This is a genomic window from Exiguobacterium sp. GL_137 (genome assembly GCF_057834585.1).
Genome location: NZ_CM174406.1, coordinates 2,033,787 through 2,091,457, shown reverse-complemented (window position 1 = coordinate 2,091,457; position 57,671 = coordinate 2,033,787). Strand labels below are relative to the sequence as shown.

54 protein-coding genes, 1 other RNA gene, 1 pseudogene and 3 other annotated features (2 of these 59 cut by a window edge) are annotated in these 57,671 nt (G+C 47.2%); of the genes and pseudogenes, 47 read left to right on the top strand and 9 right to left on the bottom strand.

Features of this window, described 5'->3' with window-relative positions; translation table 11 throughout:
* Together obgE and AC3IRK_RS11060 are read left to right on the top strand one after the other, a co-directional pair.
* Positions 1–1,019, top strand: the 3' portion of a protein-coding gene (gene obgE / locus AC3IRK_RS11065; RefSeq protein ID WP_026827820.1) for a GTPase ObgE. Its footprint begins 277 nt before the window's first position; only the last 1,019 of its 1,296 coding nucleotides appear in the window; its start codon lies off the left edge, out of view; its stop codon occupies positions 1,017–1,019.
* 41 nt (positions 1,020–1,060) lie between these two features.
* Positions 1,061–2,344: a hemolysin family protein gene (locus tag AC3IRK_RS11060; protein ID WP_489169964.1), complete on the top strand. Its 1,284-nt coding sequence runs from the start codon at positions 1,061–1,063 to the stop codon at positions 2,342–2,344.
* An 86-nt stretch (positions 2,345–2,430) separates the two neighbouring features.
* On the opposite strand, the gene AC3IRK_RS11055 is transcribed toward AC3IRK_RS11060, so the two are convergent.
* Positions 2,431–2,973, bottom strand: coding sequence for a transcription repressor NadR (locus AC3IRK_RS11055; protein ID WP_489169963.1), 543 nt, complete (start codon positions 2,971–2,973; stop codon positions 2,431–2,433).
* 8 nt (positions 2,974–2,981) lie between these two features.
* Positions 2,982–4,085 (bottom strand): cysteine desulfurase family protein, encoded by a 1,104-nt coding sequence (locus tag AC3IRK_RS11050; RefSeq protein WP_131972433.1) that lies wholly within the window; start codon positions 4,083–4,085, stop codon positions 2,982–2,984.
* A 97-nt stretch (positions 4,086–4,182) separates the two neighbouring features.
* Between AC3IRK_RS11050 and AC3IRK_RS11045 the strand changes: the two genes are divergently transcribed.
* The 16 genes and pseudogenes from AC3IRK_RS11045 (at position 4,183) to AC3IRK_RS10970 (ending at position 23,914) form a co-directional block, all read left to right on the top strand.
* The gene (locus tag AC3IRK_RS11045; protein ID WP_489169962.1) at positions 4,183–5,613 is read left to right on the top strand and encodes an L-aspartate oxidase; all 1,431 of its coding nucleotides are present in this window, start codon (positions 4,183–4,185) and stop codon (positions 5,611–5,613) included.
* A complete protein-coding gene (gene nadC / locus AC3IRK_RS11040) occupies positions 5,582–6,424 on the top strand; it encodes a carboxylating nicotinate-nucleotide diphosphorylase (protein ID WP_489169961.1) in 843 nt (280 codons plus the stop codon). Before AC3IRK_RS11045 ends, nadC begins: the two co-directional genes overlap by 32 nt.
* Entirely contained in the window at positions 6,414–7,511 is a 1,098-nt protein-coding gene (gene nadA / locus AC3IRK_RS11035) for a quinolinate synthase NadA (protein WP_489169960.1), read from the top strand. Before nadC ends, nadA begins: the two co-directional genes overlap by 11 nt.
* Before the next feature lie 216 nt (positions 7,512–7,727).
* Positions 7,728–8,321: a Holliday junction branch migration protein RuvA gene (gene ruvA, locus AC3IRK_RS11030; RefSeq protein WP_012370967.1), complete on the top strand. Its 594-nt coding sequence runs from the start codon at positions 7,728–7,730 to the stop codon at positions 8,319–8,321.
* A 4-nt stretch (positions 8,322–8,325) separates the two neighbouring features.
* Entirely contained in the window at positions 8,326–9,321 is a 996-nt protein-coding gene (gene ruvB / locus AC3IRK_RS11025; RefSeq protein WP_026832440.1) for a Holliday junction branch migration DNA helicase RuvB, read from the top strand.
* A 2-nt stretch (positions 9,322–9,323) separates the two neighbouring features.
* Positions 9,324–10,367 (top strand): tRNA preQ1(34) S-adenosylmethionine ribosyltransferase-isomerase QueA, encoded by a 1,044-nt coding sequence (gene queA / locus AC3IRK_RS11020; protein ID WP_489169959.1) that lies wholly within the window; start codon positions 9,324–9,326, stop codon positions 10,365–10,367.
* Entirely contained in the window at positions 10,364–11,509 is a 1,146-nt protein-coding gene (gene tgt, locus AC3IRK_RS11015) for a tRNA guanosine(34) transglycosylase Tgt (protein WP_114595336.1), read from the top strand. The genes queA and tgt overlap by 4 nt, the downstream gene beginning before the upstream one ends.
* A 71-nt stretch (positions 11,510–11,580) precedes the next feature.
* Entirely contained in the window at positions 11,581–11,871 is a 291-nt protein-coding gene (gene yajC, locus AC3IRK_RS11010) for a preprotein translocase subunit YajC (RefSeq protein WP_012370963.1), read from the top strand.
* Between the two features lie 153 nt (positions 11,872–12,024).
* Positions 12,025–14,236 (top strand): annotated as a pseudogene (gene secD / locus AC3IRK_RS11005) (protein translocase subunit SecD).
* A gap of 69 nt (positions 14,237–14,305) precedes the next feature.
* Positions 14,306–16,615, top strand: coding sequence for a single-stranded-DNA-specific exonuclease RecJ (gene recJ / locus AC3IRK_RS11000; protein ID WP_489169958.1), 2,310 nt, complete (start codon positions 14,306–14,308; stop codon positions 16,613–16,615).
* Positions 16,594–17,112, top strand: coding sequence for an adenine phosphoribosyltransferase (locus AC3IRK_RS10995; protein ID WP_012370959.1), 519 nt, complete (start codon positions 16,594–16,596; stop codon positions 17,110–17,112). Before recJ ends, AC3IRK_RS10995 begins: the two co-directional genes overlap by 22 nt.
* A 138-nt stretch (positions 17,113–17,250) precedes the next feature.
* On the top strand, positions 17,251–19,449 hold the full coding sequence (locus tag AC3IRK_RS10990) for a RelA/SpoT family protein (protein ID WP_114595340.1): 2,199 nt from the start codon (positions 17,251–17,253) through the stop codon (positions 19,447–19,449).
* Between the two features lie 13 nt (positions 19,450–19,462).
* Complete coding sequence (dtd, locus tag AC3IRK_RS10985) at positions 19,463–19,900, top strand: D-aminoacyl-tRNA deacylase (protein ID WP_188004553.1); 438 nt, start codon at positions 19,463–19,465, stop codon at positions 19,898–19,900.
* 56 nt (positions 19,901–19,956) lie between these two features.
* Positions 19,957–20,180, top strand: a binding site (T-box leader).
* Between the two features lie 41 nt (positions 20,181–20,221).
* Positions 20,222–21,499, top strand: coding sequence for a histidine--tRNA ligase (gene hisS, locus AC3IRK_RS10980; RefSeq protein ID WP_114595342.1), 1,278 nt, complete (start codon positions 20,222–20,224; stop codon positions 21,497–21,499).
* Positions 21,499–23,265: an aspartate--tRNA ligase gene (gene aspS / locus AC3IRK_RS10975; RefSeq protein WP_131502713.1), complete on the top strand. Its 1,767-nt coding sequence runs from the start codon at positions 21,499–21,501 to the stop codon at positions 23,263–23,265. The genes hisS and aspS overlap by 1 nt, the downstream gene beginning before the upstream one ends.
* A 61-nt stretch (positions 23,266–23,326) precedes the next feature.
* A complete protein-coding gene (locus AC3IRK_RS10970) occupies positions 23,327–23,914 on the top strand; it encodes a DNA-3-methyladenine glycosylase (protein ID WP_131502712.1) in 588 nt (195 codons plus the stop codon).
* A gap of 91 nt (positions 23,915–24,005) precedes the next feature.
* On the opposite strand, the gene AC3IRK_RS10965 is transcribed toward AC3IRK_RS10970, so the two are convergent.
* Entirely contained in the window at positions 24,006–24,128 is a 123-nt protein-coding gene (locus tag AC3IRK_RS10965; RefSeq protein WP_012370953.1) for a hypothetical protein, read from the bottom strand.
* A 140-nt stretch (positions 24,129–24,268) separates the two neighbouring features.
* On the opposite strand from AC3IRK_RS10965, the gene AC3IRK_RS10960 reads away from it, so the two are divergent.
* The 3 genes from AC3IRK_RS10960 (at position 24,269) to AC3IRK_RS10950 (ending at position 26,591) form a co-directional block, all read left to right on the top strand.
* Positions 24,269–25,471 (top strand): DASH family cryptochrome, encoded by a 1,203-nt coding sequence (locus tag AC3IRK_RS10960; protein ID WP_188004551.1) that lies wholly within the window; start codon positions 24,269–24,271, stop codon positions 25,469–25,471.
* 67 nt (positions 25,472–25,538) lie between these two features.
* Positions 25,539–25,728, top strand: a non-coding RNA gene (gene ssrS / locus AC3IRK_RS10955) — 6S RNA.
* A 98-nt stretch (positions 25,729–25,826) separates the two neighbouring features.
* On the top strand, positions 25,827–26,591 hold the full coding sequence (locus tag AC3IRK_RS10950) for a tRNA threonylcarbamoyladenosine dehydratase (RefSeq protein ID WP_131502710.1): 765 nt from the start codon (positions 25,827–25,829) through the stop codon (positions 26,589–26,591).
* A gap of 35 nt (positions 26,592–26,626) precedes the next feature.
* Here AC3IRK_RS10950 and AC3IRK_RS10945 read toward each other — a convergent pair whose 3' ends face one another.
* A complete protein-coding gene (locus AC3IRK_RS10945) occupies positions 26,627–27,940 on the bottom strand; it encodes a replication-associated recombination protein A (protein ID WP_131502709.1) in 1,314 nt (437 codons plus the stop codon).
* A gap of 63 nt (positions 27,941–28,003) precedes the next feature.
* Here AC3IRK_RS10945 and cymR point away from each other — a divergent pair, with 63 nt between their 5' ends.
* Genes cymR through AC3IRK_RS10925 form a run of 4 tightly spaced genes read left to right on the top strand, consistent with a single transcriptional unit; the run spans position 28,004 to position 31,362 of the window.
* Positions 28,004–28,411 (top strand): cysteine metabolism transcriptional regulator CymR, encoded by a 408-nt coding sequence (gene cymR, locus AC3IRK_RS10940; protein ID WP_026827839.1) that lies wholly within the window; start codon positions 28,004–28,006, stop codon positions 28,409–28,411.
* Positions 28,412–28,424: 13 nt separating this feature from the next.
* On the top strand, positions 28,425–29,555 hold the full coding sequence (locus tag AC3IRK_RS10935; protein ID WP_188004550.1) for a cysteine desulfurase family protein: 1,131 nt from the start codon (positions 28,425–28,427) through the stop codon (positions 29,553–29,555).
* 12 nt (positions 29,556–29,567) lie between these two features.
* Positions 29,568–30,692: a tRNA 2-thiouridine(34) synthase MnmA gene (mnmA, locus tag AC3IRK_RS10930; protein ID WP_131972448.1), complete on the top strand. Its 1,125-nt coding sequence runs from the start codon at positions 29,568–29,570 to the stop codon at positions 30,690–30,692.
* A gap of 13 nt (positions 30,693–30,705) precedes the next feature.
* Positions 30,706–31,362 carry a tetratricopeptide repeat protein gene (locus AC3IRK_RS10925; protein WP_131502706.1) on the top strand — a complete coding sequence of 219 codons (657 nt, stop codon included), beginning with the start codon at positions 30,706–30,708 and terminating at the stop codon, positions 31,360–31,362.
* 49 nt (positions 31,363–31,411) lie between these two features.
* Here the strand turns inward: AC3IRK_RS10925 and AC3IRK_RS10920 are convergent, their stop codons facing one another.
* Positions 31,412–31,960: a VOC family protein gene (locus tag AC3IRK_RS10920; protein WP_131502705.1), complete on the bottom strand. Its 549-nt coding sequence runs from the start codon at positions 31,958–31,960 to the stop codon at positions 31,412–31,414.
* A 117-nt stretch (positions 31,961–32,077) separates the two neighbouring features.
* Between AC3IRK_RS10920 and recD2 the strand changes: the two genes are divergently transcribed.
* The 14 genes from recD2 (at position 32,078) to AC3IRK_RS10850 (ending at position 46,722) form a co-directional block, all read left to right on the top strand.
* On the top strand, positions 32,078–34,303 hold the full coding sequence (gene recD2 / locus AC3IRK_RS10915; RefSeq protein ID WP_131502704.1) for an SF1B family DNA helicase RecD2: 2,226 nt from the start codon (positions 32,078–32,080) through the stop codon (positions 34,301–34,303).
* Positions 34,304–34,345: 42 nt separating this feature from the next.
* Positions 34,346–34,563: a binding site (T-box leader), on the top strand.
* Positions 34,564–34,623: 60 nt separating this feature from the next.
* On the top strand, positions 34,624–37,266 hold the full coding sequence (alaS, locus tag AC3IRK_RS10910; protein WP_131502703.1) for an alanine--tRNA ligase: 2,643 nt from the start codon (positions 34,624–34,626) through the stop codon (positions 37,264–37,266).
* Between the two features lie 34 nt (positions 37,267–37,300).
* On the top strand, positions 37,301–37,570 hold the full coding sequence (locus AC3IRK_RS10905; protein WP_026827846.1) for an IreB family regulatory phosphoprotein: 270 nt from the start codon (positions 37,301–37,303) through the stop codon (positions 37,568–37,570).
* Positions 37,567–37,989, top strand: coding sequence for a Holliday junction resolvase RuvX (ruvX, locus tag AC3IRK_RS10900; protein WP_026827847.1), 423 nt, complete (start codon positions 37,567–37,569; stop codon positions 37,987–37,989). The genes AC3IRK_RS10905 and ruvX overlap by 4 nt, the downstream gene beginning before the upstream one ends.
* A 12-nt stretch (positions 37,990–38,001) precedes the next feature.
* Positions 38,002–38,289, top strand: coding sequence for a DUF1292 domain-containing protein (locus AC3IRK_RS10895; protein ID WP_012370940.1), 288 nt, complete (start codon positions 38,002–38,004; stop codon positions 38,287–38,289).
* A complete protein-coding gene (locus tag AC3IRK_RS10890) occupies positions 38,273–38,569 on the top strand; it encodes a DUF1292 domain-containing protein (RefSeq protein WP_233494510.1) in 297 nt (98 codons plus the stop codon). The genes AC3IRK_RS10895 and AC3IRK_RS10890 overlap by 17 nt, the downstream gene beginning before the upstream one ends.
* 81 nt (positions 38,570–38,650) lie before the next feature.
* Positions 38,651–39,799, top strand: a complete 1,149-nt coding sequence (gene mltG / locus AC3IRK_RS10885; RefSeq protein WP_489169957.1) for an endolytic transglycosylase MltG — start codon at positions 38,651–38,653, stop codon at positions 39,797–39,799.
* A 72-nt stretch (positions 39,800–39,871) separates the two neighbouring features.
* Positions 39,872–40,513, top strand: coding sequence for an O-methyltransferase (locus AC3IRK_RS10880; RefSeq protein WP_012370937.1), 642 nt, complete (start codon positions 39,872–39,874; stop codon positions 40,511–40,513).
* Positions 40,514–40,533: 20 nt separating this feature from the next.
* On the top strand, positions 40,534–41,181 hold the full coding sequence (gene udk / locus AC3IRK_RS10875) for a uridine kinase (protein WP_012370936.1): 648 nt from the start codon (positions 40,534–40,536) through the stop codon (positions 41,179–41,181).
* Positions 41,182–41,237: 56 nt separating this feature from the next.
* On the top strand, positions 41,238–41,711 hold the full coding sequence (gene greA / locus AC3IRK_RS10870; RefSeq protein WP_012370935.1) for a transcription elongation factor GreA: 474 nt from the start codon (positions 41,238–41,240) through the stop codon (positions 41,709–41,711).
* 58 nt (positions 41,712–41,769) lie between these two features.
* Positions 41,770–42,474: a 5'-methylthioadenosine/S-adenosylhomocysteine nucleosidase gene (mtnN, locus tag AC3IRK_RS10865; RefSeq protein WP_131502701.1), complete on the top strand. Its 705-nt coding sequence runs from the start codon at positions 41,770–41,772 to the stop codon at positions 42,472–42,474.
* Between the two features lie 111 nt (positions 42,475–42,585).
* On the top strand, positions 42,586–43,530 hold the full coding sequence (locus AC3IRK_RS10860; protein WP_131502700.1) for a beta-ketoacyl-ACP synthase III: 945 nt from the start codon (positions 42,586–42,588) through the stop codon (positions 43,528–43,530).
* A gap of 1 nt (position 43,531) precedes the next feature.
* On the top strand, positions 43,532–44,770 hold the full coding sequence (gene fabF, locus AC3IRK_RS10855; RefSeq protein ID WP_131972451.1) for a beta-ketoacyl-ACP synthase II: 1,239 nt from the start codon (positions 43,532–43,534) through the stop codon (positions 44,768–44,770).
* Between the two features lie 305 nt (positions 44,771–45,075).
* Complete coding sequence (locus AC3IRK_RS10850) at positions 45,076–46,722, top strand: peptide ABC transporter substrate-binding protein (RefSeq protein ID WP_114595359.1); 1,647 nt, start codon at positions 45,076–45,078, stop codon at positions 46,720–46,722.
* A gap of 111 nt (positions 46,723–46,833) precedes the next feature.
* On the opposite strand, the gene trpS is transcribed toward AC3IRK_RS10850, so the two are convergent.
* Both trpS and AC3IRK_RS10840 read right to left on the bottom strand, forming a co-directional pair.
* Positions 46,834–47,835 carry a tryptophan--tRNA ligase gene (gene trpS, locus AC3IRK_RS10845; protein WP_131972452.1) on the bottom strand — a complete coding sequence of 334 codons (1,002 nt, stop codon included), beginning with the start codon at positions 47,833–47,835 and terminating at the stop codon, positions 46,834–46,836.
* A 52-nt stretch (positions 47,836–47,887) separates the two neighbouring features.
* Positions 47,888–48,092: a binding site (T-box leader), on the bottom strand.
* 56 nt (positions 48,093–48,148) lie between these two features.
* Entirely contained in the window at positions 48,149–48,529 is a 381-nt protein-coding gene (locus tag AC3IRK_RS10840; protein WP_131502697.1) for a DUF3899 domain-containing protein, read from the bottom strand.
* A 270-nt stretch (positions 48,530–48,799) separates the two neighbouring features.
* On the opposite strand from AC3IRK_RS10840, the gene AC3IRK_RS10835 reads away from it, so the two are divergent.
* From AC3IRK_RS10835 to AC3IRK_RS10815, 5 genes are all read left to right on the top strand, one after another.
* Positions 48,800–50,416 (top strand): peptide ABC transporter substrate-binding protein, encoded by a 1,617-nt coding sequence (locus AC3IRK_RS10835; protein ID WP_131502696.1) that lies wholly within the window; start codon positions 48,800–48,802, stop codon positions 50,414–50,416.
* Between the two features lie 338 nt (positions 50,417–50,754).
* Positions 50,755–51,681, top strand: coding sequence for an oligopeptide ABC transporter permease (gene opp3b, locus AC3IRK_RS10830; protein WP_131502695.1), 927 nt, complete (start codon positions 50,755–50,757; stop codon positions 51,679–51,681).
* Complete coding sequence (opp3C, locus tag AC3IRK_RS10825) at positions 51,681–52,712, top strand: oligopeptide ABC transporter permease (RefSeq protein WP_131972453.1); 1,032 nt, start codon at positions 51,681–51,683, stop codon at positions 52,710–52,712. The genes opp3b and opp3C overlap by 1 nt, the downstream gene beginning before the upstream one ends.
* Positions 52,713–52,739: 27 nt before the next feature.
* A complete protein-coding gene (locus AC3IRK_RS10820; protein WP_026827862.1) occupies positions 52,740–53,813 on the top strand; it encodes an ABC transporter ATP-binding protein in 1,074 nt (357 codons plus the stop codon).
* Positions 53,813–54,766 (top strand): ABC transporter ATP-binding protein, encoded by a 954-nt coding sequence (locus tag AC3IRK_RS10815; RefSeq protein ID WP_131502694.1) that lies wholly within the window; start codon positions 53,813–53,815, stop codon positions 54,764–54,766. The genes AC3IRK_RS10820 and AC3IRK_RS10815 overlap by 1 nt, the downstream gene beginning before the upstream one ends.
* Before the next feature lie 49 nt (positions 54,767–54,815).
* Here the strand turns inward: AC3IRK_RS10815 and AC3IRK_RS10810 are convergent, their stop codons facing one another.
* Complete coding sequence (locus tag AC3IRK_RS10810) at positions 54,816–55,349, bottom strand: HD domain-containing protein (protein WP_131972454.1); 534 nt, start codon at positions 55,347–55,349, stop codon at positions 54,816–54,818.
* Positions 55,350–55,571: 222 nt separating this feature from the next.
* Here AC3IRK_RS10810 and AC3IRK_RS10805 point away from each other — a divergent pair, with 222 nt between their 5' ends.
* From AC3IRK_RS10805 to mecA, 3 genes are all read left to right on the top strand, one after another.
* The gene (locus tag AC3IRK_RS10805; RefSeq protein WP_012370921.1) at positions 55,572–55,709 is read left to right on the top strand and encodes a hypothetical protein; all 138 of its coding nucleotides are present in this window, start codon (positions 55,572–55,574) and stop codon (positions 55,707–55,709) included.
* Positions 55,710–55,885: 176 nt separating this feature from the next.
* Entirely contained in the window at positions 55,886–56,284 is a 399-nt protein-coding gene (gene spxA, locus AC3IRK_RS10800) for a transcriptional regulator SpxA (RefSeq protein ID WP_012370920.1), read from the top strand.
* 169 nt (positions 56,285–56,453) lie between these two features.
* Positions 56,454–57,080, top strand: a complete 627-nt coding sequence (gene mecA, locus AC3IRK_RS10795; RefSeq protein WP_131502691.1) for an adaptor protein MecA — start codon at positions 56,454–56,456, stop codon at positions 57,078–57,080.
* 72 nt (positions 57,081–57,152) lie between these two features.
* Here the strand turns inward: mecA and AC3IRK_RS10790 are convergent, their stop codons facing one another.
* Positions 57,153–57,671 carry the 3' portion of an SDR family NAD(P)-dependent oxidoreductase gene (locus tag AC3IRK_RS10790; RefSeq protein ID WP_131972455.1) on the bottom strand. It continues 204 nt past the right edge of the window, so 519 of the gene's 723 nt are visible here — the last part of the coding sequence; its start codon lies beyond the right edge, outside the window; it ends in the stop codon at positions 57,153–57,155.

Genomic DNA, 57,671 nt, shown 5'->3' with positions numbered 1-57,671 from the left:
CTGTCGTCTATGATGATGACACGGATGCAGTCATCGCTGACCTTGTCCATCACGGACAACAGGCAATCGTTGCTAAAGGTGGACGCGGCGGACGCGGGAACTCACGTTTCGCAACACCGGCAAACCCAGCTCCGGAACACGCGGAGAATGGTGAACCGGGTGAAGAGAAGTACTTGAAACTCGAACTGAAAATGCTCGCAGATGTCGGACTCGTCGGCTTCCCGAGTGTCGGGAAATCAACGATGCTGTCAATCGTCTCAGCAGCGCGTCCGAAAATTGGGGCGTATCACTTCACGACGATTACACCGAACATCGGTGTCGTCGAAACGGAAGACAGCCGCAGCTTCGTCATGGCCGATTTACCGGGTCTGATTGAAGGCGCAAGCGAAGGTGTGGGTCTTGGTCACCAGTTCCTCCGTCACGTCGAGCGGACAAAAGTCATTGTTCATGTCATCGATATGAGTGGTATGGAAGGACGCGATCCGATTGAAGATTACAATATCATCAATAAAGAGCTTGCGGACTACAACCTTCGTCTGACAGAACGACCACAAGTCGTTGTCGCAAACAAAATGGATATGCCGGATGCGGAAGCGAATCTCGAAGCGTTCAAAGAAGCGTTCCCGGGTCTTGAAGTGTTTGCCATCTCGGCAGCAACACGTCAAGGATTACGTGACCTCTTATTCCGTATTGCTGATCTTGTTGACGCGACGCCTGAATTCGGTCTCGAAGAACTGGAAGAAAAAACAGCGACACCACGTGTCGTTTACGGATATGAAGCACCGGAAGCCGGATTTACGGTTTCGAAAGATGAAGATGATTGCTTCGTCATCAAAGGGCCACGGATCGAGAAGCTGTTCACGATGACAAACTTCATGCGTGAAGAGTCAATCAAACGCTTTGCCCGGACGTTGCGTCAAATGGGTGTCGACGAAGAACTTCGTAAGATGGGTGCGATTGACGGCGACGTCGTTCGAATCCGCGACTTCGAATTCGAATTCATCGAGTCTTCGTTCTAAGAAAAAACAAGTTCATTTGAGAAATGGAGTGTGAGAGCATCGTGGACCCACTTCCCGCGGTTCAGATCATCTGGTTTTTCGTCTTGCTTGTCGTCTCGGCATTTTTCTCATCGTCCGAAACCGCGTTGTCGAGCGCGAATCGGTTACGGATTTTGCATCAGTCGGAAGAAGGAAGCCGCCGTGCGACCCAGGCACTCCGTCTGTTGCAACGGTATGAGGAAACGCTGACAGCCATCTTAATCGGGAACACCCTGTCCAATTTGGGTGTAGCGATGATTGGTGGATGGTTGACGATGACGGTATCAACGGATCTATTGGTTCGAATCAGTATTGTCTTCCTGACGTTTCTGCTCATTTTGTTATTTGGGGAGCTTATTCCTAAATCCTATGCGCGGGAACATGCGGAAACCTATGTGTTTTGGATTAGTGGTCCGCTGCATGTCTGTCTACTTCTGTTTAAGCCGGCCATCTTCTTGTTTCTGAAATTGCGACAGGTTGCGTTACTGCTGATCGGGGCTGATCCGAAAGGACCGCTCGTCACCGAACAGGAATTACGGGCTCTGGTCGATATCAGTGAAGAAGAGGGTGTCATGGACGAAGCAGGGGCGGAAATCGTGCACCGGGCGGTTGACTTCAAGAATGTCACGGTCGAAGAGGCACTGACACCGCGAACGAATATTCAAGCGATTGACATTGATGCCGGTTTTGATGAAATTTTACGTGAAGTGCAAAAAGGCGGATTCTCGCGATTGCCGGTCTATAAAGATTCGATTGATCATATCATCGGCGTTTTATCAGAACGTGACTTTTTACGGGAATTCGTCAAGCACGGACGTGTCGAGATTCGTGAATTGATTCGTCCGGTCTCATTTGTTGTTCCGCAAACCCATATCATCGATCTGTTGCCGGAACTAAAAGTCAAACAGTCACATATGGCTGTTGTACTGGATGAGTTTGGCGGTACAGCCGGTTTGATTACACTCGAGGACATTCTCGAGGAACTGGTCGGAGAGATTTGGGATGAACATGATGAGTCACTCGAATATACGAAACAAGTCAGTCCTAACCGCTATGAATGTCTGGCGGAGTACGACATTGAAGATTTCTGTCATCAATTTGACTTGGCGATGCCGGAAACGGAAGCCCAGTCACTTGGAGGATGGATCATGGAAGATGTCGGTCATATTCCGGAAGTGGGGACTCAGATGGTGTATGGACCGGTGACCTTAACCGTCCTGCATGTCGAAAACCGGCGTGTTCAAACCGTCTCAGCTGTTTTCTCGCAAAATGAATCATCAGAAGGGACGGATGATCCAACCGTCTGATCCCAATCACAAAAAAGGTCCATTCCGTTTAACGGGATGGACCTTTTTTGTGATGACAAGATCTACAGATCAAGAAGTATACAAAATTAGACATTGAGCTCTGAAACAAGAATCCCTAACCGGTCAAGGGCGTCGATTGCGGCTTGTAAAGCTTCTTCGTTATCGGCTTCGAGCGTATGAATATGAACGCCGTCCGTCAAAGTAGATAAAGGCGTTGCCTGCGTTTCTTCAAGTTGTTCAATCAATGCTCGGACATCCCGGCGGCTTTTCAGCATCAATTCCCCGGTCAAAAATCCATAGACGGGATGCTCAACGATGACATCGCGGATGATGACACCTTCGTCAACGACGGCATCACACTCCGCCTTCAATTGATCACGACCATGCCGACAGACGACTTTTTTGATATGGCGGGATCCGTCAAGCTCGGGGTGATTTAATAAATATCCCCGGGCCGTCGCGACGACAGGATGTCCCTTTGCTTTTAGTAATGATAAGTCCTGTACGATGACTTGGCGGCTGACACCTGCCTGTTTCGCTAACTTCGTACCTGTAACGGGCCGATCGCTTTGCTGAATCATCTCTAGTAACTCTTGCCGGCGTTCTTCTCCGGACTGTCTTCTTCCCATGACCATTCCTACCTTTCTAGTTCATCTGATTCCTCCAAAGAACAAAGGACATCGATACATCGCTCTACTTCCTCGGCTGTCGTCATCCGACCGAAACTGAGTCGAATCAATCCGTGAGCCGCTGCTTCATCAAAACCAATCGCACGTAAAGTCGAGTTGGGTCCATTCTCACCTGCACGACAAGCACTTCCCGCCGAGACGGCAATTCCGGCACGATTTAGGGCGAGGAGGACGAATTGACCATCCCGTTGTTTCGTATGAATGGCACAAATCGAATTGAGTTGCTGAGGTGATTCAATGATTTGGTAATAAGCAGCTGGAAGTCTTTTTTTTAGCATACCACGAAATCTTTTGCTCGATGCCTGGATCTGCTGATTTTCCTCAAGATAACGATGACACGCCATCAGGAAAGCAGCGATGCCCGGGACGTCGACAGTTCCGGGACGAATTCCGAACTCATGGTGCGCCTCATAATAGGGGCTGAACAGGGGACGTCGCAAATAGACGGCTCCGAGTCCTTTCGGTCCATAGACCTTGTGGCTGCTGATGGTATAGGCCTCGACGTCCGTTAAATCAACCGGATCTTTCAAAAAACCTTGAATCCCGTCGCAGTGAAACAAAATGCCTTTTTTTCGGCAAAAGGCAGCGATGTCAGAAACCGGAAAGATAAAACCTGTTTCTGAATTGACGTGTTGGATTGAAACGACGCCGATTTCTTCCGTACACGCTTTTTCGAACAACGCCCAATCGAATTCGCCAGTCGTTTGTAAGTCGATTGCCTGCCAGTCATGCTGCCACCGTTTCAAGGGTAACAAGACAGAATCGTGTTCCGATTTAAGTGTCAAGACAGTTGTCTTATTGGTTTGACGGAGGAGATGACTTAAAGCGATGTAGTTGGCTTCAGATCCGCTCCCCGTAAAGACAATTGTTCCTTCGGTCACACCAAGCCATTCCATTAATTTATTCCGTGCCTGCTCTAACAATCGGAGGGCGGTATCTCCCGTGTCATGAAGCGACGAACTGTTGCCATATGCATGTTCTGCCGTGTATCGATACTGTTCAAGGGCGTCCGGGTGCATGGGGGTCGTTGCCGCGTGATCTAAATAAATCATTCATTATCGTATCCTTTCGTCTTGTCACTCAGCTAAAAATATGCCAAAATTATTGTCAAGTCAATAGTAAATATTTAAGTATAGAGGTGTTTATCATATGTCTTTACATAATGTAGAGGAAGTTGATGTCTTAATCATCGGCACAGGATTAGCAGCCGTTTCAGCTGCCCTGCATCTCCCGTCTCACTTGAAGGTCATCCTTGTCTCAAAAGGGACGAAGACGGAAACGAATTCGATGCGGGCACAAGGCGGGATTGCGTCGGCATATCTGGAGGAGAACCATTTCAGTCATCAAGTTGACACGGAGCAGGCCGCGAAGGGACGGACAGATGAAACGATGATTTCATTTATCACCGCGACCGGCAGGCAGGTCATTCAAGAACTTGAAACATTTGGTGTCGTGTTTGACCGTGAAGTGACGGGCGAATATGCCTTAGGTCAAGAAGGGGCGCACTCAAGACCCCGTATTTTTCACATTGGAGGAGACCGGACAGGTGAACGAATGATGACACAACTGCTTCAGCAATTGGATCATCCTGTCATCGAGGATACCGTCATTACGGAATTGTTGATGAACAGACAACAGGTCGTCGGCGCACGCGGGTATCGCGGTCAAACGGCGGTCGTCTTTTCTGCTCGGGCTGTCATCCTGGCGACAGGCGGAATCGGCGGCTTGTTCACGGCTTCGACGAACGAACCGGACCTGACGGGTGACGGTCTGGCACTCGCGGCGCAGGTCGGAGCACGTCTATCCGATTTAGGGTACATCCAGCATCATCCGACCGTGCTTCTTCATGACGGTGTCAGTCAAGGCTTGATTACGGAGGCATTACGCGGAGCGGGTGCGTATTTGATGACAACAGACGGTCGCCGTGTGATGGCGGATCATCCGCAAGGAGACTTGGCCGCCCGGGATGAAGTCGCAAGGCGCATCACGACAGTACGCGAACAAGAACCGGTTTATCTCAATACGACGTCTGTCGAACAATTGCACCGACGCTTTCCGACGTTTGTTAAGAAATGTGAAACGTTGAACATATCACCTGGTATCGTTGAAGTGACGACCGGTGTTCACTTTTTAATGGGCGGGATTAAAACAGACCGTCTCGGGCGGACGACCGTTCCGGGACTGTATGCAGTTGGTGAGACGGCATCAACAGGATTGCATGGAAAAAATCGATTGGCCTCAAACTCGCTGCTCGAATGTTTCGTAATGGGCAAGGAATTGGCATTACGGCTTCAGTTGCCGACACGCCAGCCGTTACCGGACATAGAGATCGTACAGGAGAGAGAGCCGGAACCACTCGATTCCTCCTGGGCAGAAGCGTTAAGCGTTCATCTCGATGAACGCCTGCTTAAACAAACGCTGGAAACCTTCCAACATCAACCGGATGAACAAGGATCCGGACGGGACGCTGAACTGAGGCGTCTGCATCGGATGACGGCAAAGCTGTTACTTGAAGGAGCAATTCAACGATTAAAAGGAGAACAATCACATGAACAGATGGTACCTACGACGACAACTTGAAGATTTTTTAGTGGAGGATATCGGTCATCAGGACGTGACGAGTGAAGTATGTCTGATTGGCGATGAACAAGGAACCGGTCAATTCATGGCGAAAGAGTCCGGTATTTTTTGCGGTGAAGCTGTATTGGGCGAATTAGCTCGACTGCTCGAAGTCGAACACGAAACGATCGTCCGGGACGGACAACCGATTTCCCGCGGACAAGTGGTCGCGAAATGGTCCGGTCGCCTGCAGGCGATTCTGACGGGAGAGCGGGTCGCTTTAAATCTCATACAACGAACGTCGGGAATCGCGACCTTGACGCACCAGGCAGTAAATCTTGTCGGTGGAAAAGTCCGGATTGCCGATACACGGAAAACAACACCGGGTCTCCGGATGCTTGAAAAACATGCAGTTCGGATCGGGGGCGGATTTAATCACCGCGGTCGACTCGATGATGCCGTCATGATCAAAGATAATCACATCACCGTCGCCGGTTCAATTACAGCTGCCGTCAGTCGGGCGAAGGCACAAGTCGGTCACACGACACCGATTGAGGTGGAGGTCGAGACAAGTGAAGAGGTCAAGGAAGCAGTCGCAGCCGGTGTCGATATCATCATGCTCGACAACCGGGCACCGGAAGAGATCAAGTTGTTCCGGTCATGGATTCCGCGAACGATTACGGTCGAAGTATCAGGCGGAATCACACTGGATACGTTACCGGCATATGGTGAGTGCGGAGCAGATTATATCTCACTTGGTGCATTGACCCATTCGGCACCGGCGTTAGACATCAGTATGAAAATTGCGGGAGGAAAAAAAGATGAGTCTTAATTTATTTACAGAGCAAGGGATTCCGAGAACATACTTAGAAAAAACAGATGCAGAATTAGTGGCAATCATCGAAGGGGTCAAACTGCGGATGGGATCAAGGCTATTTTTACCGGCGCATCATTATCAAAAAGATGAGGTCGTTCAGTTTGCGGATGCAACAGGAGATTCACTCCAACTCGCGCAAGTGGCGAAACAGATGACGGATGCCGACTATACAGTTTTTTGCGGTGTTCATTTCATGGCAGAGACGGCGGATATGCTGACGGATCAACAGCATACGGTCGTCTTGCCGGATATGCGGGCCGGCTGTTCAATGGCTGATATGGCGAACGGCTTTCAGACGGAACGGGCATATGGCGTGTTGACGAACCGGTTGGGACGATCGATTCTCCCGTTGACGTATGTCAATTCAACAGCTGAAATCAAAGCGTTTGTCGGTCGTCACGGCGGAGCAACCGTTACTTCCTCGAATGCAGTTCGAATGGTCGAGTGGGCACTTGCTGAACGCGACATCCTCTTCTTCCTGCCCGATCAACATCTCGGACGGAATACGGCGCATGCCTTGGGGATTCCGCTCGAACAGATGGCTGTCTGGGATCCGATTGCCGATCAGTTGGTGTTTGACGGAGCGGATGAGGACATCCGGGTCGTACTGTGGAAGGGACATTGTTCTGTTCATGAGAAGTTCACGGTCGAACAGATTGAGCAGTTCCGTAAAGCAGATCCCGAACGGAAAATTCTTGTTCACCCGGAATGTTCCTTTGAAGTCGTCGCAGCGTCAGATTTGAATGGTTCGACAGCGTATATCATTGATCAAATCAGACAGGCGGAACCGGGAACGAAGTGGGCCATCGGGACAGAAATGAACTTAGTCCAACGGCTGGCAAAAGATTATCCGGAACTCGACATCGTGTCCTTAAATCCATTCATGTGTCCGTGTCTGACGATGAACCGGATTGATTTACCGCACCTCGCCTGGTCACTCGAACAAATTGAATCCGGTCAGCCGGTCAATGTCATCACCGTCGATCCGGAAACGACACGCTATGCAGTCCTCGCACTCGAACGGATGCTGGAACGCTCGTAACAGTACGAAAAGTAAAGCGGACTCGAACAATTCATGCACTACGAAACAGGGCAACGGAATGCGACATCCGTTGCCCTGTTTCATTTTTTTGAGAGAAGTAGAATACGCAAATTTCCATCGTGACAGTCTCAGTTATGGAGAATTACGTTTTGAAGAGCCTCCTCGTTATATGCTACAATAACACGAGAGTTTGTTAATGGATGGGAGCGTGCAAAAGTGATAGAATTCGTACGCGGCGAAGTCGCTTATGTCTGTGCGGAATTCGTGACGATCGAGGTCGGGGGGATTGGCTACAAAATCGTAGCACCGAACCCGTTTTTTTATCGGACCGGAGACGAACAGGTTATCGTATATACGTATCATTATGTCAGAGAAGACCAGGAAGTCTTGTTCGGATTCCGTTCAAGACGTGAACGGGCGCTGTTTACGAAATTGCTTGGCGTAACAGGGATTGGTCCTAAAGGATCACTTGCCATCGTGGCGTCAGGAGATGTCGATGCGCTTGTTGAAGCAATCGAGCAGGAGAAGGAAAGTTATTTGATTAAGTTCCCGGGTGTCGGTAAAAAGACAGCGAAGCAGATGACGCTTGATTTAAAAGGGAAACTGGCTGAGCTCGCACCGGACTATATTCCAAGTGAAGGATTATTTGCCCAGGGAAATGCGGAATTGAATGAAGCATGTGAAGCCTTGACGGCACTCGGATACAGTGAACGGGAAGTCGAGAAAGTCAAAAAAGCACTTCAAGGTGAAGTGTTGTCGACGGACCAATATGTGAAGCGGGCGTTGCAGTTGTTATTGAATGTGAGGTGAGAACGTGGAAGAACGGATTTTGTCAGAATCCGCACATGCGGAAGATCAGGAAGAGTGGAGTTTGCGTCCTCAGACACTGGATCAGTACATTGGTCAGGAAAAGGCGAAAGGCAATCTGAGTGTCTTTATCCAAGCAGCAAAAATCCGTCAGGAAACACTGGACCACGTCCTTTTATACGGTCCTCCCGGTCTTGGTAAGACGACGCTTGCGACGATCATTGCCAATGAGATGGGGGTCGGCATCAAGACGACAGCCGGCCCGGCGATTGAACGCCCGGGCGATTTGGCTGCCATTTTATCTTCGCTCGAACCGGGAGATGTTTTGTTCATCGATGAGATCCATCGGTTAAGCCGGTCAATTGAGGAAATTCTTTATCCGGCAATGGAAGACTATTGTCTCGATATCGTCATCGGTCAAGGCGAACTCGCCCGCAGTGTGCGGATTGATTTACCGCCGTTTACTCTCGTCGGAGCCACGACGCGGGCCGGAATGTTATCGGCTCCGCTTCGTGACCGATTTGGAGTGACGCTGAAACTCGAGTACTATACGATGCCGGAACTGTCGGCGATTGTTACGCGGACGTCCCGCTTGTTTGGTTTTGAAGCGGACCGGATGGCAGCGGAAGCGATTGCGCTCCGTTCCCGGGGAACACCCCGCGTCGCGAACCGTCTGTTGCGACGTGTCCGTGATTTTGCACAAGTCGCGCACCAAACGGCAATCGATGCGACACTGGCAACGAGCGCCCTGGATCGTCTGCATGTCGATGCACTGGGGCTGGATGACGTCGATCACCGTCTGTTACGTTCGCTTGCCGAACGGTTTGCCGGTGGACCGGTCGGCCTTGAAACGATTGCTGCGACGATCGGTGAAGATGCTCAGACGATTGAAGACGTCTATGAACCATACTTGCTGCAGCAAGGATTTTTACAACGGACACCACGCGGTCGTGTTTTGACGCCGTTTGCGCGGCAACATTTAGGATTGAAAGAAGGAAACTAAAGATGGATGTAAATTTATTTGATTTTCATTTACCGGAAGAACAGATTGCACAAGTGCCCTTGCTCGATCGGACAAGTTCGAAGCTGATGGTCGTCAATCGGGAAACCGGCGCCCTTCGGCATGAAACGTTTCACGATATCGTCTCGTATTTTAATGCAGGGGATACGCTCGTCATCAATGATACGAAGGTCTTACCGGCCCGGCTGTTTGGTGTCAAAGAAGAGACCGGCGGCAAAATCGAACTGCTGTTACTCAAACAGACAAGCGATGACGTCTGGGAGACGCTCGCGAAACCGGCGAAACGCGTCAAACCGGGAACGGTCCTGTCGTTTGGTGACGGGTTGCTCCGCGCAGAATGTGTCGAAGCACTCGAAGACGGCGGACGGATTCTGAAGTTCTCGTATACCGGAATTTTTTATGAGGTACTCGATCAGCTCGGAACGATGCCGTTGCCGCCTTATATCCATGAGCAACTCGAAGATCAGGACCGTTACCAGACGGTCTACGCCCGGGAACGGGGGAGTGCGGCAGCCCCGACTGCAGGTCTGCATTTTACACCGGAACTGTTGCAGGCCTTGACGGATAAAGGGGTTCAGCTTGCGCCGTTGACGTTGCACGTCGGACTCGGGACATTCCGTCCGGTCTCCGTCGATGATGTCGACAGCCACAAAATGCACAGTGAATACTACGAGTTACCGGAGTCTTCTGCAAAGATTTTACGGGAGACCCGTAAAAACGGCGGACGGATCATTGCCGTCGGAACAACTTCGACCCGGACACTTGAAACCGTCATCCGGGATCACGGGGATTTCGTCGAAGCATCCGGTTGGACGGATATCTTTATCTATCCGGGGCAGGAAATCAAAGGAATCGACGGCTTGATCACGAACTTCCACTTACCGAAGTCGACGTTGATCATGCTCGTATCCGCTCTAGCGACCCGTGAACACATATTACATGCCTATGAAGAAGCTGTTGCGCAAAATTACCGATTCTTTAGTTTCGGAGACGCAATGTTCTTAACGAGAGAGGAATTAAACCGATGACAAAACATGCAGTAACGTACGAACATATTAAAACGTGTAAACAATCTGGTGCGCGGTTAGGAATCGTCCATACGCCGCACGGCAGCTTCGAGACACCTGTTTTCATGCCGGTCGGTACACAAGCGACAGTCAAGACGATGGCACCGGAACAGATTAAAGACATGAATGCGAACATCATTTTGTCCAATACCTATCACCTGTGGGTCCGTCCGGGCCATGATGTCATTAAAGAAGCCGGCGGTCTGCATAAATTCATGAATTGGGACGGCGCCATCTTAACCGATTCCGGTGGATTCCAAGTCTTTTCTCTCGCTGATTTACGTAACATCACAGAGGAAGGTGTCCATTTCCGGAACCACTTGAATGGAGATAAACTGTTCCTGTCACCGGAAAAAGCAATGGAAATCCAAAATGCCCTCGGTTCTGACATCATGATGGCGTTTGACGAGTGCCCACCGTTCCCGGCTTCTCATGAATACATGAAAGCTTCTGTCGAGCGGACAAGCCGCTGGGCGGAACGTTGCCTTGAAGCACACGAACGGCCGCAGGATCAAGCATTGTTCGGTATCATTCAAGGCGGCGAGTATGAAGACTTACGCCGTCAAAGTGCCCGTGATCTTGCATCACTTGATTTCCCGGGTTATGCGGTCGGTGGTCTTTCAGTCGGAGAACCAAAAGACGTCATGTACCGCGCCCTTGATTTTACGACACCACTCATGCCGGAAGACAAGCCGCGTTACTTAATGGGCGTCGGTTCACCGGATGCCTTGATCGAAGGTGCCATTCGCGGTATCGACATGTTCGACTGTGTCTTGCCGACTCGAATTGCACGCAACGGTACGTTAATGACATCAAGCGGACGTCTTGTCGTCCGGAATGCGAAATATGCCCGTGACTTCCGTCCACTCGATGAGAAATGTGATTGCTATGCGTGTAAGAATTACTCACGTGCTTATATCCATCACTTGATCCGGGCACAGGAAACATTTGGTCTTCACCTCTGTTCGACACACAATCTTCACTTCCTCGTCAAGTTGATGGAAGGCGTCCGTCAAGCGATTCGCGAAGACCGTCTGCTTGATTTCAAAGACGAATTCTTTGAAGAATACGGTTATAATTTACCGAACGCAAAGAATTTCTGATAAATGGTCTGACAATTCCATTCTTTTTACGGTATAATGAACGTGATTTGAATGAAAAGGAGCTGACTCAGATGCAACAACTATTGACTTTCCTCCCGATGATCTTGATCTTCGTGGTGTTTTATTTCTTGTTGATTCGTCCACAGAACAAACGCCAGAAGCAAGTGCGTGAGATGCAAACCCAATTATCACGCGGTGACTCGATCGTAACGATCGGTGGCCTTCATGGGGTCGTACAAAAAGTAGATGAGACAACCGTCACATTGAAGTCGGGTAACGCGCAATTGACGTTTAACCGTAGTGCGGTCGCAGAAGTTACGAAAAAAACTACGACTGTCATGGACGACGAAATCGTCGAATAAGGCTCGAAAAAGACGCTTTCCGAATTCGGAAGCGTCTTTTCTGTTTATATATGAGAAAAACGATTGCTAAGATTACCAATTCTTATGTAAGCTAGGATAGGATAAGAAAGTTGTCTGAAAATATACAGGGATTGAGAGAAAGGACAATGTAGCATGATTAAGAAGGGAAAACTGGCCACGTTCTTCATTATCGTCGCCGCGCTGCTCGTTTTGATTGGCACGACATCGAATTGGCTCTTAAAAGACACCAAACTCGGTCTGGACTTAAAAGGCGGATTTGAAGTCTTGTATGAAGTACAACCATTGAAAAAAGGTGACGTCATCGATGCGAATGCGATGAGCGCGACGCTGACGGCAATCGAAAACCGGGTTAACGTACTGGGTGTTTCGGAACCGGACATCCGGATCGAAGGAGACAACCGGATTCGTGTTCAACTGGCAGGTGTCAAAAATCAAAGTGAAGCCCGTCAGATTTTATCCTCGACTGCCGAACTGTCATTCCGGGACATCAACGACAAAGTGTTACTTGATGGATCAGACTTAAAGGCAAAAGGAGCGAAAGTCGGATACGATCCGCAAACAAACGCACCGCTCGTCGAACTGACAATGAAGTCGAAAGAAAAATTTTATGAAGTGACACAACAAGTGTCTAAAATGCAACCTCCTGCAAATCGTCTTGTCATCTGGCTCGACTATGAAAAAGGGGATACGTACGAAAAAGAGATTCAAAAAGAAAATTCAAAAATCGTCTCCGATGCTTCGGTCCAACAGCCGATCAACTCGGATAAAGCCATCATCTCTGGTGGTGACATTACAGCAGAATACGGAAAACAACTATCGTCAATCCTGAATGCCGGAGCACTACCCGTCAAACTGGATGAAATCTATTCGACGTCTGTCTCGGCCGCGTTTGGTCAAGATGCCCTCGATCAGACATTGTTTGCGTCAATGATCGGTGTTGCAGCCGTCTTCCTCTTCATGTTGCTGTTCTACCGGGTATCTGGTTTAGTGTCGATCATTACATTGTTGTTCTATATCTATCTCGTCATGATTTTCTTTAACGGGATCAATGCAGTCTTGACATTGCCGGGTATCGCTGCGCTCGTACTGGGTGTCGGGATGGCAGTGGATGCGAACATCATCACGGCAGAACGGATCAAAGATGAACTCCGAAGCGGGAAATCCGTCTTGTCCGCCTTTAAAGCCGGTAACCGCCGCTCATTTGGTACGATTCTTGATGCCAACTTGACGACGTTGATTTCAGCAGGCGTGTTGTATTACTTCGGAACAAGTACCGTCAAAGGATTTGCCATCATGTTGATGGTCTCGATTGCCGTTACGTTCATCACGAATGTTTTCATCTCACGTTACTTGATGCAACTTCTCGTCAGCAGCCGCTGGTTTGATAAGAAAAAAACCTGGTTTGGCGTAAAGGAGGATGAAATTCGTGAACTTTAATCCAACGAAATTTGATTATGTAAAACACCGGAACATTTACTTCATCATCACGATTGCCCTTGTCGTCATTTCTGTTTTGTTGCTGACATTCCGCGGTTTGAACCTTGGAATTGACTTTTCAGAAGGCACACGGGTTGAAATTTCTTCAACGAACACGATCAAAGAAGCAGAGGTTCGTTCCGTCATTGAAGAGGCCGGAATTGATGCCACTGAAATCAATGGTGTGCAATTCGCGCAAGGCGGAAAGCTCGCGAACGTGACGTTCGTCGGAGAATTCGATCAGGAGCAAATCTCGAAAATGAAACAAACGATTGAAGCAAAATATAAAAAAGAACCAAGCATCTCGACAGTGTCGGCACAGGTCGGTCAGGAAATCGCCCGTAACGCGATTTATGCCGTCTTGCTGGCTTCACTCGGAATCGTTATTTACGTCTCGTTCCGTTTCCAACCGTTATACGGGATTGCGACTGTCCTTGCTTTGCTCCATGATGCGTTGATGATCATTGCCTTCTTCTCGTTGTTCCAGATTGAAGTTAATCTGTACTTCATCGCAGCGATTTTGACGATCATCGGTTATTCGGTCAATGATACGATTGTTACCTTTGACCGGGTCCGGGAAAACTTGGGTCTTGCTGAAAAAGGTGGCCGTCAAGTGACGTTCAGTGAATTGTCGCATATCGTCAATGAATCGATTCAACAGACAATCATTCGTTCAATCAACACGGTCGTCACAGTCATCATGACGGCAGCGGCACTCTACATCTTCGGTAGTGAAGCGATCCGTGGATTCAGTCTTGCCTTACTCGTTGGTCTGATCATGGGCATGTATTCTTCGATCTTCATCGCAGCCCAACTGTGGCTCGTCATGAAAGGTCGGACGCTGAAATCAACAAAACAAGCCTCATAACCTGACCCGTGTTAGCTATCGCTAACGCGGGTTTTGTTCTATAATGATGAAGTTGATTGGAGGGATTAGATGTATCATTCAAAGAAAACATGGATCGATAAGCAAGTCGATTCCGTTAAAATAGACGAACTGGCTGGCCAGGTGAACGTTTCCCATCAAGTCGCACACTTGCTCGTGCAACGTGGCTTTGAGACAGCGGATCAAGCTAAAGCGTTTTTGGAAACCGATCAAATGGCGTTTCATGATCCGTTCCTGTTCCAGGACATGAACAAAGTAGTCGCCCGGATCCAGCAAGCGGCTGATGAAGGTGAGATGATTTTGATTTACGGAGACTATGATGTCGACGGCGTCAGTTCCGCTGCGATTTTATGGCATGCGTTGATTGAAATCGGTGCGATGGCGGAATGCTACATTCCGAATCGGTTTACAGAAGGTTACGGACCAAACGAGGCAGCGTTCCGCTGGGCGGCAGAAGAAGGATTCGGTCTCGTCATCACGGTCGACTGCGGAATTTCCGGTATCGAGGAAGCCGCCGTCTTAAAAGAACTCGGCGTTGATTTAATCATTACCGATCACCATGAAGCAAAAGACGTCTTGCCGGACGCTTTCGCCATGATTCATCCGGGTGTTGATTCCAATTACCCGTATTCGAAGCTTGCCGGTGCCGGTGTTGCCTTTAAGGTCGCCCATGCGTTACTGGGACGTGTGCCGGAAGAATTGCTTGATTTGGCTGTACTCGGAACGATTGCCGACTTAGTGCCGCTCGTCGGTGAAAACCGGTTGCTTGCAGCGAAAGGGATTGAAGCGTTAAATGCCAGTGAACGACCGGGTATTTTAGCGTTACGGAAAGTCTGCAGTCTCGTCGAAGACGAGTTGACGGAAGAGTCGGTCGGGTTTGCCTTTGGTCCCCGGATCAATGCAGCCGGTCGACTCGACTCGGCGATGCCGGCGCTTGAGATGTTACTCGCGGAAACAATAGAAGAAGCCAGCCTGCTTGCAGAACAACTCGACCAACAAAATAAACAACGGCAGGATATCGTCAAAAAGATTGCCGAAGAAGCGACCGACCTCGTGGAACAGCATTATCTGGCAGACCGTGTCTTAGTCGTCGATTCGGATCAATGGAATCCGGGTGTCGTCGGAATCGTAGCGTCCCGGCTTGTTGAAAAGTATCATCGACCTGTGATTCTTTTGTGTCATGATGCAGAAAAAGGGACGGCAAAAGGTTCTGGCCGTTCGATTGCCGCATTTGATCTCTTTGCCGAGTTGAATCAGTCAGCTGATATACTACCGCACTTCGGAGGACATCCGGCTGCTGCCGGAATGACATTGTCATCAGAAAACGTCAGTGTTTTACGGGAACGATTGAATGCCCAAGCGGCAAGTTTGCCGGAAGAAGCGTTCATCGCGACGACAGAAATTGATTTACGCCTGAATGTTTCGGATGTCTCCATCGGCTTGATTGAAGAGATGGGACGACTCGCACCGTTCGGTATGGGGAATCCGTCACCGCGTGTCGTCGTGGAAGGTGCCAGCATCCGAGACTTAAAACGGATTGGCCGTGATTTGACCCACCTGAAGGTTCTCGTGACCGACGGAAAGACCGAACTGGATGGAATCGGATTCGGTTTTGGTGACGCCGTCGACGAAGTGTCATCACTCGCAGAAGTGTCGTTAATGGGGAGTCTGAATATCAATGAATGGAACGGTTTCCGTAAACCGCAACTGATGATTCAGGATTTAGCAGTCGTCGATTACCAACTATTTGATTACCGTGGTGGCAAGAAACCGTTGACGGATGTGTTTGAACTTCCGCATGATACGACGACGTTTGTCGCCTTCTCGGAAGAAACACAAACCAAATATGCCGAGCGTACGCTAAATGGATCTGCTAAGGCAAACGTCGTCTTTTTGGATCTGCCGGAAGAAGAGTCGGCCTTCTTGCCTTATTTGAACGAAGCCGAACGGATTTACTGTGCGTTTAAAGACGAAGGATACTATTTCGAGACGATTCCATCCCGGGAAGAATTTAAGCATTACTTTAATTACTTTGCGAAATGCCCCCGTGATGAGCTCCGAATTGGACTTGTTCGTTTGTCGAAATCGCGAAAATGGTCGAAACGTTCGATTAACTTTATGCATTCAGTGTTTTCGGAACTTGATTTTCTTGTTACAATGGAGGACGGGCTGCCGGGTGTGAACCCGAACGCTGAAAAACGAGACTTGACGGAAGCTGCGACGTACAAGCGTCATGAGGAACGTCAACGTCTTGAGCAACAATACATTTATTCGTCACTCGCTCAGTTGAAAGAGCGTTTTGATACTTTGGTAGAAGCGGCGAAGCAGGAGGAAATGACATGGAGTTCAAACAGCATATAAAAGAGGTCGAAAACTGGCCGAAAGAAGGAATCAGTTTCAAAGATATCACATCCCTGATGCAAAACGGTCCTGCTTACAAGCAGTCGGTCGATGCCTTGATCGATTATGCCCGTAAACAAGGAGCGGACGTCATCGCTGGACCGGAAGCACGCGGATTTGTTGTCGGCTGCCCGGCAGCATACGCGATGGAAATCGGATTTGTACCTGTCCGTAAAGAAGGGAAATTACCACGTGAGACGGTCCGTGTCGAGTATGGTCTTGAGTACGGAAAAGATGTCTTGACGATGCATCACGATGCGATCCAACCAGGACAACGCGTCGTCATCCTGGATGACCTACTGGCAACAGGCGGAACAATCGAAGCGACAATCAAAATGATCGAGCAACTTGGTGGAACGGTTGCCGGAATCGGATTCTTGATCGAGCTCGACGGTTTAGGTGGACGTGAAAAATTAGAAGGATACGATATTCTTTCCTTAATTCGTTACGCAGATTAATGAATCGCAAGTACCTTCCCGACAGTGGTCGGGGGGTATTTCTTTTTATTTTGACATATTATCAAAATTTCACGATAATAGAGGATATATATTAGGGATTCAGCGTAATCAATCCCGGGGACTGGGTGAGGATAAGGGATGACAAATAAACAAATCGTAAATGTAGAAGACCTTCTCGCTCGATGTGCGGAGTACATGACAGAGGCAGAAGTTAAAGATATCGAACGCGCCTATCAATTCGCAAAAGACGAGCATGACGGACAATTTCGTCGATCGGGTGAACCTTACATCATTCACCCCGTTCAAGTAGCGGGGATACTAGTGGATATCGGTTTGGATGCGACAACGATTGTTGCCGCGCTTCTTCATGATGTCGTCGAGGACACCGATATTACGCTGGAACAACTGACGGAACGATTTGGAGCAGATGTTACGATGCTCGTCGATGGTGTGACGAAGCTTGGTAAAATCAAATACAAGTCGAAACGGGAAGAACTGGCCGAGAATCATCGGAAGATGTTCATCGCGATGGCCGAGGACATTCGGGTCATCTTGATCAAGCTGGCCGACCGTTTGCACAATATGCGGACTTTGCAACACATGGTCAAAGAGAAGCAAGTACAAAAAGCGGAAGAGACACTTGAAATCTTTGCCCCGCTTGCTCATCGTCTCGGGATTTCGACGATCAAATGGGAACTGGAAGACATCAGTCTGCGTTATATCAACCCGCAACAGTACTACCGGATCGTCTCGATGATGAAACAAAAGCGGACCGAACGGGAAGCACTCGTCACGTCTGTCATCGATGAAGTCAATGAGGTCCTGGAAGAAGTTGAGATTGCAGCTGAGGTCGATGGTCGTCCAAAACATATTTATTCCATCTATAACAAGATGCAAAACTCGAAAAAAGAGTTCAGTGAGATTTATGACTTGATGGCGGTCCGAATCATCGTCGATTCGATCAAGGATTGTTATGCGGTGCTCGGAATTATTCATACGCAATATAAACCGATGCCCGGTCGCTTCAAGGATTATATTGCGATGCCAAAACCGAATATGTACCAGTCGTTGCATACAACGGTCATCGGGCCGAAGGGTGAACCGCTTGAAGTGCAAATTCGGACACGCGATATGCATTTCATCGCCGAGTACGGAATTGCCGCTCACTGGGCGTATAAAGAAGGAAAAGAGCAGGAAGCCAAATCAGGTTTTGAAGATAAAATTGCTCATTTCCGTGAAATCTTGGAACTCCAAAAAGATACGGCGGACGCGGAAGAATTCATGGAATCAGTCAAAGTCGATTTCTTCAGTGATATGTTATACGTCTTTACGCCAAAAGGAGACGTCATCGAGCTGCCGAAAGGTTCGGTCCCGATTGATTACGCGTACCGGATTCATACAGAAATCGGTCACCGGACAATCGGTGCCAAAGTCAACGGACGGATGGTGCCGATTGACTATAAATTGAAGACCGGTGACATCATTGAAATCGTCACATCCAAACACAGTTATGGTCCAAGCAAAGACTGGCTGAAAATTTGTGTGTCGAGTCAGGCGAAAAATAAAATCCGTCAATGGTTCAAACGCCAGCAACGGGAAGAAAATGTCTCAAAGGGCCGCGAATTAATTGAGGCGGAAGTGAAGAAACTCGGTTTCGAGCCAAAAGACGTCATCAATGAAAAGACGCTCGAAGACGTGACACGGAAGTTTAACTTCGGTCAGGAAGAAGATATGTATGCGGCAGTCGGCTATCATGGACTGACCGCGGCTCAAGTCGCCCATAAATTGACGGAAAAATTGCGCAAAGACAAAGAATCGAAGAATATGGAATTAAACGAAGCCATCAGCGGGATGAAGACATTTGACCGGCCGCAGAAACAGAATCCGGAAGGGGTTCGCGTCAAAGGGATCGACAATATGTTAGTCCGCATGAGTCGTTGCTGTAATCCGGTTCCGGGTGACGACATCGTCGGCTATATCACCCGTGGCCGCGGGGTTTCGATTCACCGGTCCGATTGTCTGAACGTCATTCATGAACAGAATCCGGAACGGTTGCTTGAAGTCGAATGGGAACACGAAGGAAAAACAGTCAAGAGTTATAACGTCGAAATCGAAATCTCGGGTTTTGACCGGGCAGGTCTGTTAAATGACGTTCTCCAATCGGTATCCGCGATGAATACGAATATCGTAGCCGTCAGCGGGAAGGGAAACGACAGCAAACAGGCGAAGATTTCAATGACGATTGCAATCGACAACGTCAACCATTTGCAAAAGGTCGTTGATCGGATTAAACAAATATCAGACGTCTATGCGGTGCATCGCGTCATGATGACATAAGGAGCGGATAGAAATGCGAGTCGTATTACAACGGGTCAAAGAAGCAAGTGTGACGGTCGAAGGGGCAGTTACCGGTCAAATCGATCAAGGATTTCTTTTACTCGTCGGGATCACGCATGACGATACGCTGGAGCAAGTCAACTGGTTGGCGGACAAAATTGCCGGTTTACGGGTGTTCGAGGATGAAGAAGAGCGGATGAACCGTTCGTTGCAGGATGTCGAAGGTAAAATCTTATCGGTGTCCCAGTTCACCTTATACGGAGACATCAAAAAAGGCCGTCGTCCTGCCTTTACGGAAGCGGCAAAACCGGATCTTGCGAACGAGTTGTATGAAGCGTTTAACGCGCGTTTACGTCAGCAGGGAATTGTTGTTGAAACGGGACAGTTCGGAGCGATGATGGACGTCGCACTCGTCAATGACGGACCGGTCACGCTGATTTTAGAAAAGTGACCAAAGTCTTGACAGGATCTTTTGAACGAGGCAATATAAAGGATAACAGAACGAATTAAGAACCGATGACGAAGAAGAGTAATTTAGATCTCGGCTGCATAGAGAGTCGCCCCCCGGCTGAAAGGGTGATCAGACGAACTAGATGAAAGACCCTTTTGAGGTATTTTCCTGAAACGAACAGAGTAGGGAAAATCGTAGGCAGGCGTTAACTGCACCGAGTGGCTGAGAATTTTCAGCAACCAGGGTGGTACCACGGGATCTTCAGGTTCTCGTCCCTTTGCGGACGAGGACTTTTTTTGTATTCAAAAAGGAGGAATTAGGATGAAATTACCACGCGGAACGTTTGATGTACTTCCGGGTACAGTAGAACGTTGGCAGTATATTGAAAACCAATTGCGGGAGATCAGTAAACGGTACAACTATAAAGAAATCCGGACACCGATCTTTGAAGAAACAGAGTTGTTCAAACGGGGTGTCGGTGAGACGACGGACATCGTTCAAAAAGAGATGTTCATGCTTGAAAAACGCGGGAAGGAACAATTTACGCTTCGTCCGGAAGGGACAGCAGCCGTCGTTCGTTCATTCGTGACGAATAAACTCTACGGCGCCGCCAATCAACCGGTCAAACTCTTTTATATCGGACCGATGTTCCGCTATGAACGTCCGCAAGCCGGTCGTTTCCGCCAGTTACACCAATATGGCGTCGAGGCACTCGGCAGCGAAGAACCGGCAATCGATGCAGAAGTCATCAGTCTTGCGATGAGTATTTACCGCTCGTTTGGTCTGAAAAAACTGAAGCTCGTCATCAACTCGCTCGGAGACAGCGAAAGCCGCGCCGCGCACCGGGAAGCACTGGTCAATCACTTCAAACCGGTCGCCCACGAGTTATGCCAGGATTGTCAGAACCGTCTCGAAGCGAATCCGCTCCGGGTACTGGATTGCAAAGTCGACCGTAATCACCCGAGCATGGCGACAGCGCCGTCGATCCTCGACTTCCTGAACCCGGCTTCGAAAGACTATTTCGATCAAGTCCTGTTGCACCTGGATGCGCTCGGCATCGAATACGTGATTGATCCGACACTGGTCCGAGGACTTGATTACTACAATCACACGTCGTTTGAGATCATGTCGGAAGCAGAAGGGTTCGGCGCGATCACGACACTTTGCGGCGGCGGACGTTATAACGGACTCGTCGAACAAATCGGCGGACCGGCTACACCGGGAATCGGATTTGGAATCGGGATCGAACGTCTGTTGATGGCGCTTGAAAATGAAGGTGTCCTGCCGGAAATCGATGATGCGATTGATGTCTTCATCGTCGCGCAAGGCAACGAAGAAGTTGAAAAAACGGCAACACGCCTGTTGCAACTGATGCGTCTCGAAGGACTTGCCGCTGACCGTGATTATCTCGGACGGAAGTTCAAAGGACAATTCAAAGCAGCCGATCGGATGAAAGCCCGCTTCACTGTCATTTTGGGAGACGAAGAAGTCGAACGTGGAGCAGCAGCGTTAAAAGACATGTCGACCGGTGAACAGATTGATGTGCCATTATCAGCTGTCGCCGATACGATTGTCGCGAAATTAAAGGAGGAAGCATAATGATCGGACGTACACACATGAACGGAACCGTAACAGAAGAAACAATCGGCCAAGCCGTTCAATTAAAAGGATGGGTCCAAAAAAGACGTGACCTCGGAGGATTAATTTTCCTTGATCTTCGTGACCGGACCGGGATCGTCCAAGTCGTCTTCCAACCGGAAAACGAACAGGCGCACCGCCTGGCGGAATCGATTCGTTCGGAATACGTGCTCGATATCAAAGGCACGGTCATCCAGCGTGAAAATCCGAACCCGAACATCCCGACCGGACAAGTCGAAGTCGTCGCAGACGAAGTCATCATCTTAAACGCTTCAAAAATGACGCCGTTCCCGATCAGTGAGGAAGCGGAACAGACATCAGAAGATTTGCGTCTGAAATACCGTTACCTCGATCTTCGTCGTCCGTCGTTACAAGAGACATTCCGTCTGCGTTCGAAAGCTTCGAACATCATGCGGAACTTCCTTGACGAACAGGATTTCCTCGAAGTCGAGACACCGATCTTAACAAAATCGACACCGGAAGGCGCACGGGATTATTTGGTTCCGAGTCGTGTTCACCCGGGTGAGTTTTACGCCTTGCCGCAATCACCGCAATTGTTTAAGCAATTGTTGATGGTTTCGGGCTTTGAGCGGTACTTCCAAATTGCCCGTTGTTTCCGTGACGAAGATTTACGGGCCGACCGTCAACCGGAATTCACACAAGTCGATATCGAAACGAGCTTCATGGATGTTGAAGATTTATATGCAATGATGGAATCAATGATGACACGTGTCATGAAAGAAACGCTCGGAAAAGACATCACGACACCGTTCCCGCGGATGCCGTATGCAGAAGCGATGAGCCGGTTCGGTTCAGATAAACCGGATACGCGTTTTGGTCTTGAATTGATTGATGTCGCAGAAGCAGTCACAGGAGCCGGCTTTAAAGTCTTCGACATGGCGCTAGAATCAGGCGGCGAAGTCAAAGCGTTGAATGTCAAAGGCGCAGCCGATCAGTTCTCCCGCAAAGACATCGATAAATTACAAGAATTCACAGCGATTTATGGAGCGAAGGGTCTTGCCTGGGTCAAAGTGACAGCAGACGGACTGAACGGTCCAATCGCGAAGTTCTTTGACGAGACAGCAACGGCCCGACTCGTGGAAGCGACGGCAGCTGAAGCCGGTGACTTACTTGTTTTCGTCGCAGCAAAAGCTTCGATCGTTGCCGACAGCCTCGGTGCACTGCGACAAAAACTCGGGAAAGAACTCGGTTTGATTGACGAAACCGTCTTCAACTTCCTGTGGGTAACAGACTTCCCACTCGTAACGTTCGAAGAAGCGGACGGCCGTTTTTATGCGAACCACCATCCGTTCACGATGCCGCGCCGGGAAGATCTCGAGAAACTCGAGACAGACCCGGGCAGCGTCCTTGCCGTAGCCTATGATCTCGTCTTGAACGGGTATGAGCTCGGTGGCGGATCACAACGGATTTACGAACGTGATATCCAGGAGCGGATGTTTAAACTGCTTGGCTTCACGGAAGAAGAAGCAAATGAACAGTTTGGTTTCCTGATGGAGGCGTTCGAGTACGGCACGCCGCCGCACGCAGGTATTGCACTCGGTCTTGACCGTCTCATTATGCTGCTTGCTGGCCGGACGAACTTACGTGATACGATTGCATTCCCGAAAACAGCTTCGGCAAGCGATCTGCTGACAGCGGCACCAAGCCCGGTTTCAGACGCACAACTGAATGAACTGTCGATTCGGACAGCTGTCAAACAATCATAATACCAACAGATTTCCTTCAGTCATGAGGGGAATCTGTTTTTTTAATGGAGGAGGATTCGTGATGGAGCGCACTTTTTTTGAACGGTCACCGGTTGAGGTGGCCCCGGAACTGTTAGGGAGTCTGTTGACGGTTGATGAGGTCACGATGCGGATTGTCGAAGTGGAAGCATATCTCGGACCGCACGATCAAGCCGCCCATTCTTACAGTGGACGACCAACAAAACGGACGGCACCGATGTTTGGACCGGCCGGTCATATTTATGTGTATTTTACCTACGGCATGCATCATTGTTTGAACATCGTCTGCGGGGAAGTAGGGGAAGGATACGGAATTTTGTTGCGCGGGGCGGAAGTCGTCCACGGACATGATCTCGTTGCGACCCGCCGTTTCGGAAAACCGTATGCGGAACTGACGAAAACCGAACAAAAAAATCTTGTCAATGGTCCCGCCAAATTATGCCAAGCGTTCGGGTTGATGACGGAGGATTCCGGAACGGATCTCTATACGGATCACCGTTTTCAGATTGAAGCCGGTCCAGTTACTGACGTCATCCAGACAACCCGGATCGGGATTCCGAATGCCGGAGAAGCGACAGCCTATCCGTGGCGGTTTTATGAAGCGGGAAGCACCGGGGTCAGTAAAAAATAAATGGATCGGCAGATAAACTTATCGCTGACGGACACATCCTTCACACACAAAAAAACGTGTTTCTCAAAAAAGAGAAGCACGTTTTGCTGTTTTATCGTTTTGGTGTATTGATTGATTTTTTAGATTGCTGTTTTTTATAGAATTTGTAGACGATTGGTCCGACCGTCGTAGCAAGCGTGATTAATGTTCTTAATTTACCTTTTTTAGCAGCCATGAAATAATTCACTCCTTAGTAAGTTGTACTAATCATATTCCACGAAAGCAAAAAGTTAAAACCTTTCCGGCACATCGGTTCTTTGCGAAAGGAAATAAGATTGAGATAGTACGGGTAGAAAAGAGAAAGGAGCTGATGACGTGGCAGGAGTCGTATGGTATCGAAAAGATTTGCGGGTCGACGATCATGAAGCATTGATGCGTGCATGCAACGAACAAAACACGGTCCGTGCAGTATTTATCCAGCAGGAATCCGGAGACCGTGGAAAACAGCAAGTAAGGTTTGAACAGGAAACGCTTCAGTCCTTGCGGGAACACTTAGAACAACTTGGCGTCGAACTGACGATTTTACAAGGGGAGACAGTCGAACAACTGACATCGTTTGTTCAACCGGAGGACATCGTTTACTTTCACCGGATGACGGGTGAGTACGAAGCACGACAGGAAAACGCAGTGCAAAAACATTTTACCACGCGAATGTATGAGACCCAGACGCTTCATCTCCGGGAAGATATCGGCAGTGACGAACTGAAACGTGTCTTCACGGCGTTCCGGAAAAGAGTTGAGCATGACGGCCGCTTTGCGGATCCAATCGAAGCACCGGGGGAAGTTCGGTACATCGAATCACCGCAAACGAGAGCAGGCTACGACCCGCGAACTGCGTTCCCGTTTACGGGAGGCGAGTCGGCAGGACTGGACCGATTAGCCGCATATTTGGAACGGCCGATTTTTACCTACAAAGAAACACGAAACGGCTTTGACGTTGATGACTCTTCGAAATTATCCGCCTGGCTGGCAAACGGTTCGCTGTCCCCGCGACGGGTCATGGCAGAACTTCAACGGACCGAACGCGAGCATGACGCTAATGAATCAACATACTGGTTGTATTTCGAATTGTTATGGCGCGACTTTTTCCACTTGACGATGCGTGAGACAGGATACCGGCTGTTCCGTTCCAATGGGTTACGGGACGGACACTTGACCTGGAAGACGGATCCAGCGGCGATTAATTCCTGGATTGCAGGGGAGACGGGTGAACCGTTTGTCGATGCGTTCATGCGGGAAATCAAGGAGACCGGCTGGATGTCGAACCGTGGACGTCAGATTACGGCCAGTTATCTGATTCATGACTTAAAGCAGGATTGGCGGATCGGTGCGCGATACTTTGAACAGCAGTTGATTGATTACGATGTAGCCTCCAATTACGGGAACTGGGCTTATATTGCAGGCGTTGGAAATGCGACCCGGACACCACGGTTTAATCCTGAATTTCAACAACAAAAATATGATCCGGCCAAAGCATTTATCCGGCGCTGGATGTCAAGCGAAACGACTGAAAAATGACCAAATTTTAAGAGTCAGAACCAGTTGCATTTCAATAAGGGGAATGCTATATTAAATGCAACAGATGGGGTTCCTGAGATGTACGAGAGCCGCCTTTTATCTTTGAGCCACTCTTTTTTGATAGGGAGTTTGACGTTCCAACTAGTAGTACATGCCTCGTAACACAGCAGGAGGACGTACGAATAGGAATCGGATAAGACACCCACCTGCGCAGCAGGTTCAAAAATAAGGTATCGACACGGCACTTCGGGTCCCATCGTTTCTTTTTTTAGATGAATCACACCATACGTCGCATGACGTTTTTTTTTATGATATAATTCCGAGTAAAACAGTATGAGTATTGTGAGGTTATGAGATGTTAAATCAATTTTCACGTAATGAATTGGCAATCGGTAAGACCGGACTTGACGCATTGGCATCCAAGTCTGTTGCGATTTTAGGAATCGGCGGCGTCGGTTCGTTTTCGGCGGAAGCCCTGGCCCGCAGCGGCGTCGGTCGTTTGATTCTTGTTGATAAAGATGATATCGATATCACAAACGTCAACCGTCAGATCCATGCCTTGTTACCGACAGTCGGTCAGCCGAAAGTCGATGCAATGGCGGATCGTTTGATGCAAATTAATCCGGATTTAGAAATTGTCCGCTTGAAAATGTTCTACAACGAAGAAACGTTCGAAGCCTTTTTTGCAGAAAATCCAGATTATGTGATTGACGCTTCGGATACAGTATCGTTTAAGATTCATTTGATTAAAGAGTGTAAACAACGTCAGATTCCAATTATCTCGAGTATGGGAATGGCGAACAAGATGGATCCGACACGAATCAAGATCGTTGATATTAAAGATACGAGTTACGATCCGCTTGCAAAAGTGATCCGGACGCGCCTGCGTAAGGAAGGGATCCATAAAGGAGTCCCGGTCGTCTTTTCGGATGAACCACCGGTCAAAATCATCGAAGAAGTCCGTCAAGTCGTCGGTAACGATGAAGCGTTTATTCGGAAAGCTAAAATGCCGCCGAGTTCAAACGCGTTTGTTCCATCGGTTGGTGGATTGATTGCGGCAAGTTATGTCATCAATGAGATTGTCCGGGAAGCTGGCGTCATCATCGAACGTGTCCGTTAAAAAAGCGACCTCAGCAGGTCGCTTTTTCTAATCGTTTACGGTTGTTTTTTCCAAAAATCGAGCCGTGCCTGTAATTGTTTTTCGAATCCGCGTGGACTCGGCTTATAAAAAACCGGTTTGGTTCGTGCCAGGTTTTCCGGCCAATAGTTCTGTTTGACATACGCATGCGGAAACTGGTGCGGATACTGATATTCGACACCATTGCCGAGTGCTGCGGCACCGGCATGATGTGCATCCCGTAAATGCGGAGGGACCGGACCACCATCTGATCGACGGACGAGTTCAAGTGCCTGATCAATCGCTGTAATGACAGTGTTTGATTTCGGAGCAGTCGCGAGATACAGCACAGTTTCAGCAAGCGGAATTCGTGCCTCCGGAAAACCAATGTACTCACAGGCCCGGGCACACGCATCAACGATCAGTAGCGCTTGTGGATCGGATAATCCGATGTCTTCTGCTGCATGGACATAGAGGCGGCGGACGATGAAGCGTGGGCTTTCCCCGGCTTCAATCATGACAGCAAGCCAGTAAAGGGCAGCGTCGGGATCCGAGCCGCGAATCGACTTGATGAAGGCCGAGATGACATCGTAATGCCGGTCTCCGTCTTTATCGTATTTCAAAGCTTTTTGCTGAATCGATTCTTCGGCTACAGCAAGGTCAATCGTGATTTCACCGTCAATTTCCGGTGTTGTCAGAACGGCGAGTTCGAGGGCGTTGAGCAGTGCCCGGTAATCACCGTCCGAAAGCTTCACATAATGCTCGACGGCCTCCTCGGTGACAGTGACCGGATACTTGCCGAGACCGCGGTCCGGGTCTTCTAAAGTCCGGTGCAGAACAACGCGCAAATCGTCTGTCGTCGGTGTCTCGAACCGGAAAACAGTCGCCCTGGATAACAGGGCAGCATTGACTTCAAAACTTGGGTTTTCCGTCGTTGCGCCAATCAACGTGATTGTTCCGGCTTCGAGTGCCGGCAGTAAGGCATCCTGCTGCATTTTATTGAAACGGTGGATTTCATCTAAAAATAAAATGGTTTTTTGTTGGTCAAACTGCAAACGGGATTCCGCTGCTTTTAAGACTTCACGCAACTGATCCAGTTTTGCCGTGACGGCATTCAACTGTTCAAATGCTGATTTCGTATAACTGGAAATGACACGGGCGAGCGTCGTTTTTCCGGTTCCAGGGGGTCCGTAGAAAATAACGGTTCCGAGCCGGTCAGCCAAAATAGCCCGGCGTAACAGGGTCGATTCTCCAATCAAATGGCGTTGGCCAACGATTTCATCCAGTGATTGAGGGCGCATCCGATTGGCAAGTGGCCCGGCCGGAGAATGTGATTCAAATAAATTAGCCATAGGTAGCGTTCCTTCTTTCAACTTTTAGCTACTACTATACTAGAAAGGATGTCTTTTCGCATGATGAAAATCTCGACAAAAGGCCGTTATGGTCTGACAATCATGATTGCACTCGCCAAAGGAGGCGAGGCAAAGCCATTGTCTTTAAAAAAAATTGCGCAGATGTATGATCTGTCCGAGCACTACCTGGAGCAATTGATTGCCCCGCTCCGTAACGGCGGTCTCGTCAAAAGTGTTCGCGGAGCATACGGTGGATATAAATTAGGCCGTTCAGCCGAAGACATTACCGCAGGGGATATCATCCGTCTGCTCGAAGGTCCGCTTGTCGTCGTCGAAGGCGACAATTGTGACGAAGTGACGAAACGGAAATTGTGGGATAAAATTCAAAGTGCCGTGGATCAAGTACTTGATACGACGACATTAAAGGATTTAGCGGAAGAAGACGATACAGGTTATATGTTTTATATATGAGAGGTGAAAAACGATGATGTATTTTGATCACGCTGCAACGACGCCGATGCGGCCCGAAGTGCTCGAGAAGATGACACCATACATGCTTGAACAATTCGGAAATCCGTCAAGCGTCCATGCATTCGGACGAACAGGGCGGGCTGCGATTGACACGGCACGACGAATGATGGCGACGGAATTAAACGCCAGACCGACGGAAATCATCTTTACGAGCGGTGGCACGGAATCCGATAACTATGCCATCCTCGGTGCTGCCATCCAGTATCAATCGAAAGGGCGTCATGTCATCACAACGCGGTTTGAGCACCATGCCGTACTTCATGCTTTCGAGGAACTGGAGAAACGTGGATTTGACGTGACGTATCTTGATATTCCGGAGTCGGGCATCGTGACGGAAGAGGCTTTACGTGCAGCAGTTCGACCGGATACGATTTTAGTATCGATGATGTTCGGGAATAACGAAGTCGGAACGGTCCAGCCGATTGCGGCATGCGGTCGTTTCTTGCGTGAACAACAGATTGTGTTCCATACGGATGCTGTTCAAGTATTTGCGAAGTCGCCCATCGATGTAGAAGCGATGCACATTGATTTGCTGTCGGCATCGAGTCATAAAATCAATGGACCAAAAGGCGTCGGAATATTATATGTCCGGTCTGCTATCAAGTTAGCGCCTCAATCGTATGGTGGGGAACAGGAACGCAAGCGTCGTGCCGGAACGGAAAACGTCGCCGGAATTGTCGGGTTTGCGGAAGCTGTCCGGCTGACGGCAACGGAGCGGGAAGAGCAGACTCGACAGTACCGGCTGTTACGGACGATGTTGCTCGAACGGCTGCGAGCCTCAACGATTGATTTTGAAGTCAACGGGGCGGAAGGATTGCCGCAAGTCCTCAACCTGTATTTCCCAAACGTCGAAATTGAACCGTTTTTAATTATGCTCGACATGCGGGGGATTGCCGTTTCAAGCGGAAGTGCCTGTACGGCAGGATCGGTTGAGCCGTCGCATGTCCTGTCGGCGATGTACGGTGAAAATCCGCGGACGAAACAATCGGTCCGGATCAGCTTCGGCCGTGGAAACGATGCGGCACAAGTCGAACTGCTCGCACAAGGCCTGATAGATGTCGTAAAATCGTTTCAGAACAATTAAGAGGTGAAAACAATGAATACACGCGCAAAAGCACCGGAGGAAACAACGGTCGTCGTCGGGATGTCCGGCGGCGTCGATTCGTCCGTTACGGCTTATTTATTAAAAGAACAAGGATACAACGTCATCGGAATCTTCATGAAGAACTGGGACGATACCGACGAAAACGGATTTTGTACAGCAACGGAAGATTACGAAGATGTCATCGCTGTCGCCAATCAAATCGGCATTCCGTATTACGCAGTCAATTTCGAAAAAGAGTACTGGGACAAAGTCTTTACGTACTTCTTGGAGGAATATAAACTTGGCCGGACACCGAATCCGGATGTCATGTGTAATAAAGAAATTAAATTTAAAGCATTTCTTGACCATGCGATGCGCTTAGGGGCAGATTTTGTTGCGACGGGCCATTATGCGCGGGCTGTATATGAAGACGGTGAGCATAAATTATTACGCGGCGTCGATACAAACAAAGATCAAACGTATTTCTTGAACCAACTGTCGCAGGATCAAATCGCTAAAGCGATGTTCCCGATTGGACACATGGAAAAATCAGAAGTGCGGAAAATCGCCGAAGAAGCGAACCTCGCGACGGCGAAGAAAAAGGATTCGACCGGTATTTGTTTCATCGGGGAACGGAATTTCAAACAGTTCCTCAGTCAGTATCTGCCGGCGCAACCGGGTGAAATGCGGACACTTGACGGTACAACGATGGGACGTCATGACGGTCTGATGTATTACACGATGGGACAACGCCACGGTCTCGGGATTGGCGGAGACGGAGAACCATGGTTCGTCGTCGGGAAAAACCTCAAAGAGAATATCCTGTTCGTTGAGCAGGGATTCCATAATGAATTGCTTTATTCAGAGGGGTTATATGCGTCTGATATCAGCTGGACGGCAACGATGCCGGTCGGGACAGAATTCCGTTGTACAGCGAAGTTCCGTTACCGTCAAACGGATACACCTGTGACCGTTCGTATTTTGGACGGCGGACGGTTAGACGTCGCGTTCGACGAACGGCAACGGGCAATCACACCGGGACAAGCTGTCGTTTTCTATGACGGAGATATCTGTCTTGGCGGGGCGACGATTGACGATGCATACAAAGCGGGCAAACAGTTAACGTATCTTGCGTAAGGGAGAGAATGAAATGAACTACAACGAAGTCGGGTTCCGACATCTGGAGTCCGGGAATTATGAACTGGCGGCTCAAGCTTTTAACGATGCCATCGAAGAACAACCAAATGATCCGACAGGTTACGTCAATTTAGGGACATTGCTCCAATCAATGGACGATGCTGACCGGGCACTCCGGTTTTACGATAAGGCATTGACGATTGATCCAACGTTTGCCAGTGCCCATTATGCCAAAGGGGCATTATATTTCTCGGCGGATTTACTGGTGGAAGCCGAAGAATCATTGCGCCTTGCTTTGTTACATGGACTCGATGACGCGGATCTTCATTTCATGCTCGGTCTGACATATCAAAAGTTGGGTGATCCGGTCCGGGGAATTCCACGTTTGAAGCAAGCCACGGAACTGAACGGTGTAGATGTTGAAATCGCCTTCCAGTACGGTCTTGCCCTTGCTCAGAACGAACAGATTGAAGAAGCGGCTGAAATCTTCGAGCAGGTATTATTGCTGGAAGAGACACACACGGATGCCCGTTATAACTATGCCATTGCACTGGCTTTTTTAGGTCAGCAGGAAGCATGTTATACGGAACTCGAAACTGTTCTTGCTTATCAGCCGAACCATACGATGGCACAGGATGCGAAAGCGAAGATGGATGCCTTATTGAACTAAAAAAAGCGTTGCGACCGATGAACATCCCGGTTTCGCAACGCTTTTTTCATTAATGTCCGACTTCACGTACGATTCGTAACGGTGGACCGGAAAAGTCTTCATACGCTTCGTCCATGTTTTTCGTATACAGTTCGATGACATTTTGTTCCGTATCTTTAAAGTAAGCGGAGTACTCCTTATCATTCGATGTCTCCTGTTCATCCCATTCACGAATTTTGACATCAATTGAAGCAGTACGCAACAGATCAAGGGCTTCTTTGAATTCATTTTTCTCGACATAAAAGGCGCAATGGACATGGACTCCGCCTTCATCGTACAAGCTGTCCCACTCTGTGACAGGAAGGTGTTTGACTGTCCGTTCTTCCATTGTAAAGTCACGTTTGAGCCAAAGGCCGAGACGGGTGTTTCCGCCAATGTACAACCACGTTGCCCAAACGCCGTCCTGCTTTTCCTGTTCATGACTCGGCTCGGCATCTTCCGGTGCCCACTGTTCAACAATCGGAATACCAAGCGTCCCGTTCCAAAAGGCAACAGCCCGTTCCATATCTTCCACTTCCAGCACTAATTCACACAATCCGGCAACTGGCAATCGTCCCATGATTTGTTCCTCCATTCAATTATTGATTCAAGAAATGTTTCCCTCATTTAAAATCCCTTAAACGAATGCTATGATTGGAACAGCGTAATGGAGTTCAGACAGAAAGCAGGTGGAGTGATGGAGCACCCCCATCAAGTAGTCGGCCGCATTAAACGTGTGCTTTTTTCCTCCGAAGAAGAAGCCCATTCCATCGTTTTGATGGCAATTAAAGAAAAGAACTTTGAATTAAAAGAAACAGAACTCGTCGTCACAGGAACCGGTGTCGGAATCGAACTCGGCGGAACGTATCAAGCATTCGGACGATTGATTGATCATCCGCGATTCGGTAAACAACTAAAAGCAGAGTTGATCCGCCGGTCGGTTCCGATGACGAAACACGCAGCCGTCCGTTTTTTGACGAACGGTTCGTTTACCGGCATTGGTCCGAAAACAGCGAAAAACATCGTCGATGCTCTTGGTGAAGATGCAATCGATATCATCTTAAAAGACAGCAAGGCACTTGACCGTGTCCCTGGACTGAAACAAAAACAGGCCGATGTCATCTTCAGCCGACTCGCAACCCTATACGGTGTTGATCAATTGATGCTTTTTTTAGCCCCGTTTGATGTTACTCCGAAACTCGCGGCGAAGATTTATGCGGCATATGAAGGAGACGCGATGGCGAGAATTCGGGAAAATCCTTATTCTTTAATGTACGAAGTCAGTGGCATCGGTTTTAAGACAGCCGATCAAATCGCCTCGCATCTGGGGCTTATCGGCTTGCATCCGGAACGGGTCGCAGCCTCCATCATGCATATACTCGAACAGGAGGCGGGAGAGGGGCATGCGTTTGCAACCGTCGAATCACTGTTGCAACGGGCACCCCGTCTACTCGGAGAAGATCCCGGCGAACGTCTCGAACAAGCCATCGAACTGTTGTTGAACGAAGATAAGGTCAAACTCGAAGAAGGCTGTTTGTATTTGCCGACGATTTTTTATGCGGAAGTCCGGGCGGCAAAGGAACTGGCCCGTGTCATGGCGAACGGAGCGGAGCAGGAAGTTGATGTCGCGACGATTCTGTCGGCCATCGGTCAGCTCGAAGAACGGTTCGGTATGGAATATGCAGTCCAACAACGGGAAGCCATCGAACTGGCGGTCAAAGCGCCGTTGATGGTCTTGACGGGTGGACCGGGTACCGGGAAGACGACCGTCATTAAAGGGATTTTGCACGCGCTTCAGGAAATTCATGATTGGCCGCTTGAAAAAAGTCAGGTCAAGTCGGGTGAGGTCTATCCCTATGTCCTTGTTGCTCCAACCGGACGAGCGGCAAAACGCTTGTCGGAAGCGACGGATGTTCCGGCGATGACCATCCATCGTTTGTTAAAATATGACGGGTCAAATTTTCAATTGGACGAAGACCAACCGATCTCGGGCAAGGTTTTGATCATTGATGAATCATCGATGATAGATATCTACCTGTTATCGAGTTTGTTACGAGCGGTACCGAATGGCATGAAGATTTTATTTGTCGGCGATCGTGATCAACTGCCGTCGGTCGGACCGGGACAAGTCCTGGCCGACTTAATGGACACAGACGGAATTCCGGTCGTTCGGCTCAATGTCGTTCACCGGCAAGCCGAGGATTCCTCGATTCTTCGGCTGGCTCACGATTTGAAAAACCGGGTCACGTCAGCTGACTTGCTTGCTCCGTTATCTGACCGGCGATTTTATTCGCTCGCCCCGCAAGAGTCGTTACGCGGTATCGCCGCCTTCGCGGAAAAAGCACTGGCGAAAGGCTATTCGAAGTTTGACGTCCAAATCCTGGCGCCGACGTATCGTGGACAGGTAGGAATCGATGAACTGAACATCGTCCTGCAACAGGTCTATAATCCGGAAGCGCCCAAAAAACGGGAAGTCAAACAAGGGACACGAATTTACCGGAGTGGAGATAAAATTCTTCAGCTCGTCAATAATGCGGAAGAAAATGTCTATAACGGGGATATCGGCGAAATCGTCAACATCTTTTTTGCAAAGGAAAATGTCGACAAGGTGGACAAAATCATTGCCCGGTTCGATCAGACGGAAGTCGAATACAACCGGAGTGAGTGGGATCAATTCACACATGCGTATGCGATTACGATTCATAAAGCACAAGGGTCGGAGTTTCCGATTGTCCTGATGCCGGTCTTTTTCACCGGAGCCTTTAAACATTCCCGTAATCTCATCTATACGGCCGTCACACGGGCAAAAGCCAGTTTGTTGTTGTTCGGAGATCCCCGTGCCTTTTATAAAGCTTCCCAAGAGGAAGAACCACGCCGGCGGACCCGGCTGATTGAACGGCTCGGCGGTATGACAAAGACTTGACTGAATGCACCAAATAGGTAATAATCACGGTAGATGAATGGACGCAAAACGTTGATGGAAGATAAGTAAGTCGTAATCTTCATGACCAGAGAGAGATGGATCTGCTGCAACCATCTTCATGACGATTCGATTGAAGCTCCTTCCGGAGTCGAGTGCAAACACTTGCGGGTAATCTCCGTTAACGGATTTTTCGAGGTAAAGAGAGCACATGTCTTTACGAACGAGGGTGGTACCACGAAAGCGATGCTTTCGTCCCTTTTCAGGGATGAATGTATCGTTTTTTTGCGTTCAGGACAAATTAATCAATGGGGGTATTTTCGATGAAACCATTAAAACCGTTGACGGGTGCACAAATCCGTCAGATGTATCTCGACTTTTTCCAGTCTAAAGGACATGCAATCGAACCAAGCGCATCGCTCGTTCCAATCGAGGATCCAACATTACTGTGGATCAACTCGGGTGTCGCTACGTTAAAAAAATATTTTGATGGACGAGTCATTCCGCAAAATCCGCGGATTGTCAACGCGCAGAAATCGATCCGGACGAACGATATCGAAAATGTCGGAAAAACAGCACGTCACCATACATTCTTTGAAATGCTTGGAAACTTTTCTGTCGGCGACTACTTCCGTGAAGATGCAATCAAATGGGGCTGGGAACTCTTGACGAGTGACGAGTGGTACGGACTTGATCCGGACCGTCTTTCCGTGACGATTCATCCGGAAGACGACGCAGCACGTCAAATCTGGCTTGAACTCGGTGTGCCGGCTGAACGTATCATTCCGCTGGAAGATAACTTCTGGGAAATTGGTGAGGGTCCTTCAGGTCCGAACACAGAGATTTTCTTCGACCGCGGACCGGCTTTCGGCGACGATCCGAACGATTCTGAATTGTATCCGGGCGGCGAAAACGAACGGTATCTCGAAATCTGGAACATCGTGTTCAGTCAATATAATCATGATGGACACGGCAATTACACAGAATTACCGCGTAAAAACATCGATACCGGGATGGGTCTTGAGCGGATGGCGAGCGTCATGCAAGATGTGCCGACGAACTTTGACACGGACTTGTTCATGCCGATCATCCATAAGACAGAAGAACTCAGCGGTAAACTTTACCGTGAAGACACAAAACTGGATGTCGCGTTCAAAGTCATTGCTGATCACATCCGGACGGTTGCCTTTGCAATCGGAGACGGTGCGTTGCCTTCGAACGAAGGACGCGGTTATGTCTTACGCCGCCTGCTTCGTCGTGCTGTCCGTTATGCAAAAATGCTCGGAATCGAACGTCCGTTCATGTACGAGCTCGTTGATACAGTCGGTAGCGTCATGGTCGATTTCTATCCACAAGTTCCAGAAAAAGCAGATTTCATCAAACGTGTCATTAAAAACGAAGAAGAACGATTCCACGAGACGTTACATGATGGTCTTGCCATCTTAAACACCGTGGCACAAGCAGCGAAGAGTAACGGTGAACACGTCATCAGCGGAGAAGATGCCTTCCGTTTGTATGATACGTATGGTTTCCCGCTCGAATTGACGGTTGAATATGCGGAAGATCATCAGATGTCTGTCGATGAAGAAGGATTTAAACGGGCAATGGATGAGCAACGGAAGCGTGCTCGTGCTGCCCGTGAAGACGGCGGTTCGATGCAACAACAATCAGAAGTGTTAGCAACGTTGACTGTTCCAAGCCAGTTCATCGGTTATACGGACCTTGAGACGGATGCTAAAATCATTGCTTTGTTGCATGATGGAGAACGAGTGACAGAAGTCGCTGCCGGCGAAGAAGCACAATTGTTGCTTGATATTACACCGTTTTATGCAGAAAGCGGTGGAGAAGTGGCGGACACAGGAACCATTACAGGTCCTGATTTCGTCCTTGATGTCAAAGATGTTCAAAAAGCACCGAACGGTCAAAACCTGCATACCGTTATTGTTCGGACGGGGATTGCTTTGGCAGATGCGACAGTTCATGCAACAGTCGAAGCGTCGTCACGTCAAGCCATCACAAAGAACCATACTGCAACCCACCTGTTGCACAAAGCATTAAAAGATACACTCGGGACACACGTCAACCAAGCTGGTTCACTCGTTTCGGCAGATCGTCTCCGGTTTGACTTCTCGCACTTCGGAGCAGTCACGGCTGAAGAATTGACAACTATCGAACAGGATGTCAACCAAGCAATCTGGGCATCACTTGCAGTCGACATTGAAGAGATGAACATTGCTGATGCGAAAGCAAAAGGTGCAATGGCTCTGTTTGGTGAAAAATACGGTGAGACGGTTCGTGTCGTTTCGGCTGGAACATATTCCATCGAATTATGCGGTGGAATCCATGTTCGAAACACGGCAGAAATCGGTCTGTTCAAGATTGTTTCCGAATCAGGAATCGGAGCTGGAACACGACGGATTGAAGCAGTCACAGGCGCTGGAGCATACCATGTGATGAACGGTCACCTGCAGACACTCGAGCAGGCAGCACGCGTACTGAAAACGAAGACGACTGAAGTACCGGGACGGATTGAAGCACTTCAAGTCCAGCTCCGCGAAACGGAACGTGCACACGAATCCCTACAAGCAAAACTGGCAAACATTGAAGCAGCATCATTGAAAGAGGATGTCGAGCAAATCAATGGAGTCCAAGTCCTTGCGAAGCAAGTCGACGTCTCAGATATGGATGCGCTTCGCGGTATGATGGATGAATTGAAGTCGAGTCTCGGTTCGGCAATCATCGTCCTCGGCAGCGCGCAGGGAGACAAAGTCAACCTCGTTGCAAGTGTCTCGAAAGACTTGATTGATCAAGGATACCATGCCGGTAAACTGATCAAGGAAGTAGCGACGCGTTGCGGCGGTGGCGGTGGCGGCCGCCCGGACATGGCACAGGCTGGCGGAAAAGATCCTGCAAAATTAAACGAAGCTCTTGCGTTTACTTCACATTACGTGCAATCACTGGCATAATAGAGAAGTAGTGTAAATGAAAGAGGTGATTAACGTGAGTCAGATGGATCAAACGATGAAATTTAATTTTCCAGAAGACGATAGCCAGGCGGCAACACGCGAAGTATTGCTGACGGTCTATCATGCTTTAGAAGAAAAAGGCTATCATCCGATCAACCAAATCGTCGGATATCTACTTTCCGGTGATCCTGCTTACATTCCTCGTCATAACGATGCACGTAATATGATCCGAAAGATTGAGCGTGATGAACTACTGGAAGAACTCGTGAAATCTTATCTATCGGAGAGTGGAGACAAAAAATGAAGCGTGCCATCGGACTTGATGTCGGTTCGAAGACGATCGGTGTTGCGGTGAGTGATTTGATGGGCTGGACAGCACAAGGCATCGAGACCATCAAATGGACAGAACCTGAATATCCGGTCGCCTTCAAGCGACTCGAGGCAATTATTAAGGAATACGGTGTCGAAATCATCGTCATCGGACATCCGAAAAACATGAATGGATCAATTGGTCCCAGAGCTGAGGCGAGTGAAGCGTTCGCGCGTGAAATCGAGACGCAGACAGGCCTTTCGACCGTTCTTGTCGACGAGAGATTGACGACGATGCAGGCAGAACGTATGCTGATCGATGCCGATGTCAGTCGAAAAAAACGGAAACAAGTCATCGATAAGATGGCAGCAGTCATGATCCTACAATCTTATTTGGATCGGGCAAATCGATAAGGAGGAAATGAGATGTCTGAAGAAAAACGGCAGTATCTCTTTCCTGATGAAGACGGGGGCGAACATCTTTTCGAAGAATGGTACCGTTATGTCAGTGAGCGAACCGGCAAGACCTATCTATTTCTCGAAATGATTGGTCATCCGGAAGAGGGCGCAGATGATTTGATCATTTGTGAAATCGACGAGTTTGGCGAAGGCGAAGATGATTTTGAATTGAGCCTGATTGATGAAAACGATGAGCAGACTTGGGATGAACTTGAGGCTGCATTAAAGGAGCGGATGAATGATGCAACAGAATGAACCTACACATTACGTAATTCCCGATGGAGAAGGTAATGAATTTAAATTTGCCGAGCGTTTACGGTATGAAAGCCCGCGCTCAAGCAAAACGTATATTTTCCTTGAGCCAGTCGGCGCGGATTATGATGAAGCAGAAGAAGTCGACATCTTTGTTTATGAGTTAGAAGAATATGGTGATGGTGATGATGACTTCAACCTAGTTCCGATCGCAGAAGACGATGCAGAAACTTGGGATGAAATTGAAGAAGTCTTTAATACATTAGAAGACGAGCTTGACTAAACCGACTCGTGTATAAGGTGGTGTCGTCAGAGCAGCAGCTCTTTCGATATCACCTTGTTTTAAGAGAAGAAGGAGGAACCGATGGAGAATGAATGGAAGAAAAATGCTGAAATCGAACAGAAACGTCGCCGGACATCGCGCCGGATTACGTTAATCATCCTTTCAGTATTATTCACGATTTTCTTAGTAGCAGGAGCAGCCATCTACATCTTTTTAAAGAGTTCACTCGAGCCGGTCAACGAAGAGGCAACGAAGTCCGTCAAAGTCGAAATTCCCTTAGGCGCCGGAACAAGTACGATTTCAAGCATTCTCAAGGAAAAAGATTTAATCGCGAACGAAACGATTTTCCGCTATTATGTCCGCTATAAGAATGAATCGTCATTCCAAGCCGGGACATACACATTGACGCAAGCGATGACACCGGATGAAATCATCAATGAGCTAAAGACCGGAACGATCATGAAAGCAGCAGATGTTAAAATTACGATCCCTGAAGGAATCACGATGGATCGTCAAATTGCCATCATTGCGAAAGCAACCGGTTTTAAAGCTGACTCGATCCGAAAATCATTGACGGATGAGGCGTATATCAAGACATTAATTGACAAGTATCCGATGTTAACGGATGAAGTGACGAAGCAGGGAGTCCTTTATTCACTCGAAGGATACCTTTTCCCGGCGACATACGAATTCGACAAAGGAAAAAGTATCAATCAAATTGCCGAAACGATGTTAGATGAGACGGAAAAGATTTATGATGAGAACACCGATGCGATTAAGAAATCAGGCATGACCTTCCATGAAGTGTTGAGTCTCGGATCGATGGTCGAGCGGGAAGCCGCAACACCAGACGATCGTCGTGAGATTGCCGGTGTCTTTACGAATCGCCTCAACGACGGGATGAAACTCCAATCGGATCCAACGGTCTGGTACGGTACAGGAGAGAATACAGCACTGACGACATTGAAGGATCTTGAGAACAATTCGAAATACAATACGTACAAGTATGAAGGTATTCCGATTGGTCCGATTTCAACGGTCAGTAAAGATTCAATTCTTGCCGTCCTTAATCCGAAAAAGACGAAATATGTTTATTTCTTTGCCCGACCACCAAATGATAAAAATCCACGGGGGCAAATTCTTTATGAGGAAACCTATGAGGAACATCAACGAAATGTTGTGAAGTATAAACCGGAATGGGTCGAATACGAAGCAAGTAAAGAGCAATGAACAGGGGGTTGATTGGGAACGGTATGTTCGTTCCCGGTCAACCTGTTTATGCGCAGAAGGAGTGAATTCCGAATGAATGATTTTACAGCGTATGTCGAAGGGATGATTCGACCGCGTGATCCCTTGTTACAGGAAATGGAAGCATACGCGAAAGAGCACCATATTCCAATCATTGAACTGACGGGATCGGAAGTTTTGTTATCGTTGTTGACGTTACAACAACCGAAACGAATTCTTGAACTTGGAACAGCGATTGGTTACAGTGCGATTCGGATGGCTCGTGCCTTACCGGATGCCCGGATCACGACAGTAGAACGAAATGCGAAACGATACGCCGAAGCCAAGATGTTCATTGAACGATCAGACGTCGCGGACCGGATTGACATCGTTTTTGCTGATGCAGTAGAATTAGCCGAAACCCTTGAACAGCAGTTCGATGCCGTATTCATCGACGCAGCGAAAGGACAGTATAAAAAATTCTTTAACGGTTATGGGCGATTGGTGCCAATAGGCGGAGTTTTATATACGGATAACCTGTTTTTGCACGGAGATGTCCTTGAGACAGATCCGAAGACCTTTGACCGGAGAAGACGGCGCCTTGTCCGTCTGGTTAAAGAATTCACGGCATGGATGATGGAGCAAGATCAATATGATACGACGATTTTCCCACTTGGAGACGGTGTGTCCGTCAGTCGGAAAGTAAAGTCGGAATGAATGATGGAGGTACGAATTCAATGCAAAAACCGGTTGTAATTGGTGTGGCTGGAGGAACAGGTTCAGGAAAGACGACGGTCGCACGGTCACTTGTCGACGCGTTCCCGAGTGAATCCATCGTCATGATCGAGCAGGATGCTTACTATAAGGATCAAAGTGAATTATCGATGGAAGAGCGTTATCAAACGAACTATGATCACCCGTTTGCCTTTGATAACGATTTGCTGATTGAACACATTAAGGCACTGCGAGAAAATCAGGCGGTTGAAAAACCGGTCTATGATTACGTTGCGCACACACGGGCAACGGAGACGATTCCGCTTGATCCACGTGACGTCATCATCGTCGAAGGTATTTTAGCGCTTGAAGATGAACGTTTACGGGAATTGATGGATATTAAAGTCTTCGTGGATACAGATGCCGATGTTCGGATTCTGCGCCGGATGCAACGTGATATGAATGAACGGGGACGTTCGATTGATTCTGTCGTCGAGCAGTATACGAAAGTCGTCCGTCCGATGCATCTTCAGTTTTGTGAACCAACAAAACGATATGCCGACATCATTGTTCCCGAAGGTGGCGAAAACCACGTGGCAATCGATTTACTCGTCACGAAGATCCGGGCGATTCTCGATTATCGGTCTTCACTTGATCAAAGAGGATATTGATTCCAAAAAAGATGTGAATATACTATACTAGTGGAATAAAAAGGAGCGTGACAAAAATGGCAGAAAAACAGTATTACATGACGCTTGAAGGTAAAGCGAATGTTGAAAACGAATTAAACGAACTGAAGTCAGTCCGCCGTAAAGAAGTTGTCGAAAACATTAAGATTGCCCGTTCATTTGGTGACTTGTCGGAAAACGCGGAATATGATTCAGCGAAAGAAGAACAAGCAATGGTCGAAGGCCGGATTGCTCAATTGGAAGAGATGTTACGCAACGTCGCCATCATCTCGGAAGATGAGAAGGATATCTCGGTTGTTGGTATCGGGACAACAGTTACATTCTTGATCCTTGAAGACAATGAAGAAGAAACGTATACGATTGTTGGTAGTGCAGAAGCCGATCCGTTCACTGGGAAAATCTCGAACGAATCACCAATCGCTAAAAGTCTGTTCGGTCACAGCGTCGGTGAGCAAGTATCCGTTCAAGCACCCGGCGGAGATTTCGCTGTAAAAATTACATCAATCAAGTAAATAAGAACGGACAGCAGCCGGAGCAATCCGGTTTTCTGTTTGAACGGGGGGAAAAGACATGCCAATCGCAATCATCGGAGCGATGGAAGAAGAAGTAAACTTACTTCGAAATGAATTATCGGAACGAAAAGATACCGTCATTGCCAATTATCATTTTTATGAAGGATTGTTGAACAGTGTCCCGGTCGTCATCTTAAAATCCGGTATCGGAAAAGTAAATGCCGCAATCGGAACGACATTACTGCTTGATCATTTCAAGCCGAGTGCCGTCATCAATACCGGTTCAGCCGGCGGATTCAGAGCCGGTTTAAAAGTCGGTGATGTCGTTGTTTCGACGGAAGTCCGTCATCACGACGTCGACGTGACAGCGTTCGGTTACGAGTATGGTCAAGTACCGGGAATGCCGGCTGCCTATACAGCTGATCCAAAACTGATTGCAACAGCGGAAGCTGTCATTGAACGAATGGATGCGATTCGGGTCGTCCATGGTTTGATCGTGACAGGTGATTCGTTCATCCATGATACGGAGCGTTCAAATCTCATTAAAACGAACTTCCCGGATGTCGCGGCAGTTGAGATGGAAGCGGCACCGATTGCACAAGTTTGCCATCAGTTCGATGTTCCGTTCGTCGTGACACGTTCGATTTCTGACAGTGCCGATGAAGAAGCATCTCTGTCATTTGATGAATTCTTGGAGATTGCTTCGATTAATTCAGCGAAGATGGTCATGGAAGTCGTCCGCACATTAGCTGATTCAGAGTAATCTGGATTACGTGAAAGAAGGTCTCTCAACGGGAGACCTTCTTTTCTCTTTGACAAAATGTGTTTAACGCTTTATATTAGTACCAGATACTAATTTCAAAGGAGCAATCATATGAATATCGGAATTGTAGGACTCGGTACATCATTACCCGAACATCGGATGACAAATGATGATTTAGCAGCGACACTCGATACGAGTGATGAATGGATTCGGACACGTACAGGAATCGGCGCGCGACGGATTGCAGATGATGCAGTCGATGTCACTGATTTAGCGACGGAAGCAGCGGAAAAAGCATTAGCGGATGCTAACTTGACAGCAGACGACATCGGATTGATTGTTGTCGGAACGGCAACCGGACGTGCTTTCCCGTCAACTGCCTGTATCGTTCAGGAGCGGATCGGCGCACTCGGTGCGACAGCTTTTGATATTAGCGCAGCCTGTAGCGGATTCATTTTTGCCCTACAGACGGCTTCGAGTATGATGACGGCAACGGAATCGAAGCATGCACTGGTCATTGGTGCAGAGAAGATGTCCAGCATCGTTGACTGGTCAGACCGGTCGACAGCCATCTTGTTTGGTGATGGCGCTGGAGCGGTTGTCCTCGGTCCAACCGAGCAGCAAGGATTGAATGCCTTTGAACTTGGCACGGATGGCCGCGGAGCACATCTGTTATTTAAAAACCTGGATGGTCCGATTGAAATGAACGGTCGGGAAGTCTTTAAGTTCGCAGTCCGCAAGTTACCGGACATCGTGGAAAAAGTCATTCAAAAAGCGGACGGAACACTGGCCGAACTTGATTTACTGATTCCGCATCAAGCGAATTTACGGATTATTGATGCAGCACGTGAACGGCTTGGAATTGAAGAAGCGAAAGTGATCGTGACGATTGACGAACATGCGAATACATCTGCTGCGTCAATACCACTTGCACTAGAAGAGGCACGGCGACAAGGAAGATTGTCACCGGGGACGACACTTGTCCTCGCCGGATTCGGCGCAGGTTTGACATGGGGGGCAGCTTACATTACTTGGACTAAAGGGGAGAACACATAAAATGATGAGAAAACGTGTAGTAGTAACAGGTATGGGCGCACTGACGCCAATCGGTAATGATGTCGATACATTCTGGAATGCGTTAAAAGCCGGTGAAAACGGGATTCGTCCGATGGAACGTCTTGATATCGATGAGTATCCGACGAAAGTAACAGGAGAATTACAGAATTTTGATGTCACGGAATTCATCGAAGCAAAGGAAGCCCGGAAAATGGACCGTTTTGTTCATTATTCGCTCGTCGCAAGTATGGAAGCCGTCAAAAATGCTGAACTGGATGTTAAAGCCAATGCTGAACGTATCGGCGTCTGGATCGGATCAGGAATCGGCGGCGTCGAGACGATTGAAAAACAGGCGAAAATCTATTTTGAACGGGGACATCGTCGTGTCAGTCCATTCTTCATTCCAATGATGATTCCAAACATGGCAAGTGGCCAAGTTTCGATTTATACAGGAGCAAAAGGACCGAATAACTGTTCCGTCACTGCATGTGCTTCCGGTACAAACGCGATTGGTGAAGCGTTACGCGTCATTGAACGCGGCGACGCGGACGTCATGATTGCCGGTGGAGCAGAAGCACCGATTACCAATCTTGCTTTTGCTGGTTTTTGTGCCAATAAAGCGATGTCGACGAACCATGATCCAAACACGGCAAGCCGTCCGTTTGATGAAGGCCGTGACGGATTTGTCATGGGAGAGGGTGCCGGAATCCTGGTACTTGAAGAGTATGAACATGCGATTGCCCGCGGTGCCAAAATCTATGCAGAAGTCAGCGGATACGGATTAACAGCCGATGCTTACCATATCACAGCACCAGATCCAGACGGCGACGGCGGAGCGCGCGCAATGGCGATGGCGATTCAAGATGCAGGTATTGAACCGGCCGCCGTTCAATATATTAATGCTCATGGAACAAGTACGCCGATGAATGATGTACTTGAAACGAAAGCGATCCATACCGTATTTGGAAATCATGCTGAAAAATTAGCCATCAACTCGACGAAGTCGATGATTGGTCATTTACTAGGCGGTGCCGGTGGAGTAGAAGCCATCGCGACAATTAAATCGTTGCAAGAACAAATCGTTCACCCGACGATTCATTTGGAACAACCGAGTGAAGGGTGTGATCTTGATTACGTGCGCGAGGGAAGCCGGTCATGGGATGTGGAGTATGCCCTCAGCAACTCGCTTGGGTTCGGTGGTCATAATGCTTCACTCGTCTTTAAACGCTATCACGCGTAATATCGCATAGGAATAGAAGAAGGAAAAGCGATTTAACGGTTCGGATGACCGTTAAATCGCTTTTTTTGAATAAAGAAATTTAGCTTTATTTTATAAAAAGTCACACAAAAAACTAAAAATTCCACTTATTTTCAAATTGTTTTGAAAAAATATTTAGAAAAATCGGATAAAAGGTTTGCAAAATTATCAGAACATTGTAAACTATTTGTAACGAGAGGTTTTGGTCGAATAAAAGTAACGACTTTTTTTTTCGCTCAAAAACCTTAGATTACTAGCTTTGGAAATTTTAGGGGGGTCATCGTATCATGAAAAAGAAAAGTTTTGCACTGGCTACATCTGTAGCCCTCGTTTCAAGCGCGTTCCTTGCAGCTTGTTCGACGACTGATTCAAATGACACATCATCGGGCGACAAAAGTTCAGACAAAAAATCAAGTGAGCAAACGCTAAACTTGATCGAAAGTGCTGATATTCCGACGCTTAACCCAACAACTTCTACGGATGCCGTGTCGTTCAACGTCTTGAACAACACGATGGAAGGTCTTTATCGTTTAGATGACAAGCAACAGCCGACACCAGGTATTGCTGAAAGTCACACAGTTTCTGACGATAAATTGACGTACACATTCAAGCTACGTGATGCTAAATGGTCGGACGGTACACCAATCACAGCAAAAGACTTCGAATATGCTTGGAAAGAAGTCTTGAACCCGGAAAATGCTTCGCAATACGCGTATGTCTTCTACAACATCGAAGGTGCTGAAGAATACAACACGAAAAAAGGCGAGCGTGATGCGGTTGGCGTCAAAGCAGTTGACGACAAGACATTCGAAGTCAAATTGAAAGCACCAGCGGATTACTTCCTTGGTTTAACTGGATTCGGTCCATTCATGCCGAAATCGGAAGAACTTTCGAAAAAAATCGGTAAGGACTTCGGTTCGACAGCAGATAAATCACTTTACAACGGACCATTCAAGTTAACAGAATGGACACGTGAACAAGGCTGGAAAATGGTCAAAAACGACAACTATTGGGATAAAGATAGCGTCAAGTTGAACACAATCAACGTCAAGGTCGTTAAAGAAACTTCAACAGCAGTTAACCTTTACGAAAAAGGCGATATCGACCGTGCTGGTCTCTCTTCAGAATTCGTTGCTCAGTATCAAGATAATGACGAGTTCAAAACAAAGGGTGAATCTACAATCTTCTACCTTTACTTGAACACGAAAGTCAAAGCATTAAACAACGAAAAAATCCGTCGCGCAATCGACATGGGTTACAATAAAAAAGGAATCACGGACGTCATCTTGGCGAACGGATCACTTCCTGCAAACTATCTCGTACCAAAAGATTTCGCGAAAGATGCTGACGGAAAAGACTTCCGTGAAAAGTACCCGACATTCAACGAGTACAATGCAGACGAAGCGAAAAAACTATGGGAAGAGGGCTTAAAAGAGATCGGTCAAAAATCGGTTGAACTTGAGCTTCTTAACTACGATAGTGATGACGCGAAGAAAATCGGTGAGTTCTTGAAAGGTGAGCTTGAGAAGAACCTTCCAGGCATGAAAGTCACAATCAAGCAACAACCGTTCAAAAACAAACTTGATCTCGAAAACAAAGGCGACTTTGAGTTCTCATTCGCCGGCTGGGGTCCTGACTACCAAGATCCAATGACGTTCCTCGATCTCTTCTTGACTGACGGACCATACAACCGTGGTAAGTGGTCAGATAAAGAGTACGATAAACTCATCAACGATGCAAAAACACAAACGGATGCTACAAAACGTTGGTCAGAGCTTCAAGAAGCAGAGAAAATCCTTCTTGATTCTGCAGCCATCTCACCTGTTTATCAGCGTGGACGTGCATTCATGGTTAAACCATACGTTAAAGGGATTGTCGAACATAACTTCGGCGCAGATTTCTCGTACAAATGGGCTTCAATCGAAGGTAAATAAGTATAAAAAGCGTTCCCTTAACTGGGAGCGCTTTTTTTGTTGCGCAAATAAAAAAACCTTTCTTCTAAAAAAATAAGAAGAAAGGCAAGAATCGTTGAAAGACACCTAAAATTATTTCTTTACTTTTGCGCGTTTCCGTTGGAGTCCCATCGCTTTTTCGACTTTCGCCAATTTACGTGAAGCAACCAGATCTGCTTTGTCGCGACCATTGTCAAGAATCAAATCGAGTTCTTCTGAATCAATTAAGTCGTAATAACGTTGCTGGATCGGTTCTAGTTCAGCAACGATGACTTCTGCGACATCTGATTTAAATACACCATAGTTCAATCCATCATACTTTGCTTCCAAGTCTTTGATTGAAATACCAGCCAGCAATGAATAAATTTCGAGCAAGTTTGAGACGCCCGGTTTGTTTTCCCGGTCAAATCGAACGATCCCCTCGGAATCCGTTACGGCAGACTTGATTTTTTTGCGAATCACGTCCGGAGCGTCGAGCATCGAAATATAGCCTTTTGGATTTGTATCCGTTTTTGACATCTTTTTATCGGGAGACGTCAAGCTCATGATACGGGCACCCGTTTCGGCGATGACCGGCTCCGGCATTTTAAATGTTTCGTAATAGCGGCTGTTAAAACGTTGCGCTAAGTCACGTGTCAACTCGATATGTTGTTTTTGATCGTCGCCGACTGGAACAAGCTCTGCATCATATAAGAGAATATCGGCTGCCATCAAGGTTGGATAAACAAATAATCCAGCACCAATCCGGTCTTTGCCTTGCGACTTATCTTTATATTGTGTCATACGTTCCAGTTCACCCATACCGGACAGACATGTCAGCATCCACCCGAGCTGAGCGTGCGCTTTAACTTCCGACTGGACGAAGATTGTTGATTTTTCAGGATTGAGTCCGCTTGCGATATAAAGTGCAGCAAGCGCCCGTGTATTGTTCATAAGTTCAATCCGGTCAATTTCGACCGTGATGGAATGTAAGTCGACGATACAGTAATATGCATCGTGTTCGTCCTGAAGATTAACAAAGTGTTTCATCGCGCCAATGTAGTTACCAAGCGTCACCGTACCCGTTGGCTTAATGCCTGAAAAAATCGTTTTCATGAGAATCCCTCCAAAAAATGAAATAAAAAAGATGACACATCCCTTGAATCATTCAAGGGACGAGTCATCGCGTTGCCACCCAAGTTGCTAGAAAACTAGCCGCTCATTTGCTGTAACGGGCAGACCCGTCTGATTCTACATCATTTCGAATCAGCCACTCCGAAGTCCATTCCATCTGCGCCGACTGTCCATTTCCACCATCCATGGACTCTCTGTAAGTGGTTATCAGATGTACTACTCTCCATCACTGTGTTCTCGTATAACGTTATCTCCACTTTAGCACATGTTTCTTCTAATCGTCATCAAAATTCCGTCAAATGAACGATAAGAGTAAAGAGACGACGATACAAATAAAACCACTCGAGAGATAAGGAACCGTCCGGTTAGAAGCCCGCTTTTGTTTTGCTTCTAAAAGTTCACTTTCTTCATCCTCGTCTTCGTAATAATCCCCATCGACTTCCCGTAACTTCGCTTCCCGTTGCTTTTTAAAGCCTGCAGTGATGCCTTTAAAAAATCCATTGGCAGACATATTGGAGAAGAATCCGATAGCAAGTAACAGGAAGCCGGCAATGAACAAGCCGCCTGACAAGTGATAAACAAATGAATGGGTAGCGTCGGTGGCGACGGCCCAAATCGTGTAGACAGTTGTTAAAATCAAAGCAATCAGAAGCGGGCGTAATAGTTTAGCAGACATGATGAACCTCCTACGGCAAGATGATGATTTCATTATACGCAAAGTCAAGGATTGTTACGACTCTGTACTATTCAGGACGTATAAAATAGCAAATAGTGTGACTATTCACTTGACGATATTGTTATTCTCACATAAAATCAATTTATCACTTCGTTTAAGTTTTTGAAACTAGGTCAATGCGTTTTGGGGAACGTTGAGGCAGTTTCGACGAGATGTCCAAAAATCGTTTATATTAAGCGGTTTTGAAAATGAAAAGGAGATGACTCACCGATGAATAAAAAAACAGTCGGTCTCGCGTTATCAGTTATGCTTGCAGGAAGCGTTGTACTTGCAGGTTGTTCAACAACAGGTGACGGAGATAAAGATGCAGGTTCTTCTAAAGGCAAAAAAGTTTTACGATTAACGGATACTTCTGATATTACGACGGTCGATCCGGCACAAGCAACAGATGCAGTTGCGTTCAACATGATCGGAAACACGATGGAAGGTCTTTACCGGTTAGACAAAGACGGGAAAGCGATTCCGGCACTTGCTGAAAAAACAGATATCTCAAGTGATAACCTCACATATACGTTTACGCTTCGTGATTCTAAATGGTCAGATGGTACACCAGTCAAAGCACAGGATTTTGAATTTGCATGGAAACGTGCCGTCGATCCAAAAACTGCTTCCGGTTATGCATACATCTTTGATACGGTCAAAAATGGTGCTGATGTCTCACAAGGAAAAAAACCAGTCGACGAGCTAGGTGTCAAAGCGATTGACGACAAGACACTTGAAGTTAAACTCGAACGTCCGGCACCATACTTCCTTTCACTCACATCATTCGGAACGTATACACCAATCAGCGAAGATTTCTATAACAAAAACAAAAAAGACTTCTCGCTTAAACCGGATAAACTTCTTTACAACGGTCCTTTCGTTTGGACATCTTGGAAAACGGATTCAAAACGTATTCTGACGAAAAACGAAAACTATTGGGATAAAGATGCCGTTAAACTCGATGAGGTCTCGATCAGTGTCGTTAAAGATAACTCTACCGTTGTAAATCTGTATGATACGGACGAAATCGATTATGCCGGCCTCACGTCAGAGCAAGTTGCGACATATGAATCAAAACCTGAATTCAAGACCGCACTCCGTTCATCGATTGCTTACTTGAAGTTCAACAATGAAGACGCCACAATGAAAAACGTCAATGCGCGTAAAGCGATCGCACGGGCAATCGATCCAAAAGGGATCACGGATACGTTACTTGCGAACGGTTCGATTCCGACTACAAGCTTCATTCCGAAAGAATTCATCAAAGATGACGCAGGTAAAGACTATACAAGCGACATCAATTGGTTCGACCGGGATGCGAAAGAAGCAGCTGATCTTTGGAAAAAAGCAAACGGTGATAAGAAAGCAACGATTGAACTCTTGTCATTCGATAGCGAAGACGCGAAGAAAATCAGTGAATACATGAAGGGACAGATTGAGAAAAACCTTCCGAATGTCACTGTTGCGATCAAACAACAACCGTTCAAAAATAAACTGGATTTAGAAGCAAAAGGCGATTACCAAATGTCTTATGCGCTTTGGGGTCCGGACTATCAAGATCCAATGTCGAACTTATCGATCTTTGAATCGACAAACAGTCAAAATGACGTCAAATACAAATCGTCTGCCTACGATAAATTGTTGAACGCTGCCAACGAAGAATCAGATGTCGCAAAACGTCTTGATCTCTTTAAACAAGCAGAGTCACAATTGATCGAAAAAGACCAAGCGATCGCACCGATTTATCAAGCGGGTGCTGCATTCCTGAGTCGTCCGACGGTCAAAGACTTTAACCGTCAAGTTTTTGGTGCTGACTTCCAGTACAAATATGTTGATGTGAAGTAATTGAAAATGGGAGCGTCCTTGAGAACGTTTTCAAGGAACGCTCCTGTTTTATACGATTTTTTCTGAATGGAAACTCATTTTGTTAGCAGAAATGTGAAATTTTCGTAAAAAATAGGTTCTAATTACTTTGTTAGCAAAGTATAATGGAATCAAACGAAAAATTCTGAAATATTGGTTAACTGTGAAAAAACAGCGGCCAGGGGGGCGTCAATCAGTCCAAAATAAAAAAGAATTTTAATTTTTACGACAAAATTCTTGAATGTTCCGACAATTTTGGGTCATACTGATTTTATTGATGTTTCGAAAAAAACAGAAAATCTTTATAGGGGGTGCCATCTATGGGCCGTTATTTAGCTCAACGCCTTGTTTACGGCGTACTGACGTTTTTACTCATCGCTTCGTTCACTTTCTTCCTAATGGATCTGTTACCAGGTTCACCGTTCCAAAACCAGGAGAAACTTTCTCCTGAACAGTTAGATATCCTGCGGGATAAGTACAACTTGAATGATCCGCTTCCACAACGCTATGCAGCGTACATGGTCAACTTAGTTCAAGGAGACCTCGGTGTATCATTTAAATATGACAGCCGTCCAGTAACAGATTTGATTATGGAACGAATTGGACCATCCGCTCAATTAGGTATTCAAGCCCTTGTTCTCGGTGTAGTTCTTGGTCTTGTCCTCGGTGTTGTCGCGGCTCTTCGCCACAATACAGCAGTTGATTACGGTGCGATGTTCATTTCGGTACTAGGGATTTCCGTGCCATCATTCGTATTTGCGTCACTTCTTCAATATTATATCGGAGTGAAATGGGGCGTATTGCCAGTAGCCTTCTGGGAAAGTCCAGCACATACGATTCTTCCGACCGTTTCCTTATCGCTTGGAGTAACAGCCTCAATTGCCCGTTTCGTTCGAACGGAGATGCTTGAAGTCACCGGTCAGGATTACGTGACACTTGCTAAAGCAAAAGGCCTAGACGGTCAATCGATCACTTGGAAACACATGGTGCGTAACGCCTTGATTCCAGCCATCACGATTCTTGGACCAATGACAGCAGCCTTGATTACAGGAACATTCGTTATTGAAAAAATCTTTGCCGTACCGGGTCTTGGTGAATTGTTCGTTTCGTCCATCACACAAAATGACTATACGGTTATCATGGGGACAACGCTGTTCTTCTCGGCAGTCTTTATCTTTATGATCTTGCTCGTCGATATTCTGTACGGTGTCGTCGATCCACGGATTCGTTTGGGGGGTAGCAAATAATGGCAGAACAAAATTCAAACGCAAAAGCAGAACAGTTCGACTCATCACTGTTCCAACCAGTAGAATTTAATGAACAAGCGGGTGAGCGGATTGCCGGAAAAAGCTTAAACTTCTGGCAGGATGCCTGGACACGCCTTCGTAAAAACAAAGCGGCAATCCTGTCGCTCGTCATCATCGTCATCATCGCACTGTTGTCACTCTTCGGACCGATGTTGTCCGGTAGAGATGCTTATAACCAAACGATTACTCAAGCTAAACTACCGCCAAAAATTACAGGTCTTGAGTGGGCTGGTTTTGACGGAATGGCAACACTTGGTGAAAAGCCAATCGATTTTTATGAAACGAAACAAGTCAAAGATACATTTTGGTTTGGTACGGACCATCTCGGTCGTGACTTATGGTCACGTGTCTGGGAAGGAACACGAATTTCACTCTTCATCGGTCTTGTCGCAGCAATCATTGATGTTCTAGTCGGTGTCACGTATGGCGGAATTTCTGCTTACTACGGTGGACGTGTCGATAATATCATGCAACGGATTGCGGAAATCCTGACAGGGATTCCGAACTTGATTTTAATCATCTTGTTCATCTTGATTCTTGAACCCGGAATCACGACCATCATCCTCGCGATGACGATCACCGGCTGGATCGGGATGAGTCGACTCGTCCGCGGACAGATCCTGAAACTTAAGAACCAGGAATTCGTTCTTGCAGCACGCACACTTGGTGCTTCTAGCGCACGTTTAGTATTCAAGCATTTGATTCCAAATACACTCGGTACAATCATCATTTCATTGATGTTCACGATTCCAGGTGCAATCTTCTTCGAGGCTTTCCTAAGCTTCATCGGTCTTGGTCTTGCTCCACCACAACCATCACTGGGTACATTGATCAATGAAGGGTACAAAGAATTAAAAACATTCCCTTACTTGCTCGTCATCCCATCGACAATCCTCGTACTTGTCATGATCAGCTTTAACATGCTAGCCGATGGATTACGTGATGCGTTCGACCCACGTCTGCGTCGCTAACGGAAATAAGAGAGGAGTTCATCCACAATGGAAACTATTTTATCAGTACGCGACCTGACTGTCGCTTTCCATACGTATGCTGGGACGGTTCAAGCCGTCCGCGGCGTATCGTTTGATTTAAAGAAAGGCGAAACACTTGCCATCGTTGGTGAATCTGGTTCAGGTAAATCGGTTACATCAAAAGCTATCATGCGTTTGATTCCAAATCCTCCCGGTGAAATCACGAAAGGTGAAATCATGTTTGACGGCCGTGATCTGGTCAAACTCTCTGATAAAGAGATGCAAAAAGTACGTGGTCGTGATATCGCGATGATCTTCCAGGATCCGATGACATCATTAAATCCGACGATGACCATCTTCAAACAGATTGCCGAAGGTTTGAAACGCCACCAGGGATTGACAGGCGATGCAGCTAAAAAACGGACGTTAGAATTACTGACACTCGTCGGAATTCCGAACCCGGAAGCACGTCTGAAACAATATCCGCACCAACTATCAGGCGGGATGCGTCAACGGATTGTTATCGCGATTGCACTGGCTTGTAATCCTAAAGTCTTGATTGCCGATGAGCCTACGACAGCACTCGATGTTACGATTCAGGCACAGATTCTTGAGTTGTTAAAAGACATCCAGCAAAAAACAGGTACAGCTATCATCTTCATTACACACGATCTTGGTGTCGTAGCGAACATGGCAGACCGTGTAGCGGTTATGTATGCTGGGAAGTTGATTGAAAAAGGAACGGTCGATGAAATTTTCTATGAGCCACGTCACCCTTACACATGGGGACTGCTTGGATCAATGCCACGACCGTCTGACGATCGTTCGCAAGACTTACCGGCAATTCCTGGAACACCACCGAACTTATTGCACCCACCAGTCGGTGATGCATTTGCACCACGTAATCAGTACGCAATGAAAATTGATTTCGAGAAAGAGCCTCCGTTCTTCCCGATCACAGATACTCATGAAGCGGCAACTTGGTTATTACATCCACAAGCACCGTATGTAGAACCACCGGTAGCCATCCGCGATCTTGCGCTGAAATATCGTCCAGATAGCACATTCGCGAAATCGCTTCTGAAAGGCGGTCTAAAGTAATGGAGAATCGTAGTAAATTACTTGAAGTAAAGAACCTCAAACAACACTTTAATATCGGTCGTGGTCGTGTCGTCAAAGCAGTTGACGGTTTATCATTCGATATCTATGAAGGAGAAGTTCTTGGTCTTGTTGGAGAGTCAGGTTGTGGGAAATCGACAACGGGGCGTTCAATCATCGGTTTATACGATGCGACAGACGGAGAAGTCCTTTTCAAAGGTGAAAATGTTCATGCTAAAAAATCGCGTAAAGAGAAATTGAAATTCAACCGTTCGATGCAGATGATTTTCCAAGATCCATATGCATCGTTGAACCCACGGATGACGGTCGGGGATATTATCGCTGAAGGAATCGATATTCACGGTCTTGCCAAGTCGAAAGACGAGCGGAACAACCGTGTGTATGATCTTCTTGAAACAGTTGGTCTAACGAAAGAACACGCGAGTCGTTATCCGCATGAGTTCTCAGGTGGACAACGTCAGCGGATCGGGATTGCCCGTGCGTTAGCCGTCGAACCAGACTTCATCATTGCCGATGAGCCAATCTCTGCGCTAGATGTATCGATTCAAGCCCAGGTCGTCAACCTGATGAAACAATTGCAACGTGATCGCAGTCTGACGTATCTGTTTATTGCCCATGATTTATCAATGGTCAAATATATCTCAGATCGAATCGGAGTCATGTATCAAGGTCACCTCGTTGAATTGTGTGATGCGGATCGCCTTTATGAAAATCCAGTCCATGCCTATACGAAATCCTTGTTATCAGCAATTCCACTTCCGGATCCAGAGCATGAGCGGACACGTAAGCGGATCATTTATGATCGCCCGACAGGCGGAGCGGTTGGGAAATCGAGTGAAGACTCAAGCATCCCGCCGTTGCGCGAAATCGAACCGGGTCATTATGTCTCGATGACAGATGCAGAACTCGAAGCGTATCAAGCACAACTTGTGTAATTTAACCAAACTAAAAGGCATTCCTGAAGTTATTCGGGAATGCCTTTTTTTAATTTTCGGAAGCAATACGGGGAAGGTTGTTGAAACGGTGGACAACCGAGTCAAGAGCATGCAGACGGCTGACGGCTTCTTCGAATGGAATTTTCTCATAATGATGAAGACCACCCGGTTGTTCTTCAAGCGTATCGGCATCATGGACCAATTGTTGCAATGGAGTCCGGTTAATCGTCCCCGGTGGTAAATAGGAATCTGTGTGCAACAGAACGGCAAGGGCGATTTCTTTTGCCCGTTCCGGTTCTTCACCGAGACGAATCAGTAATTTATGGGCCCGTTCCGCTCCTTTGATCGCATGGATGTCATTTTGACGGTAGAGATCATAATTCCATGTGCCGTCTGTATACCATTCATAATGACCGATATCATGAAGCAGGGCAGCCTTCGTTGCTGTATCTGCATCCAGACCACGCTGGGTAGCGAGTCTCAACGCCTGTTCTGCTACAGAAATGGCATGATTCAAGCCGGATCGTTCTAAATATTTTTGGGCAATCGGATGTTCAATGATAGTGACAAGGGTAACTGGCATAAAAAATAACTCCTTTCACGAGTAAGTATTTCTATACACTTTACGTGAAGTGGCGAGCAATTGCAACTATTTACTAAAGACAAATCGACAATCTCACATAATTAATTGCTTCAAGTAGGAATAGAAATCAGGTAAACGTGGTATACTAATTAATGTAGAAGATGATAATTTAGCTTTCGTTGGTTAACAGTTCTTTTTTCGGACCGAGTGAGGTGTCGGAGTATGAAAGAACGTGATAAAAAGAAAAAGTTGAAAAAACGCCTTTTGCGGGACATTTTCGAAAAAAAATTAAAAGAGATTAAACTCCCTAAAGCAAAAGAGACGATTTCTCAACCCTTTGATCACACACCAGCTTGCTGAAGCCACCTGGTGGCTCTAGCAAGTTTTTTACGAAAAGTTCTTTCATCTCAAAACATATATCGGGTTTTATTTTTAATGAAAATCAAAGTAAACTGTCAAGTAATAGAATCATCAACTACTGGGTAATAAATTTACGCAGGAGAAATGATGTGAAATCAGGGGGAGGATGTTTTTCAATGGTAACACTCTATACTTCACCAAGCTGTACTTCTTGTCGTAAAGCGCGCGCGTGGCTTGAAGAACATGAAATCCCATTTGTGGAACGTAATATTTTCTCAGAGCCATTATCGCTTGATGAAATTAAACAAATACTTCGTATGACAGAGGACGGAACAGATGAAATCATCTCGACACGTTCGAAAGTCTTTTCAAAATTAGATGTATCGGTAGAAAACTTATCGTTACAACACTTGTATGATTTGATTCAAGAATATCCAGGTTTATTACGCCGTCCAATTCTGATTGACGAAAAACGTCTTCAAGTTGGATACAATGAGGATGAAATCCGCCGCTTTTTACCGCGAAAAGTCCGTACCTTCCAGTTGTTGGAAGCTCAGCGCCTTGTCAACGAGTAAATTGTCATGAGCACGCTGCTTTCTGAGCAGTGTGCTTTTTGTTACCGCCTAAAAAGGTTAAAATAGAGATAACAAAGGAATATACCCTATATGTTTAATGATTCTTTTGAATCTATGTGAAGTGCTCGTTCGTATACTAGATAAGAGCGAGAGGAAAGGAGTGGACATATTGAAAATCGAACGCGTCAATGACAACACCGTCAAGTTCTTCATTACGTACACGGACATCGAACGCCGCGGCTTCGCCCGAGACGAGATTTGGTACAACCGTGAACGTGGAGAACAGTTATTCTGGCAGATGATGGATGAAGCGAATGAAAAAGAGTCCATCTCCTTCGAAGGTCCACTATGGATACAAGTACAGGCATTTGAAAAAGGTTTAGAAGTCACCGTTACAATCGCTAAAACAACGATTGACGGAGAACAAGTTGACGAAGATGAGTTGGATTCGTTACTTCGTTCCGCAATGTCTGATGCGGAAGAAAAAGAAACGGAACTCAGTCAAGATGTCTTATTTGAAACAACAGATTTCGAGCATATCATTGCCCTTAGCCAATATGCAGAAGCACCGATCTTCGAAGAAGTGAAAACGTCTCTTTATCAAAAAGACGGACTCTACCTGTTGCACCTTCACTTTAAAGAAGAAACAGAAGTGGAAGAACAGGAAAATGTAATGAGTCTGATTGCAGAGTACTTGAGCTTTAGTGAACAGACGATTCATCCTGTAGCAGAGTATGGAAAAATAATCGTACCTGGCGATGTCTTTACGTTCATTCGGAAGCATTTTCCGAATTAACAGAATCAAACGGTACAATCAAAAAGGACTGCTCCAATTTGTTTGGAAGCAGTCCTTTGTTGTGTAGAATAATCAAGTGAGGGTGTAACCGCCATCGACGACTAAGGTTTGTCCATTGATGTAACTTGCTTTATCGGATAATAAAAAGCAGACGACTTCTGCGATTTCAGACGGTTGAGCCGCTTCACCACGTAAATGATGTTTCATCGCTAAATCAAACTTATCTTTTCCACCATATAAGGAATGACTTAACTTCGTGTCGACAGGACCGGGACAGATAGCATTAAAACGATATTTTCCGTGAAACCGAGCAGCATATGTTTTCGTAAGCGTAAGAAGAGCACTCTTGGAGGAAGCATACGGCAAGAGCATGGCAGGGAATTTAACATGTCCGACAATTGCACTGTTATTAACGATGGAAGCACCACGACTCAGCCGTTTGACTGCATGTTGAATGATCTGCTCCGGTGCATGATAATTGACTTGAAAGACTTCGCTCTGTTGGTCAGTCACCCGTTCTGGTGCAACCGGCTTTCCGAAGGTTCCGGCATTGTTGAAAATCCCGTCAAGTATTGGGAATTGTTCTTTTGT

Excerpts from the sequence above, each read along its gene's own strand:
- alaS (WP_131502703.1), top strand. The coding sequence starts at position 34,624 with ATGAAACCATTAAAACCGTTGACGGGTGCACAAATCCGTCAGATGTAT.
- mtnN (WP_131502701.1), top strand. The coding sequence starts at position 41,770 with ATGCCAATCGCAATCATCGGAGCGATGGAAGAAGAAGTAAACTTACTT.
- recD2 (WP_131502704.1), top strand. The coding sequence starts at position 32,078 with ATGGAGCACCCCCATCAAGTAGTCGGCCGCATTAAACGTGTGCTTTTT.
- AC3IRK_RS10935 (WP_188004550.1), top strand. The coding sequence starts at position 28,425 with ATGATGTATTTTGATCACGCTGCAACGACGCCGATGCGGCCCGAAGTG.
- AC3IRK_RS10880 (WP_012370937.1), top strand. The coding sequence starts at position 39,872 with ATGAATGATTTTACAGCGTATGTCGAAGGGATGATTCGACCGCGTGAT.
- AC3IRK_RS10920 (WP_131502705.1), bottom strand. The coding sequence starts at position 31,960 with ATGGGACGATTGCCAGTTGCCGGATTGTGTGAATTAGTGCTGGAAGTG.
- hisS (WP_114595342.1), top strand. The coding sequence starts at position 20,222 with ATGAAATTACCACGCGGAACGTTTGATGTACTTCCGGGTACAGTAGAA.
- AC3IRK_RS10895 (WP_012370940.1), top strand. The coding sequence starts at position 38,002 with ATGTCTGAAGAAAAACGGCAGTATCTCTTTCCTGATGAAGACGGGGGC.
- trpS (WP_131972452.1), bottom strand. The coding sequence starts at position 47,835 with ATGAAAACGATTTTTTCAGGCATTAAGCCAACGGGTACGGTGACGCTT.
- nadC (WP_489169961.1), top strand. The coding sequence starts at position 5,582 with ATGAACAGATGGTACCTACGACGACAACTTGAAGATTTTTTAGTGGAG.
- AC3IRK_RS10925 (WP_131502706.1), top strand. The coding sequence starts at position 30,706 with ATGAACTACAACGAAGTCGGGTTCCGACATCTGGAGTCCGGGAATTAT.
- tgt (WP_114595336.1), top strand. The coding sequence starts at position 10,364 with ATGACAAAACATGCAGTAACGTACGAACATATTAAAACGTGTAAACAA.
- aspS (WP_131502713.1), top strand. The coding sequence starts at position 21,499 with ATGATCGGACGTACACACATGAACGGAACCGTAACAGAAGAAACAATC.
- AC3IRK_RS11050 (WP_131972433.1), bottom strand. The coding sequence starts at position 4,085 with ATGATTTATTTAGATCACGCGGCAACGACCCCCATGCACCCGGACGCC.
- queA (WP_489169959.1), top strand. The coding sequence starts at position 9,324 with ATGGATGTAAATTTATTTGATTTTCATTTACCGGAAGAACAGATTGCA.
- AC3IRK_RS10990 (WP_114595340.1), top strand. The coding sequence starts at position 17,251 with ATGACAAATAAACAAATCGTAAATGTAGAAGACCTTCTCGCTCGATGT.
- AC3IRK_RS10995 (WP_012370959.1), top strand. The coding sequence starts at position 16,594 with ATGGAGTTCAAACAGCATATAAAAGAGGTCGAAAACTGGCCGAAAGAA.
- AC3IRK_RS10815 (WP_131502694.1), top strand. The coding sequence starts at position 53,813 with ATGGAGAATCGTAGTAAATTACTTGAAGTAAAGAACCTCAAACAACAC.
- dtd (WP_188004553.1), top strand. The coding sequence starts at position 19,463 with ATGCGAGTCGTATTACAACGGGTCAAAGAAGCAAGTGTGACGGTCGAA.
- AC3IRK_RS11055 (WP_489169963.1), bottom strand. The coding sequence starts at position 2,973 with ATGGGAAGAAGACAGTCCGGAGAAGAACGCCGGCAAGAGTTACTAGAG.
- opp3C (WP_131972453.1), top strand. The coding sequence starts at position 51,681 with ATGGCAGAACAAAATTCAAACGCAAAAGCAGAACAGTTCGACTCATCA.
- AC3IRK_RS10835 (WP_131502696.1), top strand. The coding sequence starts at position 48,800 with ATGAATAAAAAAACAGTCGGTCTCGCGTTATCAGTTATGCTTGCAGGA.
- AC3IRK_RS10950 (WP_131502710.1), top strand. The coding sequence starts at position 25,827 with ATGTTAAATCAATTTTCACGTAATGAATTGGCAATCGGTAAGACCGGA.
- AC3IRK_RS11045 (WP_489169962.1), top strand. The coding sequence starts at position 4,183 with ATGTCTTTACATAATGTAGAGGAAGTTGATGTCTTAATCATCGGCACA.
- AC3IRK_RS10805 (WP_012370921.1), top strand. The coding sequence starts at position 55,572 with ATGAAAGAACGTGATAAAAAGAAAAAGTTGAAAAAACGCCTTTTGCGG.
- ruvX (WP_026827847.1), top strand. The coding sequence starts at position 37,567 with ATGAAGCGTGCCATCGGACTTGATGTCGGTTCGAAGACGATCGGTGTT.
- fabF (WP_131972451.1), top strand. The coding sequence starts at position 43,532 with ATGATGAGAAAACGTGTAGTAGTAACAGGTATGGGCGCACTGACGCCA.
- AC3IRK_RS10850 (WP_114595359.1), top strand. The coding sequence starts at position 45,076 with ATGAAAAAGAAAAGTTTTGCACTGGCTACATCTGTAGCCCTCGTTTCA.
- opp3b (WP_131502695.1), top strand. The coding sequence starts at position 50,755 with ATGGGCCGTTATTTAGCTCAACGCCTTGTTTACGGCGTACTGACGTTT.
- AC3IRK_RS10965 (WP_012370953.1), bottom strand. The coding sequence starts at position 24,128 with ATGGCTGCTAAAAAAGGTAAATTAAGAACATTAATCACGCTTGCTACG.
- AC3IRK_RS10890 (WP_233494510.1), top strand. The coding sequence starts at position 38,273 with ATGATGCAACAGAATGAACCTACACATTACGTAATTCCCGATGGAGAA.
- cymR (WP_026827839.1), top strand. The coding sequence starts at position 28,004 with ATGAAAATCTCGACAAAAGGCCGTTATGGTCTGACAATCATGATTGCA.
- yajC (WP_012370963.1), top strand. The coding sequence starts at position 11,581 with ATGCAACAACTATTGACTTTCCTCCCGATGATCTTGATCTTCGTGGTG.
- greA (WP_012370935.1), top strand. The coding sequence starts at position 41,238 with ATGGCAGAAAAACAGTATTACATGACGCTTGAAGGTAAAGCGAATGTT.
- recJ (WP_489169958.1), top strand. The coding sequence starts at position 14,306 with ATGTATCATTCAAAGAAAACATGGATCGATAAGCAAGTCGATTCCGTT.
- udk (WP_012370936.1), top strand. The coding sequence starts at position 40,534 with ATGCAAAAACCGGTTGTAATTGGTGTGGCTGGAGGAACAGGTTCAGGA.
- AC3IRK_RS10820 (WP_026827862.1), top strand. The coding sequence starts at position 52,740 with ATGGAAACTATTTTATCAGTACGCGACCTGACTGTCGCTTTCCATACG.
- AC3IRK_RS10945 (WP_131502709.1), bottom strand. The coding sequence starts at position 27,940 with ATGGCTAATTTATTTGAATCACATTCTCCGGCCGGGCCACTTGCCAAT.
- AC3IRK_RS10840 (WP_131502697.1), bottom strand. The coding sequence starts at position 48,529 with ATGTCTGCTAAACTATTACGCCCGCTTCTGATTGCTTTGATTTTAACA.
- spxA (WP_012370920.1), top strand. The coding sequence starts at position 55,886 with ATGGTAACACTCTATACTTCACCAAGCTGTACTTCTTGTCGTAAAGCG.
- mnmA (WP_131972448.1), top strand. The coding sequence starts at position 29,568 with ATGAATACACGCGCAAAAGCACCGGAGGAAACAACGGTCGTCGTCGGG.
- mltG (WP_489169957.1), top strand. The coding sequence starts at position 38,651 with ATGGAGAATGAATGGAAGAAAAATGCTGAAATCGAACAGAAACGTCGC.
- nadA (WP_489169960.1), top strand. The coding sequence starts at position 6,414 with ATGAGTCTTAATTTATTTACAGAGCAAGGGATTCCGAGAACATACTTA.
- AC3IRK_RS10970 (WP_131502712.1), top strand. The coding sequence starts at position 23,327 with ATGGAGCGCACTTTTTTTGAACGGTCACCGGTTGAGGTGGCCCCGGAA.
- AC3IRK_RS10810 (WP_131972454.1), bottom strand. The coding sequence starts at position 55,349 with ATGCCAGTTACCCTTGTCACTATCATTGAACATCCGATTGCCCAAAAA.
- AC3IRK_RS10860 (WP_131502700.1), top strand. The coding sequence starts at position 42,586 with ATGAATATCGGAATTGTAGGACTCGGTACATCATTACCCGAACATCGG.